General features: G+C 71.1%; 50 protein-coding genes, 1 pseudogene and 1 riboswitch (1 of these 52 only partly in view). Of the genes and pseudogenes, 35 read left to right on the top strand and 16 right to left on the bottom strand.

From position 1 onward, the window contains the following. The first annotated feature begins 168 nt into the window (after positions 1-168). Entirely contained in the window at positions 169-2,247 is a 2,079-nt protein-coding gene (locus tag AERO9AM_RS12035) for a LuxR C-terminal-related transcriptional regulator (RefSeq protein WP_159576352.1), read from the top strand. Between the two features lie 20 nt (positions 2,248-2,267). Here AERO9AM_RS12035 and AERO9AM_RS12030 read toward each other — a convergent pair whose 3' ends face one another. Beyond that, positions 2,268-3,158: an A/G-specific adenine glycosylase gene (locus AERO9AM_RS12030; RefSeq protein ID WP_159576351.1), complete on the bottom strand. Its 891-nt coding sequence runs from the start codon at positions 3,156-3,158 to the stop codon at positions 2,268-2,270. 15 nt (positions 3,159-3,173) lie between these two features. Between AERO9AM_RS12030 and AERO9AM_RS12025 the strand changes: the two genes are divergently transcribed. The 7 genes from AERO9AM_RS12025 (at position 3,174) to AERO9AM_RS11995 (ending at position 10,380) form a co-directional block, all read left to right on the top strand. Beyond that, positions 3,174-3,869, top strand: a complete 696-nt coding sequence (locus AERO9AM_RS12025) for a hypothetical protein (protein ID WP_159576350.1) — start codon at positions 3,174-3,176, stop codon at positions 3,867-3,869. Positions 3,870-3,930: 61 nt separating this feature from the next. Beyond that, a complete protein-coding gene (gene truB, locus AERO9AM_RS12020; RefSeq protein WP_159576349.1) occupies positions 3,931-4,842 on the top strand; it encodes a tRNA pseudouridine(55) synthase TruB in 912 nt (303 codons plus the stop codon). Continuing rightward, on the top strand, positions 4,839-5,210 hold the full coding sequence (locus tag AERO9AM_RS12015) for a hypothetical protein (RefSeq protein WP_159576348.1): 372 nt from the start codon (positions 4,839-4,841) through the stop codon (positions 5,208-5,210). The genes truB and AERO9AM_RS12015 overlap by 4 nt, the downstream gene beginning before the upstream one ends. Positions 5,211-5,349: 139 nt before the next feature. Further along, entirely contained in the window at positions 5,350-5,775 is a 426-nt protein-coding gene (locus AERO9AM_RS12010; RefSeq protein ID WP_159577515.1) for a hypothetical protein, read from the top strand. Further along, positions 5,772-6,737 carry a bifunctional riboflavin kinase/FAD synthetase gene (locus AERO9AM_RS12005; protein WP_159576347.1) on the top strand — a complete coding sequence of 322 codons (966 nt, stop codon included), beginning with the start codon at positions 5,772-5,774 and terminating at the stop codon, positions 6,735-6,737. The genes AERO9AM_RS12010 and AERO9AM_RS12005 overlap by 4 nt, the downstream gene beginning before the upstream one ends. Positions 6,738-6,991: 254 nt before the next feature. Then, positions 6,992-9,136: a DEAD/DEAH box helicase gene (locus tag AERO9AM_RS12000; RefSeq protein ID WP_159576346.1), complete on the top strand. Its 2,145-nt coding sequence runs from the start codon at positions 6,992-6,994 to the stop codon at positions 9,134-9,136. A 215-nt stretch (positions 9,137-9,351) separates the two neighbouring features. After that, on the top strand, positions 9,352-10,380 hold the full coding sequence (locus AERO9AM_RS11995; RefSeq protein ID WP_159576345.1) for a 6-phosphofructokinase: 1,029 nt from the start codon (positions 9,352-9,354) through the stop codon (positions 10,378-10,380). A 170-nt stretch (positions 10,381-10,550) separates the two neighbouring features. Here AERO9AM_RS11995 and AERO9AM_RS11990 read toward each other — a convergent pair whose 3' ends face one another. Together AERO9AM_RS11990 and AERO9AM_RS11985 are read right to left on the bottom strand one after the other, a co-directional pair. After that, a complete protein-coding gene (locus AERO9AM_RS11990) occupies positions 10,551-10,850 on the bottom strand; it encodes a hypothetical protein (protein WP_159576344.1) in 300 nt (99 codons plus the stop codon). A 227-nt stretch (positions 10,851-11,077) separates the two neighbouring features. Next, on the bottom strand, positions 11,078-13,210 hold the full coding sequence (locus AERO9AM_RS11985; protein ID WP_159576343.1) for a S9 family peptidase: 2,133 nt from the start codon (positions 13,208-13,210) through the stop codon (positions 11,078-11,080). Between the two features lie 166 nt (positions 13,211-13,376). Between AERO9AM_RS11985 and AERO9AM_RS11980 the strand changes: the two genes are divergently transcribed. The 10 genes from AERO9AM_RS11980 to AERO9AM_RS11935 all read left to right on the top strand — a co-directional run bounded on the left by AERO9AM_RS11980 (position 13,377) and on the right by AERO9AM_RS11935 (position 24,263). Then, complete coding sequence (locus AERO9AM_RS11980) at positions 13,377-14,627, top strand: inorganic phosphate transporter (RefSeq protein ID WP_159576342.1); 1,251 nt, start codon at positions 13,377-13,379, stop codon at positions 14,625-14,627. Next, positions 14,624-14,956: a peptidase gene (locus AERO9AM_RS11975; protein WP_159576341.1), complete on the top strand. Its 333-nt coding sequence runs from the start codon at positions 14,624-14,626 to the stop codon at positions 14,954-14,956. Before AERO9AM_RS11980 ends, AERO9AM_RS11975 begins: the two co-directional genes overlap by 4 nt. A 63-nt stretch (positions 14,957-15,019) precedes the next feature. Next, positions 15,020-15,922, top strand: coding sequence for a metallophosphoesterase (locus AERO9AM_RS11970; RefSeq protein WP_159576340.1), 903 nt, complete (start codon positions 15,020-15,022; stop codon positions 15,920-15,922). Between the two features lie 64 nt (positions 15,923-15,986). Continuing rightward, positions 15,987-17,447, top strand: a complete 1,461-nt coding sequence (locus tag AERO9AM_RS11965) for an aspartate ammonia-lyase (RefSeq protein WP_159576339.1) — start codon at positions 15,987-15,989, stop codon at positions 17,445-17,447. Between the two features lie 171 nt (positions 17,448-17,618). Then, complete coding sequence (locus AERO9AM_RS11960; protein WP_159576338.1) at positions 17,619-17,921, top strand: hypothetical protein; 303 nt, start codon at positions 17,619-17,621, stop codon at positions 17,919-17,921. 226 nt (positions 17,922-18,147) lie between these two features. Further along, positions 18,148-19,416, top strand: coding sequence for an extracellular solute-binding protein (locus AERO9AM_RS11955; protein ID WP_159576337.1), 1,269 nt, complete (start codon positions 18,148-18,150; stop codon positions 19,414-19,416). 1 nt (position 19,417) lies between these two features. Further along, entirely contained in the window at positions 19,418-20,377 is a 960-nt protein-coding gene (locus AERO9AM_RS11950) for a carbohydrate ABC transporter permease (RefSeq protein WP_159576336.1), read from the top strand. Positions 20,378-20,380: 3 nt separating this feature from the next. Next, on the top strand, positions 20,381-21,244 hold the full coding sequence (locus AERO9AM_RS11945) for a carbohydrate ABC transporter permease (RefSeq protein ID WP_159576335.1): 864 nt from the start codon (positions 20,381-20,383) through the stop codon (positions 21,242-21,244). A gap of 25 nt (positions 21,245-21,269) precedes the next feature. Continuing rightward, entirely contained in the window at positions 21,270-23,108 is a 1,839-nt protein-coding gene (locus AERO9AM_RS11940) for a glycoside hydrolase family 3 protein (RefSeq protein WP_159576334.1), read from the top strand. Positions 23,109-23,147: 39 nt separating this feature from the next. Next, positions 23,148-24,263 carry a LacI family DNA-binding transcriptional regulator gene (locus tag AERO9AM_RS11935; RefSeq protein WP_159576333.1) on the top strand — a complete coding sequence of 372 codons (1,116 nt, stop codon included), beginning with the start codon at positions 23,148-23,150 and terminating at the stop codon, positions 24,261-24,263. 22 nt (positions 24,264-24,285) lie between these two features. Here AERO9AM_RS11935 and AERO9AM_RS11930 read toward each other — a convergent pair whose 3' ends face one another. After that, on the bottom strand, positions 24,286-25,155 hold the full coding sequence (locus AERO9AM_RS11930; protein ID WP_159576332.1) for a fumarylacetoacetate hydrolase family protein: 870 nt from the start codon (positions 25,153-25,155) through the stop codon (positions 24,286-24,288). A gap of 60 nt (positions 25,156-25,215) precedes the next feature. Here AERO9AM_RS11930 and AERO9AM_RS11925 point away from each other — a divergent pair, with 60 nt between their 5' ends. From AERO9AM_RS11925 to AERO9AM_RS11915, 3 genes are all read left to right on the top strand, one after another. Then, positions 25,216-26,580 carry a PrsW family intramembrane metalloprotease gene (locus AERO9AM_RS11925; RefSeq protein ID WP_159576331.1) on the top strand — a complete coding sequence of 455 codons (1,365 nt, stop codon included), beginning with the start codon at positions 25,216-25,218 and terminating at the stop codon, positions 26,578-26,580. A gap of 218 nt (positions 26,581-26,798) precedes the next feature. Further along, positions 26,799-27,167 carry an FKBP-type peptidyl-prolyl cis-trans isomerase gene (locus tag AERO9AM_RS11920; RefSeq protein WP_159576330.1) on the top strand — a complete coding sequence of 123 codons (369 nt, stop codon included), beginning with the start codon at positions 26,799-26,801 and terminating at the stop codon, positions 27,165-27,167. Positions 27,168-27,326: 159 nt separating this feature from the next. Then, positions 27,327-27,875, top strand: coding sequence for a YceI family protein (locus AERO9AM_RS11915; RefSeq protein ID WP_159576329.1), 549 nt, complete (start codon positions 27,327-27,329; stop codon positions 27,873-27,875). An 86-nt stretch (positions 27,876-27,961) separates the two neighbouring features. Here the strand turns inward: AERO9AM_RS11915 and AERO9AM_RS11910 are convergent, their stop codons facing one another. Together AERO9AM_RS11910 and AERO9AM_RS11905 are read right to left on the bottom strand one after the other, a co-directional pair. Then, positions 27,962-28,864, bottom strand: coding sequence for a DNA-3-methyladenine glycosylase family protein (locus tag AERO9AM_RS11910; RefSeq protein WP_159576328.1), 903 nt, complete (start codon positions 28,862-28,864; stop codon positions 27,962-27,964). A gap of 57 nt (positions 28,865-28,921) precedes the next feature. Next, a complete protein-coding gene (locus tag AERO9AM_RS11905; protein WP_159577514.1) occupies positions 28,922-30,154 on the bottom strand; it encodes an MFS transporter in 1,233 nt (410 codons plus the stop codon). Positions 30,155-30,371: 217 nt separating this feature from the next. Between AERO9AM_RS11905 and rpsO the strand changes: the two genes are divergently transcribed. Beyond that, positions 30,372-30,641, top strand: coding sequence for a 30S ribosomal protein S15 (gene rpsO / locus AERO9AM_RS11900; RefSeq protein ID WP_045251768.1), 270 nt, complete (start codon positions 30,372-30,374; stop codon positions 30,639-30,641). Positions 30,642-30,811: 170 nt separating this feature from the next. Here rpsO and AERO9AM_RS11895 read toward each other — a convergent pair whose 3' ends face one another. Beyond that, on the bottom strand, positions 30,812-31,816 hold the full coding sequence (locus tag AERO9AM_RS11895) for an isopenicillin N synthase family dioxygenase (protein WP_159576327.1): 1,005 nt from the start codon (positions 31,814-31,816) through the stop codon (positions 30,812-30,814). A gap of 165 nt (positions 31,817-31,981) precedes the next feature. On the opposite strand from AERO9AM_RS11895, the gene efeU reads away from it, so the two are divergent. The 5 genes from efeU (at position 31,982) to AERO9AM_RS11870 (ending at position 37,521) form a co-directional block, all read left to right on the top strand. Continuing rightward, positions 31,982-32,977, top strand: coding sequence for an iron uptake transporter permease EfeU (efeU, locus tag AERO9AM_RS11890; protein ID WP_159576326.1), 996 nt, complete (start codon positions 31,982-31,984; stop codon positions 32,975-32,977). Next, a complete protein-coding gene (efeO, locus tag AERO9AM_RS11885; protein WP_159576325.1) occupies positions 32,974-34,206 on the top strand; it encodes an iron uptake system protein EfeO in 1,233 nt (410 codons plus the stop codon). The genes efeU and efeO overlap by 4 nt, the downstream gene beginning before the upstream one ends. A gap of 1 nt (position 34,207) precedes the next feature. Then, on the top strand, positions 34,208-35,536 hold the full coding sequence (gene efeB / locus AERO9AM_RS11880; protein WP_159576324.1) for an iron uptake transporter deferrochelatase/peroxidase subunit: 1,329 nt from the start codon (positions 34,208-34,210) through the stop codon (positions 35,534-35,536). A gap of 124 nt (positions 35,537-35,660) precedes the next feature. Continuing rightward, positions 35,661-36,875, top strand: a complete 1,215-nt coding sequence (locus AERO9AM_RS11875; protein ID WP_159577513.1) for an LLM class flavin-dependent oxidoreductase — start codon at positions 35,661-35,663, stop codon at positions 36,873-36,875. A 1-nt stretch (position 36,876) separates the two neighbouring features. Continuing rightward, positions 36,877-37,521, top strand: a complete 645-nt coding sequence (locus AERO9AM_RS11870) for an FMN reductase (RefSeq protein ID WP_159576323.1) — start codon at positions 36,877-36,879, stop codon at positions 37,519-37,521. A gap of 62 nt (positions 37,522-37,583) precedes the next feature. Here the strand turns inward: AERO9AM_RS11870 and AERO9AM_RS11865 are convergent. The 3 genes and pseudogenes from AERO9AM_RS11865 to AERO9AM_RS11855 all read right to left on the bottom strand — a co-directional run. After that, positions 37,584-38,024 (bottom strand): annotated as a pseudogene (locus AERO9AM_RS11865) (6,7-dimethyl-8-ribityllumazine synthase); the annotation flags it as partial. A gap of 7 nt (positions 38,025-38,031) precedes the next feature. Then, a riboswitch (FMN riboswitch) is annotated at positions 38,032-38,177 on the bottom strand. A 21-nt stretch (positions 38,178-38,198) separates the two neighbouring features. Next, entirely contained in the window at positions 38,199-38,882 is a 684-nt protein-coding gene (locus AERO9AM_RS11860; protein ID WP_159576321.1) for a response regulator, read from the bottom strand. Further along, a complete protein-coding gene (locus AERO9AM_RS11855; protein WP_159576320.1) occupies positions 38,879-40,177 on the bottom strand; it encodes a sensor histidine kinase in 1,299 nt (432 codons plus the stop codon). The genes AERO9AM_RS11860 and AERO9AM_RS11855 overlap by 4 nt, the downstream gene beginning before the upstream one ends. 181 nt (positions 40,178-40,358) lie before the next feature. On the opposite strand from AERO9AM_RS11855, the gene AERO9AM_RS11850 reads away from it, so the two are divergent. Further along, positions 40,359-41,801: a cation:dicarboxylate symporter family transporter gene (locus tag AERO9AM_RS11850; RefSeq protein WP_159576319.1), complete on the top strand. Its 1,443-nt coding sequence runs from the start codon at positions 40,359-40,361 to the stop codon at positions 41,799-41,801. 122 nt (positions 41,802-41,923) lie between these two features. Further along, positions 41,924-42,409, top strand: a complete 486-nt coding sequence (locus tag AERO9AM_RS11845) for an SRPBCC family protein (RefSeq protein WP_159576318.1) — start codon at positions 41,924-41,926, stop codon at positions 42,407-42,409. Between the two features lie 12 nt (positions 42,410-42,421). Here the strand turns inward: AERO9AM_RS11845 and AERO9AM_RS11840 are convergent, their stop codons facing one another. Both AERO9AM_RS11840 and AERO9AM_RS11835 read right to left on the bottom strand, forming a co-directional pair. Further along, the gene (locus tag AERO9AM_RS11840) at positions 42,422-43,600 is read right to left on the bottom strand and encodes a hypothetical protein (protein WP_159576317.1); all 1,179 of its coding nucleotides are present in this window, start codon (positions 43,598-43,600) and stop codon (positions 42,422-42,424) included. 131 nt (positions 43,601-43,731) lie between these two features. Then, positions 43,732-43,902: a DUF5302 domain-containing protein gene (locus AERO9AM_RS11835; protein ID WP_159576316.1), complete on the bottom strand. Its 171-nt coding sequence runs from the start codon at positions 43,900-43,902 to the stop codon at positions 43,732-43,734. A gap of 169 nt (positions 43,903-44,071) precedes the next feature. Here AERO9AM_RS11835 and AERO9AM_RS11830 point away from each other — a divergent pair, with 169 nt between their 5' ends. From AERO9AM_RS11830 to AERO9AM_RS11815, 4 genes are all read left to right on the top strand, one after another. Next, positions 44,072-46,012, top strand: coding sequence for a GDSL-type esterase/lipase family protein (locus tag AERO9AM_RS11830; protein ID WP_159576315.1), 1,941 nt, complete (start codon positions 44,072-44,074; stop codon positions 46,010-46,012). Positions 46,013-46,168: 156 nt separating this feature from the next. Next, positions 46,169-48,445, top strand: coding sequence for a polyribonucleotide nucleotidyltransferase (locus AERO9AM_RS11825; protein WP_159576314.1), 2,277 nt, complete (start codon positions 46,169-46,171; stop codon positions 48,443-48,445). A 201-nt stretch (positions 48,446-48,646) separates the two neighbouring features. Next, positions 48,647-49,687 carry an aldo/keto reductase gene (locus AERO9AM_RS11820; RefSeq protein ID WP_159576313.1) on the top strand — a complete coding sequence of 347 codons (1,041 nt, stop codon included), beginning with the start codon at positions 48,647-48,649 and terminating at the stop codon, positions 49,685-49,687. Positions 49,688-49,768: 81 nt separating this feature from the next. Beyond that, a complete protein-coding gene (locus tag AERO9AM_RS11815; protein WP_159576312.1) occupies positions 49,769-50,371 on the top strand; it encodes a histidine phosphatase family protein in 603 nt (200 codons plus the stop codon). 154 nt (positions 50,372-50,525) lie between these two features. Here AERO9AM_RS11815 and AERO9AM_RS11810 read toward each other — a convergent pair whose 3' ends face one another. Genes AERO9AM_RS11810 through AERO9AM_RS11800 form a run of 3 tightly spaced genes read right to left on the bottom strand, consistent with a single transcriptional unit; the run spans position 50,526 to position 51,881 of the window. Further along, complete coding sequence (locus AERO9AM_RS11810) at positions 50,526-50,960, bottom strand: pyrimidine dimer DNA glycosylase/endonuclease V (RefSeq protein ID WP_159576311.1); 435 nt, start codon at positions 50,958-50,960, stop codon at positions 50,526-50,528. 58 nt (positions 50,961-51,018) lie between these two features. After that, a complete protein-coding gene (locus tag AERO9AM_RS11805; RefSeq protein ID WP_159576310.1) occupies positions 51,019-51,414 on the bottom strand; it encodes a hypothetical protein in 396 nt (131 codons plus the stop codon). Next, on the bottom strand, positions 51,411-51,881 hold the full coding sequence (locus AERO9AM_RS11800) for a GNAT family N-acetyltransferase (RefSeq protein ID WP_159576309.1): 471 nt from the start codon (positions 51,879-51,881) through the stop codon (positions 51,411-51,413). The genes AERO9AM_RS11805 and AERO9AM_RS11800 overlap by 4 nt, the downstream gene beginning before the upstream one ends. An 84-nt stretch (positions 51,882-51,965) precedes the next feature. Between AERO9AM_RS11800 and dapB the strand changes: the two genes are divergently transcribed. Beyond that, a complete protein-coding gene (gene dapB, locus AERO9AM_RS11795) occupies positions 51,966-52,712 on the top strand; it encodes a 4-hydroxy-tetrahydrodipicolinate reductase (RefSeq protein WP_159576308.1) in 747 nt (248 codons plus the stop codon). Next, on the top strand, positions 52,709-55,876 hold the full coding sequence (locus AERO9AM_RS11790; protein WP_159576307.1) for an ATP-binding protein: 3,168 nt from the start codon (positions 52,709-52,711) through the stop codon (positions 55,874-55,876). The genes dapB and AERO9AM_RS11790 overlap by 4 nt, the downstream gene beginning before the upstream one ends. 38 nt (positions 55,877-55,914) lie before the next feature. Here AERO9AM_RS11790 and AERO9AM_RS11785 read toward each other — a convergent pair whose 3' ends face one another. After that, positions 55,915-56,394: the 3' portion of an ABC transporter permease gene (locus tag AERO9AM_RS11785; protein WP_159576306.1), read on the bottom strand. Its footprint extends 351 nt past the window's final position; only the last 480 of its 831 coding nucleotides appear in the window; its start codon lies beyond the right edge, outside the window — the gene reads right to left on this strand; its stop codon occupies positions 55,915-55,917.

Genomic DNA, 56,394 nt, shown 5'->3' with positions numbered 1-56,394 from the left:
TCCCGGGGCCTCTTGCGTGCCACCGGCCGGAGCTCGCATTCTTCCACTCGATGACCCGCATTCTTCCACCAGGTGCAAGAACCTTGGCGATCCGGCGGGCTCTTGCTAGCATCCGACGAACGCGCGCGATGGGGGCGTGCAGTCGAGGACAGCGGGGGGCTGCGCGACATGGACGGCATGAAACAGGCGCGCCCGGCGGCGCGCCACGACATGCGACCGCCCGCCGGCGGCGGCGGCGACGCGGCGGCAGCACAGCGCGCGTTCGCGAGCCACGCCGTGCCGGCCGAGCGGATCTCCGTCGCGCCGCACGTGCGCACCCTCGTTCTCACGGCATGCGGCGGGGATCCCGCGGTGGCCGACGCACTGCTGGCGGCGCTGGGGCCCGAGCACCGTCGCGGCTGGCGCGCGCTGCCGGTCCCGCTGCCGCAGCTGCCCGCTCACACGGCCCACCTCGCGCGCGTGCTGCCGGTGGGCGCCGACCCGGACGTCATGCTCGCCCTGGCGCTGTGCGGTCGCGGCCCGGCCACAGTGCTGCGCGAGATCACGCAAGACGCAGAGGATCACGTCCTGGCATCGCCGTCGGGCCGTCTCCTCGAGGTGCACGGCGGCGCCTTCCGGCTGGGCGACCCGGCGCTGCGCACGTCCTTGCTGGCGGTATCGACGGCCGCGGATCGCGCCAGGGCCCACGGCATCTTGGCGACCGCGTTCGCGGAGGCGGGAGCCGCGGACACGGCGCTGTGGCACCGCGCGTGCGCTTCGGCGACCGGCGACCCGGCGTTCGTCGAGCCGCTGCTGGCGCAGTCGCGCGCCGCTCTGCAGAGCGGAGCCGCGTCACGCGCCTGGGCTCGCGCGGTGGAGGCCGTGGAACACGCGCCGTCCGGAACACCGGCTCACGCGACGGCACTGCTGTGGGCGGCGCGCGCGGCGCTGGCCGGCGGATGGGTGACCGACGCCCTGGAGTGCGCGCAGCGGTCATCGCGCATCGGCGCCGCCTCTCGCGCCACGGCCGCGGAGGTGCTCGTCCTCGCGCACACGCTGCGACACGGCGCGGCGTGGCTCGCCGCAGGCGGGCGGCTGCCGCTCGGGGCCGAAGAGCGCGCGGCCCTGCAGGTGTGGTCCGCAGCGCGGGCGGGGGAGCGCAGGAGCGGGGACGCCGCCGTGGCGGACGACGGCATCGAGCGCGTCGCACACGCCCTCGGCCTCGGCCTGGGCGGCGACCCGGATGCCGGGCTGCGTGCCCTCGCCGAGCCGGATCCGCGTCATGCCGCCGGCGCGATCGCAGGGCTGCCGGCGCGGGCGCCCCTGCTCCGGGCGCGCCGTGCGGTCGCCGAGGTGCTGCTCCACGTGTGGGCCGGACGGATGGGCGTGGCCCTGGAACTGCTGCGCTCCGGCGCCGCCGAGCTTCCGGTCGCGCTGCCGTTCGCCGGGCTGGCCGTCACGCTGTCCCGTCGGCTCGAGCTGGCGGTCGAGGGCAGGGTCGGTCAGAGCTCGCGCGACCTCGACGCCGCAGTGCCATGGCCGTGCGAGCCGGGCGGGTTCGTGGACCGTGCGATCCACGCCTATCTGCAGGGGCGCAGCGACGAGGCGGCGGTGCACCTGGGGCTCTGGCACGACCGGGACCGGCCCGCGGAGGCGTTCGGGGTGCCGGCGCTGGACGAGGTCGGGCCGCTGGGAGGGCCGGGCGCGCCGGAGCCTCCGGAGGGGACCGCCGCTCGTGCGCTCCGCGAGCGGGTGCGTGCGGCGCGGGAGGGGTCGTGGCGCACCGACCTCGATGCCGTGGCCGAGGAGAGCAGAGGGATCCGCTCGCCCTTCGAACGCGCCAGGGTGGAGGCGCTGCTGGGATCATCGTGCGCGGCACGGGGCGACCCGGGGCGTGGCGTGCGGCATCTGCGTGCGGCCCGGAGCCTCTTCGAAGAGTCCGGCGCCCTGGCCTGGCGCGACATGGTGGACCGCCGGTTGCGCACCCTGGCCGCGCAGGATCCGCGCGGCAACGCAAGCGATGCCGACGGGGGCGTGTCGTCGCCCCTGTCGGTGTGCCGTGCCGTGTGGCAGCCCATTCTCACGACGCGCGAGCTCGAGGTGGCGCTGCTGATGGCGGAGGGGCGCAGCAATCGCGAGATCGCGCGGGCCCTGCACGTCTCGGTGCGCACCGTGGAGGTGCACGGAGGGCGGATCTTCGCCAAGCTCGACGTGCGCACCCGGCATGAGCTGACCGTGCTCGCTCACCGGACGGATCAGCATCTCTGAGGCGGATCGTCCTGCACGTCTCAACCGGGCAGACGAAGCTCTCCGTCGGATGCCTCGACCAGGCCGTCGGTGATCAGGGAGTCGATAGCACGGTAGCGCTGCCCCGGATCAGGCCATTCCGCCAGCACGACATCGGCCGGCAGACGATGGCCGTCGGCATGCCGGAGGGCACGCAGCACGCCGCCGCGCGCCTGCCGGTCCGATCCCTCGTAGCGCGCCTGCTTGCGCCGCCGGTCCTCGCTCGCGGGGTAGCCGGCGGCACGCCAGGCGCACGTCGGCGCGAGGGGACAGCGATCGCACTCGGGGGAGCGGGCGGTGCACACCGTCGCGCCCAGCTCCATGGTCGCGGCGTTCACCACCGCCGCATCCTCGGCTGCGGCAGGGAGCAGAGCGAGCATGTCGTCGAGGTCGCGCCGCGACGGCGGGTCGGGTTGGGCCCTTCCGTGCACGGCACGCGCGATGACGCGCCGGGTGTTGGTGTCGACGACGGGGTGCCGATCCCCGAAGGCGAAGACGGCCACGGCGCGCGCCGTGTAGTCGCCGATGCCGGGCAGGGCGAGCAGCGATGCCACGTCGCGAGGAGTGACTCCGTCGTGCTGGTCGCGGATCGCCGTCGCCGCCCGGTGCAGCCAGAGCGCACGCCGCGGATAGCCCAGGTTCGCCCACTGCTGCAGCACCTCGGCGCCGGTCGCGGACGCGAGCGCGCGCGGGTCCGGCCAGCGCGCGAGCCATGCCTGCAGATGCGGGATCACGCGCGCGACGGGGGTCTGCTGCAGCATGAACTCGCTCACCAGCACGCCCCACGCGCCGTACTGCGCGAGGTATTCGGGCCGCCGCCACGGCAGGTCGCGGGCATGCGCGCGGTACCAGGCGATGAGCTCTGGCGCGCCGCGCGTCGAGGAAGGCGGCATGGCTCTAGCCTACGAGTGCCGGCAGGCATCGCCGGCGCGGCTGGGGGGCCGCTTCATGCATCCGATGGAAGGCCGGAGATGACGACGAGGTTCCTGTGCTGTGCTGCCGCTGTGCTCGTGATGACGGGATTGGTCGCCTGTGCGCCCACAACCGCGGGTTCGCCTCCTTCATCGACAGCCACGGCACCTTCCGCGACGCCGAACTCGACCTCGACTCACACGGTCATCACGCCTCCCGCCTCGGCCGCGCCGGCCGAGGATCCATCATCGCCGCCGACCTGGATCATCACGGCTGCGGGCGTGGGCCCGGTGCGGCTCGGCGACAAGGTGTCAGCCGTCCAGGATCTGAGCGGCTGGTCGGTCCAGGACAGCTGCCGCTGGGCAGGATTCTGGGCGGATAGTGAGCTGCAGCTCGCGGTGGCGGGTGATGCCACCGAGACCGACCCCGGGATTGCCGAGATCACCGTCCTTGGCTCGACGACGGGTCCGCGACCGCACACGGACACGGGGATCAGCGTCGGCTCGACGGAGGATCAGGTACGCGCCGCGTATCCCGGGGCGGCTGAGGGTTCGGGCGTGTACGGCCCGTGGCTTCGCGCGGGTGCCCCCGCGCAGGGGGCGATCTTCTTCACCCTGTACGAGGACTCCCGCACCGTGCGCCAGGTGACGGTGACGACGCGTGAGAAGCCGTCGTCGGAGTTCTGCGGCTGAGCCGGACCACGGGCGGACCCTCTGCGTCGCAGGGGATCGCGGGCCCCAATAGGGTAGGGGGATGGCAACCAGCGGGATCCTGCTCGTCGACAAGCCGGGCGGGATGACGAGTCACGACGTCGTCGCCCGCACCCGCCGGGCGTTCGGCACTCGGAAGGTCGGTCACGCAGGCACCCTCGATCCGATGGCCACGGGTCTGCTCGTCATCGGCATCGAGGCCGCCACGCGGCTCCTGACGTTCGTGGTCGGCGCCGACAAGACGTATCGCGCCACGATCCGGCTCGGCCAGAGCACCGGCACCGACGATGCCGACGGCGACATCACCGCCGTCGCCGACCCGGACCGCGTCGCCGCCCTCACCGCGGAGCAGATCCATGCCGGCGTCTCGGCCCTCACCGGCGCCATCTCGCAGGTGCCCAGCGCGGTCTCCGCGATCAAGGTCGACGGACGCAGGGCCTATGACCGTGTGCGGGCGGGGGAGGAGGTCGTCCTCGCCGCCCGCGACGTGGTCGTCTCCCGGTTCGACGTGCTCGACGACCGCCCGGGTCCTGCCACAGGCGCAGGGGCCGGGACGCGCGACCTCGACGTGATCGTCGACTGCTCCTCCGGCACCTACATCCGCGCGCTCGCCCGCGACCTCGGGGCCGCGCTCGGCGTCGGGGCGCACCTCACGGCACTGCGGCGCACACGGGTCGGCCCGTTCGACGTCGTGGAGGCGACGGGGCTCGAAGGCCTCGCAGACGCTCGGCCGCTCACGGCGGCCGAGGCCGCGGGCCGGATCCTGCCCGTGCTCCCGGTGACCGCGCCGGAGGCCGTCGACCTCCGCCACGGAAAACGCTTGGTCGGGCAGCGTGGCAGACTCGAGGGCGTCCGTGCCGCAGCGATCGATCCCGATGGGGCGCTGATCGGGATCGTGGAGCGCCGCGGCGACGATCTGAAGAGCGCCATGAACATGCCGGAGGGGGCGTCATGATCCTGTGGTTCACCGCTGTGCAGATCGCGGTCGCCGTCGCGGCCGGCCTGTTCTGCCTCATCATGGGCTTCGCGGGCAAGCGCCCCGGCGACTGGACGGTCGGATCCCTGGCCCTCATCGAACTCCTCCTGATCGTGCAGGTGGTGATGGCGATCGTCTCCCCGTTCGCGGGCAACCCGGCGCTCGGCGATCCACTCGAGTACGGCGTGTACCTGGTGTCGGCCGTGCTGCTGCCGATCGGCGGCGGGCTGTGGGCGCTGCTGGAACGATCCCGATGGAGCACGGTGATCATGGGCGTCGTCGCCCTCTCGCTGGCGGTGATGATCTGGCGGATGCAGGTGATCTGGACGACCCCGATGCACGGTTGAGCCCGTGCCCCTCGGCGGCCGTCGCGTCGGCGCGGTTCCGTAGAATGGACCTGCCATGAGCACCGCGCATCCCACGACCCCGTCCGACTCCTCCTCCCCGGTGGAGGGCGCGTCCGACACCACTTCCGTGCGGCCGCGGATGCGCGGCATCGGGCGCGTGCTCGTGATCGTGTACGCGGTGATGGCGCTCGGTGCGACCGGCCGTTCGTTTGTGCAGATCGCGCGCGCCTTCGACCAGGCCCCGCTCGCCTACACGCTGTCTGCCGTCTCGGCCGTGGTGTACATCGTGGCAACCTTGGCGCTGATCCTCTCCGGCCGCCCCGGCTGGTATCGCGTCGCCTGGGTCGCCATCGCGTTCGAGCTCGTCGGGGTGCTCGTCGTCGGCACCCTGAGCCTCACCCATCCCGCGCTCTTCCAGCACCAGACGGTGTGGTCGCAGTTCGGCCTCGGCTACGTCCTCATCCCGCTGTTCCTGCCGATGGTGGGACTGTGGTGGCTGATCGCGCACCGGCCCTCCCCGCCCGCGGCAGGTGCCGCGCCGGCGTCAGAAGGATCCGCCGCATGATCGTCTTCCGGGATCCGGCCGACGTGCCCGCCGACTTCGGCCGGACGGTGGCCGCGATCGGCAAGTTCGACGGCGTGCACTCCGGCCATCGCGCCGTGTTCCGACGCGCGCAGCTGGATGCCGCCCGCATCGGCGCGAAGACCGTCGCGGTGACGTTCGACCGCAACCCGCTCAGCGTGCTGCGCCCCGATCGCTGCCCGGACGACCTGGTGTCGGTGGAGCGCAAGATCGAGCTGCTCTCGGAGTGCGGGCTCGATGCGGTGCTCGTGCTGACCTTCGACGAGGAGCTGGCGGCGCGCACCGCCGAGGAGTTCGTAGCGTCGATCCTCGTCGGCGCGCTGCATGTCGCCACGGTGCTGGTGGGCCGGGACTTCCGCTTCGGCCGCGGAGGCAGCGGAACGCCCGCTCTGCTGGCGCAGCTGGGCGAGCGCTTCGACTTCACGGTCGACGAGATCGAGGACGTGTTCCTCGCGGGCACCGATCGCCGGGTCTCCTCGTCGTGGGTGCGCGAGCTGCTCGCGGCCGGCGACGTCACCCTCGCCGGCGCCGTGCTGGGTCGCCCGGTCTCCGTGCGCGGAGAGGTCGTGCACGGTCTCAAGCGCGGCCGCGAACTCGGCTTCCCCACGGCGAACCTCCCTGCCTTACTCGACGAGATGGTGCCTGCCGACGGCGTCTACGCCGGGCGCCTGGTCGACCACACGACGGGCGAGACGCATCCCGCCGCGATCTCCGTCGGGACGAACCCCACCTTCGACGACGTGCCGCAGCGTCAGGTGGAGGCGCATGTGATCGACGGCGCGGGACTCGATCTGTACGGCCACGACGTGACGGTGGAGTTCACCCACCGGCTGCGCGGCATGGTCGCTTTCGACAGCATGGAGGCGCTCATCGCAGGCATCGCCTCGGACGTCGCCCAGGCACGCGACCTGCTGGGCGTGCCTCCGGTGCTCGAGCGCCCCTGATCGCCGCCCACGTTCGCGGACGCGCGCACCGGGTGACCGAGTGACGGCGCGAGTGGCGTAAACTGGCCGCGAACCCGTTGTGTTCGACGTGCGCGATGCACGCCTGCGGGGTTCGCCGTCCGCCCGGTCCGCGCACTGCCGACCGACAGTCGCCGTCCGCGGACATCGCATCGCCCGGAGGCACCGCCGTCCGGACGGTCATTGTTCGGACCAGTCGCCGTCCGTGTGGGACGGCATCCACGCTCAGGAGGAGCATGCCGACCACGGCGACCGCCACCCGGCGGAAGAAGACGTCGCGCCGAGACGAGGACGCGCCGCTGATCCCGATCCTCGCGCGCAAGGTCCGCGAGGTCGAGGCCAAGGCCCAGCACGGGAAGCTCGGCCCCACGAATCGCGTCAAGTTCCAGGTGATCGCGTTCCTGGTGCGCGAGGAGCGCGCCAGGGTCAAGAGCGACCCCGAGCTCGGCGACGCCGCCCGGGCGGAGCTGCTCAAGCGCCTGGACGGGGTGGCCACCATCCTGGCGAAGACGGCCGCGCGCGACACGTCGCTGATCCAGCTGCTCGAGGCCGACCAGGCCACGAGCCCGGTCGCCAAGCGGATGCGCCGCGACTGGCTGCTGGAGTCCGGCGCCGAGCTCGCCCCGGAGGAGCTGGTGATCGCCGACGTCGTCCGCGTGCAGCAGGCGCCCGTCGTGCCCGCGGCGCTCGCCGAGCGTCAGGTGACGCCGCCCTCGGTCGAGTCGCGAATGCTCGCCAACCCGTTCCGCGCCCCCGACCTCACGCCGCGACCCGCCGCGACCCCGCGCCGCCGACTGGACGGCTGGGAGCTGATGGGGCCGCTCTACAAGGCGTTCGAGACGGGCGCCGGCGGCGGCATGGCGTCGATGGAGCTCCCGCCTCTGCCCGAGTACGACCACGTCTCGCCGAAGGGGCTGGAGGTGATGGTGCACCAGTCACGGTTCCTGGAGGCCGTGCGCGCGGGGCACCGCTCCTTCCTGCTCGCGGACGAGCCCGGCCTCGGCAAGACCGCGCAGTCGGTCCTTGCCGCGTCGGTCGCCAACGCCTATCCGCTGCTCGTCGTCGTGCCGAACGTCGTGAAGATGAACTGGGCGCGCGAGGTGGAGCGGTGGACGCCGCAGCGCCGCGCCGCGGTGATCCAAGGCGACGGCCAGGACGTCGACGCCTTCGCCGATGTCTTCATCGTGAACTACGAGATCCTCGATCGTCACCTCTCCTGGCTCGGCGAGATCGGCCTGCGCGGCATGGTCGTCGACGAGGCGCACTTCATCAAGAACCTGTCGTCGCAGCGCTCGCAGAACGTGCTCGCGCTCGCCTCCCGGATCCGCGAGCAGTCCTCGAACGGCCGCCCGCTGCTGATGGCGCTGACCGGAACGCCGCTGATCAACGACGTCGAGGACTTCGACGCCATCTGGCGCTTCCTGGGCTGGACCAACGGCGAGCGCCCGTCTCTGGAGCTGGCGGACAAGCTCGACGCCACCGGGCTCACGCCTGCGGACAAGGCGTTCTACAGCGAGGCCAGGGATGCTGTCATCTCGATGGGCATCGTGCGCCGCAAGAAGAAGGACGTCGCGGCCGACCTGCCGGACAAGCTCATCGCGGATCTGCCGGTGCAGCTGGACGACGAGTTCGGCCGCAGCATCCGTCAGGCCGAGGCGGAGCTCGGTGCGCGGATGGCGGCGAAGTACCGCCGCATCATCGAGGCGCGCGGCGACCGCGGCCTGGCGCACGGAGAGATCGACGAGGACATCGTCCGCCTCGTCGCCCACGGCGAGCTGGAGGAGTCGAAGGCCGCGGGCACCGGGGGCGACAACGTCTTCACGATGGTGCGCAAGATCGGTCAGGCCAAGGCGCTGCTCGCGGCCGACTACGCGGCGCAGCTGCAGCGCTCCGTGGGCAAGGTGGTGTTCTTCGCCAAGCACATCGACGTCATGGATCAGGCGGAGGCGCACTTCGCGGCCGCCGGGATCCGCGCGGTCTCGATCCGCGGCGATCAGTCCACCCCGGCGCGTCAGCAGGCCATCGACGCGTTCAACAACGACTCCGAGGTCGGGATCGCCGTCTGCTCGTTGACGGCGGCCGGCGTCGGCGTGAACCTGCAGACCGCATCGAACGTGGTGCTCGCCGAGCTCAGCTGGACAGCGGCCGAGCAGACCCAGGCGATCGACCGTGTGCATCGCATCGGCCAGGACGAGCCGGTCACCGCATGGCGCATCATCGCGGCGCACACGCTCGACACGAAGATCGCCGAGCTCATCGACCAGAAGCAGGGGCTCGCCGCGCGTGCCCTGGACGGCGAAGCCGTGGAGGAGGGCGCGAGCGAGTCGGTGCAGCTGGCGGCGCTCATGCATCTGCTCCGGGAGGCACTGGGCGGCGCCTGAAACGGCCAGATCACTGTCAAGAACGGCGCTTCTTCTCCGCGATTCGCGGGTTGAAGCGCCGTTCTTCGTCAAGAAGGTCGAAAGTCCGGGATGAGGCTTGTAAGAATCCCGGTTTTCGGCGGCCCGGAATGGCGCCCGGGTGCCGTTGGGCACTAGGGTCGAACGAGGCAATGGTGCCGCGCTTCTTTTCCCCCATCCCTTCCCGAGGACGACCCATGAAGATCGGCATCCTGACCAGCGGTGGCGACTGCCCCGGCCTGAACGCGGTCATCCGCGGCATCGTGCTCAAGGGCACCGAGGCCTACGGCCTCGAATTCGTCGGAATCCGCGACGGCTGGCGCGGCGTCGTCGACGGCGACTTCTTCCCTCTCACCCGGCACGAGGTCAAGGGCCTCTCGAAGGTCGGCGGAACGATCCTCGGCACCAGCCGCACCAACCCCTATGAGGGCCCGCGCGGCGGGGCGGAGAACATCGCCAAGACGCTGTTCGGACACAAGATCGACGGCATCATCGCGATCGGCGGCGAGGGGACGCTCGCGGCGGCGGACCGCCTGTTCAAGGAGGGGATCAACGTCGTCGGGGTGCCCAAGACGATCGACAACGACCTGCGCGCCACCGACTACTCGTTCGGCTTCGACACCGCCGTCAACATCGCGACCGAGGCGATGGACCGGCTGCGCACCACCGGCGATTCGCACCGGCGCTGCATGGTCGCCGAGGTCATGGGCCGCCACGTCGGCTGGATCGCCCTGCACGCGGGGATCGCGGCAGGCGCGCACGTCATCTGCATCCCCGAGGTGCCGATGTCGCTCGAGGAGATCGCCGCTCTCGTGACCAGCGCGAACGATCGCGGGCGGGCTCCGCTCGTCGTGGTCTCCGAGGGCTTCAAGCTCAAGGACATGGACGAGGCGTACAGCGACAAGGGCCTGGATGCCTTCAACCGCCCGCGGCTCGGCGGCATCGGCGATCTGCTCGCCCCCGAGATCGAACGGCTCACGGGCATCGAGACCCGCGCGACGATCCTCGGCCACATCCAGCGCGGCGGCGCCCCGTCCGCCTTCGACCGCGTCCTTGCGACCCGCCTCGGCATGCACGCCGCGGATGCGGTCGTCGAGGGGGCGTGGGGACAGATGGTCGCCCTGCACGCCACCGAGATCGTCCGGGTGCCGTTCGCGGACGCCCTCGGCGAGCTCAACACGGTTCCGCGCAACCGCTACGACGCCGCAGCCACGCTCTTCGGGTGACCCTGCGCGCCGCGTCGCGGTAGCGCGTCGCTGCAGCGCATCCCGGTCTCCTCGCGTGAAGACAGGCGATCACGCCAGAACAGGCGATACGTCGCGCCGATCGCCTGTTCCCGCGTGAAGGCCTGTTCCCGCGTCGCTCGCGAGTCTCGCGGAAGGGCTGAGGAAGCCGCTCAGCGCGGCAGATGCCGGCCCTGTGCGATCGCGTTGAGGATGGTCGTCTGGGGTACGTCCCAGAGCCCTTCGAGTGCCGCCGCGGTGACGCACGTCGGTCGACCGCCGACAGCGGCGGCGCGCACACGTCGTTCGTCGCAGTCCTGCGTGACGAGCCACGATCGGCGGATCCGACGCAATCGCCCACAGGCGACCTCGTTGCGGACGGTGTGCTCGGTGAACCCCGCCTGCCGCAGTGTCGAGGAGTGGGCGATGCCCCGCCTCGCCCGCACCCATTCCGCCGGACCCTCTTCACGCATCGGACCAGTGTGCGCGACCGTCGCGGCCTCCGGGGCGGCTGGTCCGGTACCGGTGAGAGGAGGGACTCAGTCGCCGGCTGTGCAGGACACATGCTCCGTGGCACCCGGCAACGCGAGAACAGGCGATCACGCCGAATCAGGCGATCGGATCCCGGATCCGCCTGTTCTCGCGTGTCCGCCTGTTCTCGCGGGGGATCACGAGCGGTGTGCGCGTGCGCGGCGCCCGCTCACACCTCGGCGGCGCCCAGGCGGTCCAGGATCCAGGCGAGCTCGAAGGCGCGCTCGCGCCAGGAGTTGTACCGTCCGCTGACGCCGCCGTGGCCGGCGACCATCTCGCACTTGAGCAGCACGTCCTCCGCCCCGGCGTCGCGCAGGCGCGCGACCCACTTGGCGGGCTCCACGTAGAGGACCCGCGTGTCGTTCAGCGACGTGACCGCGAGGATCGACGGATAGGCGACGCCGTCGCGCACGTTCTCGTACGGCGTGTACGACTTCATGTACGCGTACACCTCCGCGTCGTGCAGCGGATCGCCCCATTCGTCCCACTCGATCACGGTGAGCGGCAGTGAAGGATCCAGGATCGTGGTGAGCGCGTCCACGAACGGCACGGACGCGAGCACGCCGCCGAAGAGCTCCGGCGCGAGGTTCACGACCGCTCCCATGAGCAGGCCCCCGGCGCTGCCGCCCTCGGCGACCATCCGCTCCGGGACCGTGACGCCGGAGGAGACGAGGTGGCGGGCCGCGGCGACGAAGTCGGTGAAGGTGTTGGTCTTCCGGCCCAGCTTGCCGTCCTCGTACCACTGCCGGCCCATCTCGCCGCCGCCGCGCACGTGCGCGACCGCGAACACCACGCCGCGGTCCAGCTCGCTCAGGCGCATGACGGAGAAGCCCGGGTCGATCGAGTGCTCGTACGAGCCGTAGCCGTACAGGTGCACCGGGCGTGCGGCGGCGCCGGGCTCACCGAACGAGCGCTTCCACACCAGCGAGATCGGCACGCGCGTGCCGTCGTCGGCGACCGCCCAGTCGCGGCGCTGTCCGTACTCGGCCGGGTCGTAACCGCCGAGCACGGGCTGGCGCTTGCGCAGGTGCAGGGTGCCGGTCGCCAGCTCCAGGTCGTACACGGTCGCCGGGGTCACGAAGGATCCGTAGCCCAGCCGCAGGAACGGGGCGGCCCATTCCGGGTTGCCGCCGAAGCCGGCCGAGTACAGCGGTTCGTCGAAGGCGAGCTCGTCCAGGGCCCCGGTTGCCGGATCCATCAGCGCGATGCGCTCCAGGCCCTCGAAGCGGTACGCGACCACCGTGACGTCGCGGAACGCGTCGACGTCGAGCAGGCGCCGTCCCGGCGTGTGCGGCAGCACCACGCGGCGCTCGCCCTGAGGGTCGGCGGCGGACACGGCGACCAGCTCGAAGTCCAGGGCGCCGTCGTTGTGCAGGATCAGCAGTTCATCGCGGCCGTCGACCACGGCGTGCTCGATGGAGTACTCGACGCCCTCCCGGCGCGGCCAGACCACGCGCGGCGGAGCGGTGAGATCGTCCAGGTCGACGAGCAGCTCCTCGCTCGTGATCGAGGATCCGACGCCGATGACGAGGTACTTGCGGCTGCGGGTGATCCCGGCGCCGAGCCAGAACCGCTCGTCGGGCTCGTGGAACAGCTGCACGTCGTCCGACACCGGCGTGCCGATGCGGTGCAGCCACAGGGTGTCCGGACGCCAGGACTCGTCGACGGTCGTGTAGATCACTGAGGCGCCGTCGGGCGTGAAGAACGCGCCGGATGTGCCGGGGATCTCGTCGGGGAGCGTCTCGCCGGTGACGAGGTCGCGCACGTGCACCGTGTACCGCTCGTCGCCCTCGAAGTCGGTCGACCAGAGCAGCCGGGTGGCATCGTCCGACACGTCGAAGGCGCCCATCGCGAAGAACTCGTGTCCCTCGGCCTCCACGTTGCCGTCGAGCAGGATCTGCTCGCCGGGCACCGGAACGGCCGGATCCAGCACCGGGGGCGTCCAATCTTCGCGGGAGGAGACCGCGGCGCGGCACTGCAGGCCGTACTGCTGCCCCTCGACCGTGCGGCCGTAGTACCACCAGTCGCCGCGGCGGGTCGGCACCGAGAGGTCCGACTCCTGCACGCGCCCCTTGATCTCCTGGAACAGGGTCTCGCGCAAGGGCTCCAGGTGCGCGAGACGCGCCTCCGTGTAGGCGTTCTCGGCCTCGAGGTGCGCGATCACCTCGGGATCGTCCTTCGCGCGCAGCCAGTCGTAGGGATCGTCGAACACGTCGCCGTGGTGGCTGCGGATCCGGGAGCGGCGCGCGGCGCGCGGCGGGACGAGTGAAGAAGGGCCGGATGATGCGGAGACGGAGGTCACCTTCCCACGCTAGCCGAGGGCGGGGTCAGGTGGCTCGTACGGGGAACCGGGCCCGAGTTGACCGGCCTGGGCCGGGGTGGGAGGATGCAAAGCGGCCCGTTAACGGATGCTGTCCTCCCGGTGAACTCTTCGTTCGTCACGTCCCTCCACTTCCCGAAAGCGAACGGTGGAAACCGCAGCCCTCATCGTCGTGCTGGTGATCCTGCTGGCACTCTTCTTCGACTTCACCAACGGCTTCCATGACACGGCGAACGCCATGGCGACCCCGATCGCGACCGGCGCGCTCAAGCCGCGCACCGCGGTCATGCTGGCCGCCGGCCTGAACCTCGTCGGGGCGTTCCTGTCGACCGAGGTGTCCAAGACCATCTCGGGCGGGATCGTCCGCGAGGACCAGATCCACAGCGATCTGTTCCCGGCCCTGATCTTCGCGGGCCTGATCGGCGCGATCACCTGGAACATGCTCACGTGGCTGCTGGGGCTTCCGTCCAGCTCCTCGCACGCGCTGTTCGGCGGTCTCATCGGCGCCACGCTCGTCGGCATCGGCCTGAACGGCATCGACTTCGGCGCCGTGCTGTCGAAGGTCGTGCTGCCCGCCCTGATCGCGCCGGTGACCGCCGGCCTCATCGCGTTCCTCGCCACGAAGCTCGCGTACCTCATCACCCGCCGCTACGACGGCAAACCGGACGGCCGCAGCGGCTTCCGCTGGGGACAGATCTTCACGTCCTCGCTGGTCGCGCTCGCGCACGGCACGAACGACGCCCAGAAGACGATGGGCGTCATCACCCTCGCCCTCATCACCGTCGGCTGGCAGTCCGGCGCCCATCACGAGCCGCAGCTGTGGGTCATCGTCGCCTGCGCCTGCACGATCGCCCTCGGCACCTACCTCGGCGGCTGGCGCATCATCCGCACCCTCGGCCGCGGACTCACCGACGTGAAGCCCGCCCAGGGCTTCGCGGCCGAGACGTCCACAGCCGCCACGATCCTCGCCTCCAGCGCCCTCGGCTTCGCGCTGTCCACCACGCAGGTCGCCTCCGGATCCGTGATCGGATCCGGACTGGGCCGGCGCGGATCCGCCGTGCGCTGGCGCACCGCCGGACGCATCGCCATCGGGTGGGTGCTCACGCTCCCGGCTGCGGCGGCCGTCGGCGCCCTCGCAGCGCTCATCGTGGTCATCGGCGGCGGCTGGGGCGTGCTCATCGACGCGATCCTGGCGCTCGCAGTGATCATCGGGCTGTTCCTGCGCTCCCGCCGCAACGCGGTCACCGCGAACAACGCCTTCAGCGAGGTGGCCGACTCCGGCCGCGCCGTCGAGGTGCCCGAGGAGCCGCCGCTCACTCCGCGTCAGGCACGCGCGCAGCGGGCGCGCGAACGCGCGAAGGCGAAGGCGAAGGCCAAGGAGAAGGGGGCGGAGCGATGACCGTGGTCATCCACTGGGAGGCGTTCTTCCAGGTGCTCGGCGCCGCGCTGATCGGCACGCTGATCGTGGTCGGGTTCTACGCGCTCGGCCTGCGCATGCTGGTGCGCTCCGGGCGGGTGCCCGTGGTCACGCCCGTGGAGTTCACCGACGCGATCACGGTGATCAGCGAGAAGGAGGCGAAGCGGGCCGCGAAGGCCGCGGCGAAGGCCGCCCGCAAGAGCCCCCTGAGCGAGGGGGAGAAGGTGCTCGCGCTCGTCGCCGCCTATGCCTGCTTCGCGGTGTGCACGGCGGCGGTCGTCGGCGGCATCCTCCTCATCGTCCTGAAGTAGCCGCACCCCTCCCGGACGCGCGTGCGCCAGGCCCGCGTCCGCAGCTGCGGCTAGCCTGGGGGCATGACAGTGCAGTTCGGTCGCTATGCGCCGCCCACGCACACCCTCGTGCACCTGAGCGATCCGCACCTGCTCGCCGGTGGCGCCGCCCTGGGCGGTCGCTTCGACGTGGACCGCACCCTGGCGCGCACCCTGGCGGCGATCGAGAACGCCGTCGAGCGCCCCGACGCGATCGTGGTCACCGGTGACCTCGCCGACCTCGGCGAACCCGACGCGTACCGGCGGCTCCGTGCCGCGGTGGAGCCTGTCTCGGAACGTCTGGGCGCGCCGGTGATCTGGGTCGCGGGCAACCACGACGAGCGCCCGGCGCTGCGTGAGCACCTGCTCGCCGCGCCGCCCAGCGAGGATCCGCTCACCGCCGTCTGGGACCTGAACGGTCTGCGCGTGATCGCCCTGGACTCCACCGTCCCCGGCTGGCACCACGGCGACCTGGACGAGGCGCAGCGGGCCTGGCTGGCCGAGCAGCTGGCGACGCCCGCACCGCACGGCACGCTGCTGGCGATGCACCATCCTCCGGTGCCCAGTCACATCCCGTTCTTCGACATCCTCGAGCTGCGCCATCAGGACGAGCTCGCCGAGATCGTGCGCGGATCCGACGTGCGGGGCATCCTCGCCGGGCACCTGCACTACTCGCTGCACGCCACGTTCGCCGGGATCCCGGTGAGCGTCGCGAGCGCCACGTGCTACACGATGGACGTCGCGAGCCCGGGGGACCGGGTGAACGGCATGGACGCGGCGCAGTCGTTCCAGCTCGTGCACGTGCGGCCCGAGACGATCACGCACACCGTGGTGCCGGTGGTCGAGGCGACCCCGGTGGACACGTTCAGCCCGGAATGGGTCGCCCGGATGGCGCAGCTGACCCCGCAGCAGCGGCTGGAGGCGTTCTCGCGCAAACCGGGACGGTGACCGCGGACGGCTAAGATGGATGCATCCCCCTTCCCTGTTCGCCATCACCCACGAGGATGTGTCCATGGCCGCCGTTGCGCATGCCACCCGAACCGAAACCGACTCCCTGGGAAGCAAGGAGATCCCTGCTGACGCGTATTGGGGGATCCATACGCTCCGCGCCGCCGAGAACTTCCCGATCACGAAGCGCCCGATCTCCGTCTACCCGGAGCTGATCGAAGCCCTCGCGATGGTGAAGCAGGCCAGCGCCCGCGCGAACAAGGAGATCGGCGTCCTCGACCCGGAGAAGGCCGACCTCATCGACGCCGCAGCGCAGAAGGTCATCAACGGCGAGTTCCACGACCAGTTCATCGTCGGTGTCATCCAGGGCGGCGCCGGCACGTCGACCAACATGAACGCGAACGAGGTCATCACCAACATCGCGCTCGAGCTGGCCGGCCGTGAGAAGGGCGACTACGCCTTCCTCTCGCCGATCGACCACACCAACCGCAGCCAGTCCACGAACGACGTGTATCCGACCGCGATCAAGATCGGTCTCTCGCTCAACCTGCGCTCGCTGCTGGACGAGCTCGACCTCCTGCGGGTGTCGTTCCTGAACAAGGCGCGCGAGTTCCACGACGTGCTCAAGGTCGGCCGCACCCAGCTGCAGGACGCCGTGCCGATGACGCTCGGCCAGGAGTTCCACGGGTTCGCCTCCACGCTCGGCTACGACCACACGCGGCTCACCGAGAACGCCTGGCTCATGTACGAGATCAACATGGGCGCCACGGCCATCGGCACCGGCATCACCACCCACCCGGGCTATGCTCCGGCCGTGCTGAAGCACCTGCGCGAGATCTCCGGCCTGGATCTGGCGACGGCGACCGACCTCGTCGAGGCGACCAGCGACACCGGATCCTTCATGTCGTTCTCCTCGTCGCTCAAGCGCAACGCGATGAAGCTCTCCAAGATCTGCAACGACCTGCGTCTGCTGTCGTCGGGTCCGCAGGCCGGCCTCGGCGAGATCAACCTTCCCGCGATGCAGGCCGGATCCAGCATCATGCCGGGCAAGGTGAACCCGGTGATCCCCGAGGTCGTGAACCAGGTCGCGTTCGCGGTCGCCGGCGCGGACATGACCGTGACGATGGCGGCCGAGGCGGGACAGCTGCAGCTGAACGCGTTCGAGCCCGTGATCGCGCACTCGATCTTCCAGTCGATCACCTGGATGCGTCAGGCGATGTGGACGCTGCGGGTCAACTGCGTCGACGGCATCACGGCCAACCGCGACCGTCTCGGCGCCATGGTCGGATCGTCGGTGGGTGTGATCACCGCGCTCACGCCGTTCATCGGCTATGCGGCATCGGCGGCGCTCGCCAAGACCGCGCTGCTGACCAACCGCAACGTCGCCGACCTCGTCGTCGAGGCCGGGCTGATGTCGCGCGAGGAGGTCACCAAGCAGCTCTCGCCGGCTCGCCTCTCGGGCCTCGAGACGATCACGGCGGCGATCCCGGTGATTCCCACGAAGGACGTCGACGCCGGGGCCTGAGCGCTCGCACGCCGATCGGCCCGCCACTTTCTCGAGTGGCGGGCCGTTCTCATGCGGTGGATCGGTTCGCGTGACGGAGCACGTCGCGGGCGTCGCGTTCAGGAAACTTTCAGGATAGAGTCAGGGGCGGTCGGCCGCCGAGGCCGATCTCCCAAACGACCTGGAGGAAGCATGACCACTCAGCCCCCCGCCGGCGCGCCGTCGCCGGCCTACGCTCCCGCGGCTGCATCCGTGCCCGGCAAGACGCTCGGCATCGTCGCCCTGGTGCTCACGTTCGTCGTGTCGTCGGTGCTCGGCCTCATCCTCGGCTACGTCGCCCGAAGCCAGAGCCGCGCGGTCGGGTACGACAACGTCCCGGCGAAGATCGCGATCATCGCCGGCTGGATCCTCACGGCTCTGGGGGTGCTGGCCGCCGTCCTGGTCATCGTGTTCACCGTCGTCGCTGCTTCACAGGGAGCGGTGTCCGGCAGCTGAGACGCCGCACACGACAGAGGGCGGGGATCCGATGGGATCCCCGCCCTCTGTCGTACTCGCAGTCGGTCTCGGGCGCGCGTCGCCGCGGACGCGAGCGGGGATGGCCCCCTGATGGCTGATGGCACGAAACGCGCGCGACCACTTGCGATCCCTCAATCTATGCGCTTAGATCTCAAGGAGACGAAATCTATGCGCTTAGATGCGTGAGAGCTTCAAGGAGGAAGACATGAAACGCCGGACGACTCTGACGGGCATCGCTGCCCTCGCCGCTGTCGCCATAGCACTCACCGGATGCGGGCGTACGAGTGAGGGATCCTCGGCATCGTCCGCCGCGCCGGTTCGGCTCGACGACGCACCGGCCACCGGAACGATCACGATGTGGGCGATGGGTGCCGAGGGGGAGGCCCTGCCCGACTTCGTCAAGACCTTCGAGAAGGCGAACCCCGGCGTCACGGTCAAGGTGACGGCGATCCCGTGGGACGCCGCGCACAACAAGATCCAGACGGCGATCGCCGGAGGCAACACCCCCGACATCGCGATGATGGGCACGACCTGGATGGCCGACTTCGGCGACGCCTTCGCAACCGTGCCCGACGGCATCGACACCTCCGGGTTCTTCGACGGCGCCGTGAGCTCGACAAAGGTGAACGATCGCGCCGCGGGGATCCCGTGGTACGTCGACACCCGCGTGCTCTACTACCGCACCGACATCGCCGCGAAGGCCGGGTGGACCAAGGCTCCGACGTCGTGGGATGAGCTGCAGCAGATGGCGGCGGACATGAAGTCCCGGGGCGGCGCCACGTGGGGCATCCGCATGCCCGCGGGCAACGACTCGTTCCAGGGCGCGCTGTGGATGCCGTGGTCGGCGGGCGCCGAGGTCACCGACGGCAAGAAGTGGACGCTCGACACCCCGGAGATGACCAAGGGCATCGAGTACTACAAGAGCTTCTTCGACAAGAAGCTCGCGGATCCGAACGCCGACACCTCGGCCGGCGCGGTCGAGTCGGAGTTCGTCGCGGGAACGACGCCCATGGTCGTCGAGGGGCCGTTCCTGCGAGGACAGCTCGCCTCGGTCGGCGGCGCGGACTTCGCGAGCAAGTACGCCACGGCAGTCCTGCCCGCCGACAAGGAGTCCGTGTCGTTCAGCGGCGGCGCGAACCTCGTGGTGTTCAACGGCAGCAAGAACGCGTCCTCGGCGTGGAAGCTCGCGCGCTGGCTCGCGGAGCCGAAGGTGCAGGCCGAGTTCTACGCGGCGACGGGTGACCTGCCCGCGGCGACGGCCGCGTGGAAGGAGCAGGCCGTGTCCTCCGACGCGAGCCTGGCGACCTTCGGGACCCAGCTGAAGACGGCGAAGGCCCCGCCCGTGTCGACCTCCTGGGTGCAGGTGGCGGCCAAGGGCGATCAGGCCCTGGAGTCGATCCGCCGCGGCGGCGTATCGGTCGCCGACGCGCTCAAGAAGCTGCAGTCGGATGCCGACACCATCGGGCTGAAGTGAGATGACGGCCACCGTCCTCCCCGCCGCCGCAGCCCGCGCGGGCTCCGGCGGCGGGAACGACCGGCGCGGCGGCGGCGCGTTCGCCGCCGCCCGTCGCCGGCGGGCCCTCATCGCGTGGGGGTTCGCCCTGCCCTTCGTGCTCGTCTTCGCGATCTTCATGATCGTGCCGATCGTGGGCTCGTTCGCGATGTCGTTCACCGACTTCACAGCCCGAGACATCGGCTCGCCGTTCGCCGTCGACGCCGTCGGCCTCGAGCAGTACGTCACGCTCTTCCGCGATCCGCGATTCCTCACCTCGCTGGGTGTCACCGGACTGTTCGTGCTGGTCGGCATCCCCGTGACGATGATCGTGGCGCTGGCGCTCGCCCTGGCGCTGAACAGCGGCAAGGGGCGCCTCGTCTCGTTCTTCCGGGTCGGGTTCTACGCGCCGGTGGTCACCAGCATCGTGGCCGTCGCCGTCGTCTGGCGCTACATCCTGCAGCCCGACGGTCTGCTGAACACCGCGCTCGCGGCGATCGGCATCCACGGGCCCAACTGGCTGAACGATCCCGCCTTCGCGCTGCCCTCGCTCATCCTCATGGCGGTGTGGCGCAACGTCGGCACCCTCATGGTGATCTTCCTCGCGGGACTCCAGGCGGTCCCGGAGGACGTCACCGAGGCGGCGATCATGGACGGCGCCTCGCCCTGGCGGCGACTGGTCTCGGTGACCCTGCCGCTGCTGCGGCCCACGCTCCTGCTCGGAGCCGTGCTCATCTCCGTCGGCTACCTGCAGTTCTTCGAGGAGTCCTTCGTGATGACCAAGGGCGGGCCCCTCGACTCGACGCTCTCCGTGGCGTTCTACACCTACCAGCAGTTCGGGTTCGGCGAATACGGTCTCGCCTCTGCGGCCAGCTACGTGCTGTTCCTCGTGATCGCGCTCGTCAGCCTGCTGCAGTTCCGCCTGCTGCGATCGAAGGACTGATCCATGGCTCTCGCACAGACCCCGTCCGCGGGCCGCCGGCCTCGTGCCCGCCGCCTGAGCGGCAGGGCGACCTCCTACGGTGTGCTCACCGTCGGCCTCGTGATCTGGCTCATCCCGTTCGTCTGGATGGTGCTCGGATCCGTCAAGACGCAGGGGGAGATCCTGCGCCGGCCGCCCACGTGGTGGCCGCAGGAGCCGACCGGCGCGAACTACGCGCAGTGGTTCGGCCCGCTGGACTTCTGGCACTTCTTCGCGAACAGCCTGATCGTCGCCCTCGTGACCGTCCTCGGCAACCTCGTGTTCTGCTCCATGGTCGGGTACGCGCTGGCGAAGATGGAGTTCCCCGGTAAGCGCATCCTCTTCGGGGCCGTGATGACCACGCTCATGGTGCCCGGCGTGGTGACCTTCGTCCCGCTGTTCGTGATGGTCTCCAAGCTCGGGCTGGTCAACAGTTATCCCGCGCTGATCCTGCCGTTCATCACCGCACCTCTGGGCGTGTTCCTCATGCGCCAGTTCATGGCGGGGATCCCCGACGCGCTGCTCGAGGCGGCGCGCCTGGACGGGGCGGGGGAGTGGAGGATCTTCCGCGGGGTCGTGATGCCGCTGTGCGGACCCCCGCTCGCGACGCTCGGGATCCTCACCTTCCTGGGGTCGTGGAACAACTTCCTGTGGCCGCTCGTGGCGGCCCAGACCGAGGACATGTACACGCTGCCCGTCGCCCTGTCGCTGTACTCGACGGGCCAGAACGCCACCGACTACGGGCTGCTGCTCGCCGGCTCCGTGCTCGTGATCGCCCCGATCCTGCTGCTCTTCGTCTTCCTGCAGCGGTGGTTCATCCGGGGCGTCGCGACGACGGGCCTGAAATGACGCAACGACGACGAGAGGGACACGGATGAGTGACGAGTACCGGACGACGGCGGAGGGTGTGCGCTTCCGCGACCTCAACGGCAACGGCGTGATGGATCCGTATGAGGATCCCCGGCTGAGCTCCCAGGAGCGGGTCGAGGATCTGCTCGGCCGCCTGTCGATCGAGGAGAAGGTAGGGCTGCTGTTCCACACCGTCATCGAGATCGGCGACGACGGCGAGCTGCAGGAGGCGCCCGGCGCCATCTCGAAGTCGCCGACCTCGGAGGTCGTGCTCCGCAAGCACCTCACGCACTTCAACGTGCACGGCATGCGGAGCGCCCGCGAAGGGGCGCGGTGGAACAACCGGCTCCAGGCGCTCGCCGCCGGCACGCCGCACGGCATCCCGGTGACCATCAGCACGGATCCGCGGCACGCCTTCGTGGAGAACTCCGGCGTCGGGTTCGCCGCCGGTCCGTTCTCGCAGTGGCCCGAGCCGCTGGGGCTTGCGGCCCTGGACGACGTCGACCTCGTGCGGCGCTTCGCCGAGATCGCCGGGCGGGAGTACCGCGCGGTGGGCATCCGGATGGCGCTGCATCCGCAGGTGGATCTGCCGACCGAGGCGCGCTGGGGACGCCAGGCGCAGACGTTCGGCTACGACGCCGAGCGCGTGGCCGAGATGACCGCCGCCTACCTCGAGGGGTTCCAGGGCGCCGAACTCGGTCCGCAGAGCGTCGCCTGCATCACGAAGCACTTCCCGGGCGGCGGGCCGCAGCTCGACGGCGAGGACGCGCACTTCCCGTACGGGCGCGAGCAGGTGTACCCCGGCGGGCGCTTCGAGGAGCATCTGCGCCCGTTCGTCGAGGCGATCCGGCGGGGGACGGCGGGGATCATGCCGTACTACGGGATGCCGGTAGGGCTGGTGCGCAACGGCGAGCCGATCGAGGAGGTCGGCTTCAGCTACAGCCGGCAGATCGTCACCGACCTGCTGCGGGAGGAACTGGGCTACGACGGCGTCGTCCTCAGCGACTGGGAGCTGATCAACGACAACCACGTCGGCGATCAGGTGCTGCCGGCGCGCGCCTGGGGCGTCGAGGAGCTGAGCCCGAGGGAGCGGCTGCTGCGGCTGCTCGACGCGGGTGTCGATCAGTTCGGCGGAGAGGAGTGCGTCGAGCTGCTCCTGGAGCTCCTCGCCGAGGGGGCGGTCGGCGAGGAGCGGATCGACCGGTCGGCGCGGCGGATCCTGCTGGTGAAGTTCCGCCTCGGCCTCTTCGACGACCCGTACGTGGACGAGGACGAGGCCGAGCGCATCGTGGGCGCCGCGGAGTTCCGCGTCGAGGGGGAGCGAGCCCAGGCCGAATCCCTCACCGTGCTGCAGAACCGGGACGGCACGCTCCCGCTGTTCCGGAGCGGGAGGCCGAGGATCTACGCCGAGGGCGTCGCGACTCCGGCGCTCGCCGAGTACGCCGATCGGGTCGCGGCCCCGGAGGACGCGGACCTCGCCCTGGTGCGGATCGGGGCGCCGTTCGAGCCCCGCGACGACCTCTTCCTCGAGGCCTGGTTCCACCAGGGGTCGCTCGAGTTCCCGCCGGGGCTCATCGTGCGACTGCGCCGGATCGCGGAGCACTGCCCGCTCGTGGTCGTGGTGAACCTGGACCGTCCCGCGATCCTCACGCCGCTCGTGCCGTTCGCCGCCGCGATCGCGGTCGAGTTCGGCAGCTCGGACGCGGCCCTGCTCGCGGCGCTCTCCGGGCGGGTCCCGCCGCGCGGCGTCCTCCCCGTCGACATCCCGCGGTCGATGGACGCGGTGCGGGCCGCCTTCGCCGACGTCCCCGACGGCACGGAGGATCCGGTCTTCCGCCGCGGCACGGGCCTGAGGATCGGCTGACCGCCCGCTCAGTAGAATCGCTCCGAAAGCGAGGTGCTCATGGCGTCGAGCCGCCCCACCGTCTATGACGTCGCGCAGCGCGCCGGCGTGTCGATCGCCACGGTCTCGTTCGCGTTCCGCCGCCCCGACCGGGTGCGCGAGGACACCCGTCGGGTCGTGCTCGAGGCGGCGCGCGAGATCGGCTACGTGCCGAGCGGATCCGCGCGCAGCCTCGCACGGGGGCGGACCGGGGTGCTCGGGCTGCATCTCTTCGACATGCTGCTCGACGAGGAGCCCGGGGCGTCGGCGCCGGCGCGCGGAGCCGCGCGGATCGACCTCGACGAGTTCGACCTGGGTGCCGACCCCGTGTCGTGGGACGCCGCGGCGGACGAGCGCGAGAGCGATCCGCGCACCTTCCCGCTGTACGTCGACGAGGTGCAGCGCGGCTTCGTGCTCGAGTGCAAGCGCAACGGCACGGCGGTGCTGCTCTCGAGCGGCGGGGTGGGAGTGTCCGACCTCGCGGACACCGCGGGACGGGTGGACGGCCTCGCCATCCTGCCCGGCCGTTCGACGACGGCGGCCATCGAGGCGGTGGCGGCGCGTGTCCCGGTCGTGCAGCTGAGCAAGCGTGCGGGCATCGGACATCGGGTCACGGTCGACAACGCCGGAGGCATGCGGATGCTCGTGCGGCACCTGCACGAGCAGCACGGCGCGCGGTCGTTCGGGTGGGTCGGGGCGATCGGCGAGGACGACCTGGACGAGCGCCGCGAAGGGTTCCTCTCGGCGGTGCAGGACATCGGAGGCGCCGAAGCGGAGACGCTCGACGACACCGATCTCGAGCGCCTCCCCGCCTACCCGGTGCTGCGCGAACGCGCGGGAGCGGGGAGCCTGCCCGACGCGCTGGTCTGCGGCAGCGACCAGACGGCGCTCCGCGTGATGGACGTGCTCCGCGGTGAAGGGGTCGTCGTGCCGCGGGACGTGCTCGTGACCGGCTTCGATGGGATCATGGCGAGCCGGCTGTCGGCGCCGTCGCTCACGACGGTGCGACAGCCGATGGAGCTGATGGGGCGCATCGCGGCCCATCTGCTGCTGACCGACCCCGGTGACGGGAGTGCGCCGTCGCGTACCGTTCGGCTGGCGACGGATCTCCGTATCGGGGGCAGCTGCGGCTGCTGAACCGCCCCCCGCAGCCGGAAGGTCAGTCCAGGATCCGGCAGTGCGTGGTGAGTTCGCCGATGCCGTCGATGCCGACCGTGACGGTCGAGCGGTCGCGCAGGAAGATCTGCGGATCGCGGGAGTATCCGGCGCCGCCGGGGCTGCCCGTCGAGATCAGCGTCCCGGGGCGCAGCGTGAGCGAGCGGGACAGGTGCGCGATCAGTGCCGACACGGGCCGCACCATCTGCGCGGTCGATGCGTCCTGCACGGTGTGGCCGTCGACCACGGTCCAGATGTGCAGGTCCTGCGGATCCGGGATCTCGTCCGCGGTGACCACCACCGGCCCGGTGGGGGAGAACCCGTCGAAGGACTTGCAGCGCGACCACTGCGCCTCGGCGAACTGGATGTCGCGGGCGGTGATGTCGTTGACGACCGTGTAGCCCCAGACGTGGTCGAGTGCGTCCTCGGCGGAGACGTCCTTGGCGGCCGCCCCGATCAGCACGCCGAGCTCCGCCTCGTAGTCGACCGACTCGGACAGCGCCCGCGGCCACGAGGTGGTCTGCTCGTGCCCGGTGAGCGAGTTCGGCCACAGGGTGAAGACGGTGGGAGCGGTGTCGGTCTTGAGCCCGAGCTCGCTCGAGTGGGCGGCGTAGTTCAGTCCGACGGCCAGCACGACCGGGGGAGCGAGCACCGCCGAACTGAACCCGAATCCGTCGAGGGAGTGCACCGGGGCGGCGCCTTCCGCGTGCGCGGTGCGCACGCGGGCGAGAAGGTCGTCGCCGCCCTCGATGAGCTGCTGGAGTGTGGCAGGGGCCGGATCCACGAGATCGGAGACGAGCGTCGCGCCGGCGTCGTCGAGGACGGCGAGGACGGGGATGTCGGACTCGGGACGGCGCAGATGAGCGAACCGCATGGGTTCCACGCTACCGGCCGCGCCCGCGACGCCGCCCGAGCGAGCCTCTAGGCTTTGGGCATGAGCTTTGGAGGACACGGCGATCCCGCCGCGCAGCGCCCCGCCCCGCAGGCCTCGCCGTACGCCCCGCCCGTCGCCCCCGCTTCGCCGCAGTACCCGCAGCAGCCGTACGCGCAGCCCCAGTACGCGCAGCAGCCCCAGTTCGTGCAGCCGCAGGGCTATCCGCAGACGGCCTCCACGCCGGTCGCTCCGGTGTACGGATCGGTGCTCGCGCAACGGCCCGAGCATCACGGCGCGGTCGCCTACACCACCTATACCCCGCCCGCGCCGGTGCAGGCCGTGCCCGCTCTGCCGGTGCCCTCGGCGAAGGGGCGCCACGCCTCGGTCTGGGCGTTCGGCGTGCTCGGCTTCGTGCTGCTGGGGCTGATCGCCTACTTCGTGTGGGCGCTGGGGCCCGCGGCGTCGATGATCGGCATGGTGCTGGCCCTCGTGCCGCTCGCGATCGTGTTCTTCGGGGTCTTCTTCATCGACCGCTGGGAGCCGGAGCCGCGCTCCCTCATCGTCTTCGCGATCGCCTGGGGTGCCATCGCCGCGGTGGGGCTCGCCCTGCTGGTCGATCTGCTGCTCACGCTGCTGCTCGGGCGGCGCGGCGACGACCTCACCGCCGTGATCCAGGCGCCGCTCGTCGAGGAGCTCGCCAAGGGGCTCGGCGTGTTCCTGATCTTCCTCATGGCGCGACGCAGCTTCGACGGACCGATCGACGGCATCGTCTACGGCGCTCTCGTCGGCGCCGGCTTCGCGTTCACCGAGAACATCCAGTACTTCGCGATAAGCCTGATCGAGGGCGGTGCCGGAGACCTCACCGTCACATTCGTGCTGCGCGGGCTCATGTCGCCGTTCGCGCACGCGATGTTCACCTCGGTGACGGGCTTCGCGATCGGTCTCGCGGCGCGGCGGGGAGCCTCCGCCGCACGCGCGCTGGGTTTCGGCGCGGTAGGACTGCTCGGTGCGATGGCGCTGCACGCGCTGTGGAACGGATCCTCCTCGATCGGCAACTTCTTCGTGCTGTACATCGTGCTGCAGGTGCCGCTGTTCGTCGGCTTCATCGTCGTGATCATCCTCCTGCGCAAGGAGGAGTCCCGCCTCACCTATGCGCGCCTCAGCGACTACGCGGCCGCCGGGTGGTTCACGCCGCAGGAGGTGTCGATGCTGGCGACGCCGGCGGGGCGCCGCGCGGGCCTGCAGTGGGCGGCCGGGCTCCGCGGCGACCGCCGTCCGATCATGCGCGGGTTCATCAAGGACGCCACGACGCTGGCCTCGGTGCGTCAGCGCATCATCACAGGCCGGGATCCGCTGGCTGCACAGGACGAGCAGGCCCTGCTGCACCGGACGCACGCCGCTCGGGATGCCCTGCTGGCGATGTGAGCCCTCGCGCAGCAAGACTCAGCGCCCGGTGCTGCGGCGATGCCTGCAAGTCCTCCGGGCGCTGAGTTGATCTGAAGACAGGTTGCACCCGCCGCGCGGGGATGTCAAGGACTCCACGTGGGCGGATCGGTCCGTGCGGAGCTCTCGCCGCGGGGCTGTTCGCCGTCGGCGCACCGTTCGCGTTGACCTCGCCGTGCGCGCTCGGGTTGTATGGAGGCATGACTGAGCGCACCAAGCCCGAGTTCGACGCCCCCACCGGACCCGCTCCCACGGAGCTCGTGATCCGCGACATCATCGAGGGAACGGGCGATGAGGCCAAGCCCGGCGACACCGTGACCGTGCACTACGCCGGAGTCGAGTACGACAGCGGCGAGGAGTTCGATTCCTCGTGGGGCCGCGGTGAGACCATCCAGTTCCCGCTGCGCGGCCTGATCCAGGGCTGGCAGGAGGGCATCCCCGGCATGAAGGTCGGCGGTCGCCGTGAGCTGACCATCCCCCCGCACCTCGCCTACGGGCCGGCCGGATCCGGTCACTTCCTCGGCGGGAAGACCCTGATCTTCATCATCGACCTCGTCGCCGTCGGCTGAACGAATCGCGCGAAGGCCCCGTCATCCGGCGGGGCCTTCGTCGTGTCCGCGGCACGGTTCCGAAAAAAACCGGCGAGTCGGGAATGTATTCAGATGAATGCAGGTTGGATGATCATGTCGCCCACGCGACACCGACGAAACTTCCGACGAGGAGCACTCATGACCATCGACATCCCCGGCTACCGCAGCGGCACCTGGAACCTCGACCCCGCCCACAGCGAGGTCACCTTCAGCGTCCGTCACATGATGATCTCCAAGGTGCGCGGCACGTTCGGCGTGAAGAGCGCCACCCTCGTCGCGCCCGAGAACCCGCTCGAGGCGCGCGTCGAGGCGAGCGTGGATGTGAGCTCGCTGAGCACCGGCGACGCCGGTCGCGACGGTCACCTGCTGTCGGGTGACTTCTTCGACGTCGAGAAGTACCCCACGATGGACTTCGTCTCCACCGGTGCGCGCGCCGAGAACGGCGACCTGTTCGTCGATGGCGACCTGACCATCCACGGCGTCACCAAGCCCGTCACCTTCGAGCTCGACTTCGGCGGCTTCGGCTCAGACCCGTACGGCAACTACAAGGCGGGCGCTTCGGCGAAGACCGTCATCAACCGCGAGGACTTCGGTCTCACCTGGAACGCGGCGCTGGAGACCGGCGGGGTTCTCGTCGGCAAGGACGTGACGATCACGCTCGACCTGCAGGGCGCGCTGGAGGCCTGACCTCCGCGTCATCCCGCACGATTCGAGGGCGGACGCCGCAGCACGCGGCGTCCGCCCTTCGTCGTCGTCGCCGGGGAACCGAGGCGTCACGCCATGGTCGCGCGCCTGTCGTCGACGAGCCGGGATCCGATCGCCCGCAACGCCACGGCAGCCCAGGTGCGGAACGGGCGCCAGGCCTGCGCGATCCGCTCGAGTTCCGCCTGGTCGGGAGCGTGATCGAGACCGTACAGGGCCTGGACCGCGGCGCGGGTGTGCTCCTCCTGGGTGGGGAGCACGTCGGCGAACCCGCAGGCGCGGATCACGATCAGCGCGCTGTAGAACGGTCCGATGCCGGGCAGCTGCTGCACGTCGAGCATCGCGTCGGCCGGCGACATGCCGGCGAGCCGGCGCACGTCGAGCCGGCCGTCCAGCGCCGCGCGGGCGATCGCGCGCAGTCGCGGGATCCGATCCGCGGGCAGACCGGGGAAGGCCTCGATCCCGAGCAGCTGCTCGGGCAGGGGGAGCGCAGCCTCGCTGCGCCCGGCGATCTCGAAGACCGCGCCGTGCTGGCGGGACAGCCGTTCGCGCAGCGCGATCCCCTGGCGCCGCGCACGGCGCGCCGACAGCACGGCCCACACGGCGGCCTCGTACGGGCTGTAGAAGTTCGACGGACGGAAGCCCGGCGCTGCCGCGTGCACGCGCGCGAGCACGGGATCGGCGCTGCATACCTGCGCCCAGGCCTCGCCGTCGTGGTCGGCGGACACGACCCGGGCGACCTGTGCCGCGATCGCGTCGAGATCGCCGTCCCCGTGCACCGTCAGGACGAGCGCGTCATCCTGCTGGCGCACCTCCACGCCGACCTGCGTGTCGAGGGCATCGGTGCAGAACGCCAGTCGCATGACGCCGTCGAAGGCGGATTCGTCGCGGTGGCCGAATCCCATGAGTGCGACCTCGCGGAGGTCGTACGGCCCGACGAGGGGCAGCGTGGCGGTGCGGACGGCGGTGCTCATGCCGCACACTCTGCTCCGGGCCGGGGACATTCGCGAGAGGGAGCGGCGAGGCAGCGCTCAGGGCTGCGGATCCTCCGCGTCGTAGGCGCGGAACCGCGGGCTCAGCCGCACGAGCACGGCGACGAGTCCGATCACCACCAGCCCGCCGAGCAGCGGCGGGAACCACAGCGCGGTGAGCGAGGCGAGCGTCCCCGCGTACAGCGCGCCCAGGCGCGGCCCTCCCGCCACGACGACGATGAACACGCCCTGCAGGCGTCCGCGCATCGCGTCCGGCACGGCGGCCTGCATCATGGTGTTGCGGTAGATCGAGCTCACGTTGTCGGCGGCGCCCGAGAACGCCAGGGCGATGCAGGCGAGCACGATCAGCACGACGTCCGGGGATGCCGCATCGGCATGCCTGCCCGGCAGGAGCGCCCCGGCGACGAGCACCACGCCGAACAGGGCGATCACGGCGCCGTAGGCCTGCACGGCGCGAGCGATGCCCCGGCCGTGCCAGCGGTAGTGCACGATGCGCCCGGAGAACAGACTCGACAGGAAGGTGCCGACGGCGACGGCCGCGGTCAGCAGGCCGGTGGTCACCGCGCCGCCACCGAGGATCACGGTGCCGAGAGCGGGGAACAGCACCAGCGGCTGGCCGAAGGTCATCGCGCAGAGGTCCAGCACGTACTGCATGCGGATGTTGCTCGCGCGCCGCAGGAAGCGCCATCCGTCGACGAGCGACGCGAGTCCCGGGCGCACGATCTCGCCCTCCGGTGCGAGTGCGGGCAGCGTCCACAGGCCGAGGAACATCGACAGCATCAGGACCACGTCGATCGTGTAGGTCCACCCGTATCCGGTGAGCGCCACGAGGACGCCGGCGAGTGCCGGACCGGCCATCACGGTCATCCCGAAGGTGACCCCGTTGAGCGCCGACGCGGGGGCCAGCAGCTCGCGGGGGAGAAGGCGCGGCACGATCGCCGTGCGCGTGGCCATGCCCACCGAGTTCGCGGCGGCGATGAGCATGCTGAGCGCGTACAGCCACCAGATGTTCTCGGTGTGCGTCCAGGTGAGGACCGCGAGCAGGGCGGTGGCGGCGAAGGTGACCACCGCGGCGAGGAGCGCCACCCGTCGGCGATCGAACGCGTCGGCGAGCATGCCGCCGTAGAGGCCGGCGAGGATCATCGGCACGAGCCCTGCCACCGCGATCATGGACACGGCGAACGTGCTGTGCGTGAGGGCGAACACGTGCAGCATCACCGTGACCGCGGTGAGCTGACCGCCGATGCCGCTGAGCGTGGATCCGATCCACATCCGGGCGAATGCCGGGCTCTGCCGGAACGGGCTCAGGTCGATCAGGTGACTCACTCGATCGAGCGTATCCGTGTGGGAGGACCTCGGATCGAGGTGCGGCGCGCACGGCCGCGTGGTGCTGATAGACTTGTGCGGTTGCCGTTCGATCGGCCGCGGATAAAGAGAGCCCACGCATTCGGCGTCGGGCACCGCGCAGCAAAGAGGAAGGGGATCACCTATGGCACTGGATGCAGACGTCAAGAAGGCGATCATCGAAGAGTACGCGACGCACCCCGGTGACACCGGATCCCCCGAGGTGCAGGTTGCGATGCTGACGCAGCGCATCAAGGACCTCACCGAGCACCTCAAGGAGCACAAGCACGACCACCACTCGCGTCGTGGCCTGTTCCTGCTCGTCGGTCAGCGCCGTCGTCTGCTCGGCTACCTCCAGGACGTCGACATCGAGCGTTACCGCTCGCTCATCGAGCGGCTCGGTCTGCGTCGATAAGACGCAGACGCCTTCCGGTTGCTGAGTAGCGACCGGAGGGAGCGTATCGAAGTACGAGCGTCTCGGTCTGCGCCGCTAAGCAGCCAGCGTTCAATCGCGCGAAACATTCTTGCGAGGCCCGTCCCACGGTGTGGGGCGGGCCTCGACCCGTTTCCGGGCGCGCCTGGCGGTCAGGCCGGAGCGCCGACCAGGTCCGCGTGGTGGATCGCGGCGACGTCCGGGTGGGCGCGCAGCCGAGACTTCAGGGCGTTCTCGCCGTACAGGGCGTGGATCGGATTGGACGGATCCTTGGTGACACCGCGGGCCTGGGCGGCGAGCTCCGGCGGAAGCTCGATCAGCGGCAGGCGCGCATCGAGGGCGGGGTTGAAGAAGAACGGGATCGAGATCCGCTCGTCCGGTGCCTTCGGCGAGACCACGCGATGGTTCGTCGCTTTGAGGTAGCCGTCGGTCGCGTACTCGAGGAGCTCGCCGATGTTGACGACGAACGCACCGTCGACCGGGGGAGCATCGACCCAGGTGCCGTCCCGCTCGACCTGCAGGCCGCCCTTGCCGGGCTCCACCCAGAGCAGGGTCAGCACGCCGGAATCCTTGTGTGCGCCGACGCCCTGCTGCGGCTCCGGCTCATGCGTGCCCGGGTAGCGGACGATCTTGATCAGCGTCGACGGGTCGCCGAAGTTCTCCTCGAAGTAGCTCTCCGGCGCGCCCAGTGCGAGGGCCCATGCGCGCAGCAGCTTGCGTGCGACGCCGGAGAGGTGCTCGTGCCACTCCGCGACGACCTCGCGCAGCTCGGGCTGCGCCTCGGGCCAGAGGTTCGGCCCGATCAGACGGTTGTAGCCGGGGCCGCCGTCGACCGCCTCGCGTTCGGGGCCGATGTCGATCTGCTCGCGCCAGTCGACGGCTCCCTGCGTGCGCTCGCCGCCGATCCGGGTGTAGCCGCGGAAGTGCGGGCTCTTCACGTTCTCGATCGCGAGCTTGTCGGCTTCGGGAAGGGCGAAGAAGTCCTTCGCCGCCTGGAGCAGGCGCCCTTCGAGGTCCGGCGTCACGCCGGTCCCGGTGAGGTAGAAGAAACCGACGTCATGGGTCGCCGCGCGCAGATCGTCGCGGAAGCGCGCCGCCGCCTCCGGGCCGGCGTCGAGCTGGGAGAGATCGAGGATCGGAAGGTTCAGTTCGGCCATGAGGCGAGGCTAGATCGGCTGAGGCGGCGTCGAGACGAATGTTGCCGAGGATTACCGCCGCGCATCCGCCGGGGTCCGCGTGTGTCTGAAGTCCGGGGGAGCGGATGATAGAGTCATCCAGGTAAGGGATGCCTTACCTCAGAAACTCGTCAGGAACTGCCCTCCGTGTTCGCCACCTTCCTCATCGGCCTTCGTGAAGGCCTCGAAGCCGCGCTCGTCGTCGGCATCCTCGTCGCCTACCTCAAGCGCCTCGACCGCAAGGACGTGCTGCCGCGGCTGTGGGCGGGAGTCGGGGCGGCGGTGCTGCTCGCGCTGGTCATCGGCGCCGTCCTCACCTTCGGCGCCTACGCCCTCACGTTCCAGGGGCAGGAGATCATCGGCGGGACGCTGTCGATCGTCACCGTCGGCATGGTCACCTGGATGATCTTCTGGATGCGCAAGGCCGGGCGCACCATGAAGGCCACGCTGCAGGGCGGTGTCGATCGCGCCCTCGAGGCGGGCACCGTGTGGGCGCTCGTCCTGGTCGGCTTCGTGTCGGTGGCGCGCGAGGGGGTCGAGACCACGCTGCTGCTCTGGTCGATGGTGCAGTCGTTCGGCGACGCGCCCTCGGCGATCCTCGGCGCCGCCCTCGGCCTCGTCGTCGCCGTGCTCGCCGGCTGGCTGCTCGCCCGCGGCGCGGTGCGTCTGGACCTCTCCCGCTTCTTCACCTGGACCGGCGGCTTCCTCGTCGTCATCGCCGCCGGCGTCCTCGCGTACGCGTTCAGCGACCTGCAGGAGGCGGGGGTGGTGCCCGGCCCGTTCACCGCCGCCGCGCCGCTCGACGCTGCGGGCGCCGTGCTGACCGGCTGGGCGGGGCTTCCGTTCGGCTGGGCCTTCGATGTGTCGGCGGCGATCCGTCCCGACAGCGCTCTCGCCGTGCTGCTGCAGGCCACCATCGGCTTCATGCCGCGGATGAGCTGGATCCAGGTGATCGCCTGGGCGCTGTATCTGCTGATCGTCGGCACCCTGTTCGTGCGAGGCCTGCGCCGTACCGCTCCGCGGGCGGTCGCGGCGCCCGCCGCCTCACAATCCGTCCCCTCATCCGCGTCGGCGCCCGTCGCCGCGGAGCCGTCGGCCACGCGCATCGCGTCGGCGGCTGCCTCACCCGAAGGAGCCTCATGACTCTCGCCCGCCGCCCGATCGCGCTCCTCGGCGCCGCCGCGGTCCTCGGTCTCGCCCTCACCGGCTGCGTCGCGAAGAGCGACGTCGCCGCAGCCGGACGGCTCTCGGTGTCGTCCACGGCAGACGCGTGCACCGTCTCGGCCGGCACTGCGAAGAGCGGAACCCTCGCCTTCGACGTGAGCAACAAGGGGGACGAGGTCACCGAGTTCTACCTGCTCGCCGCGGACGGCGTGCGCATCGTCGGCGAAGTCGAGAACGTGGCGCCCGGCGCCTCGCGCACCCTCACCGTCGTCGCCCAGCCCGGCAAGTACTTCACCGTGTGCAAGCCCGGGATGGTGGGATCCGGCGTCGGCAGGACCGCTTTCTCGGTGACCGGCGCGAAGGTCGCCGAGACCGGCGGCGACGCCGCCCAGAAGCAGAAGGCGCTCACCCAGTACGCCGCCTTCGTGAAGGACCAGGTGGGTCAGCTCATCCCGGCCGCGAAGACGTTCGCAGACGCATACCGCGACGGCGACGATGCGGCGGCCAAGGCGCAGTTCGCGACCGTGCGCTCGTACTACGAGCGGATCGAGCCGATCGCCGAGCAGCTGGGCACCCTCGACCCCCGCCTGGACTTCCGCGAGCTCGACGCCAAGGCGGAGGGCATCGACTGGACCGGCTTCCACCGCATCGAGAAGGACCTGTGGGCGCCCGCGCCGGGGGCGATGAACGCCGACGGCACCACGCCCGCGACCCAGGACTGGGCGCCGTCCACTCCTGCGCAGCGCGCGGCGTTCGCGGACAAGCTGCTCGCCGACCTGCAGGAGCTGTACGACCACGTGCACTCCGACGCGTTCGTCAAGGACCTCGAGTCCAACGGCATCGCGGGCATCTCCAACGGCGCGATCTCGCTCCTGGACGAGGTGGCCAACGGCAAGATCACCGGTGAGGAGGACTGGTGGTCCGGCACCGACCTCTCCGACTTCGCGGCGAACGTCGAAGGGTCCAAGATGGCCTTCTCCGTCGTGCGGGAGTTCGCCGAGAGCAAGGGCGCCGAGGGCAAGAAGCTCGTGCAGCAGATCGACCGCGGCTTCTCGGCGCTGGAGGCGGAACTCGCCGTGCACGGCTCGCTGAAGGACGGCTTCGCGCCGTACGCGACGGTCACCGAGGCCCAGAAGCGCGACCTCACCGACCTGCTGAACGCGCTCGCCGAGCCCCTCTCCAAGCTCACCAGCACGATCCTGGGCTGACATGACCGCATCCGAGCCCGGGGGACGACAGGTCCCGCACTCCGAGATCGCATCCGAGCCGACCGAGGCGACCGCCTCGGAGAGCGCCGGACGCCCCGGTATCAGCCGTCGCGGCCTGATCGGCTGGGCGCTCGGCAGCGGTGTCGCCGGCATCGCCGTCGGCGCGGGCGGCGCTGCGGCGGTCGGCGCGACCGCGGGAGCCTCCGGCGGGTCCGCGGTCGCGGACGAGTACGCCTTCGAAGGCGTGCATCAGGCGGGAATCACGACGCGTGTGCAGGATCATCTGCACTTCGCGAGCTTCGACATGATGCCCCGCGCCAGCCGCGAGGACCTGATGTCGCTGCTGCAGGACTGGAGCTACGCCGCATCGCGCCTCACCAAGGGGCTGGACGTCAGCGCCTCCGGCGCCGTCGACGGTTCCCCGGAGGCGCCGCCGGACGACACCGGCGAGGCGCAGGGCCTGACGGCGGCCGGGCTCACCATCACGTTCGGCCTCGGGCCGTCCCTCTTCCTCGCCGAGGGCGACCGGTTCGGGATCGCGGACCGACGGCCCTCTGTGCTCGCCGACCTGCCCGGCTTCGTCGGCGACGCGCTCGACGCGGCCTACACCGGCGGGGATCTGTGCATCCAGGCCTGCGCGGACGACCCGCAGGTCGCGGTGCACGCCGTGCGCAACCTGAGCCGGATCGCGTTCGGCCGTGCCCGGCTGCGCTGGTCGCAGCTCGGATTCGGGCGCACCTCGCGCACCTCGGCCGATCAGCAGACGCCGCGCAACCTGTTCGGCTACAAGGACGGCACGGCGAACATCCTCGCCGACGACGCGAAGGCGCTCGCCGAGCACGTCTGGGTGGGCGAGAAGGACGAGCCGGCCTGGATGGCGGGCGGGTCCTACCTGGTCGCCCGCAAGATCGCGATGCTCGTCGAGACCTGGGACCGCCTGCGGCTCGCCGAGCAGGATCGCACCATCGGCCGGGCGAAGGGCAGCGGGGCGCCGCTGTCGGGCGGCGGCGAGATGACGGAGCCGGTGTTCCACGGTCACGCGATCGACGAGAACGCGCACGTGCGGCTCGCGCATCCCACCCTCAACGACGGCATCAGGATCCTGCGCCGCGGGTACAACTACGTCGACGGCAACAATGACCTGGGACGGCTCGACGCCGGCCTGTTCTTCCTGTCCTATCAGCGCTCGCCGGAGCAGTTCGTGACGCTGCAGAAGCGGCTCTCCACCGACCTGATGAGCGAGTACATCCGCCACATCGGGTCCGGGATCTGGGCGATCCCGCCGGGGGCGGAGAAGGGCTCCTACGTCGGAGCCGGGCTCTTCGCCTGAGCGGGCCTGGTCCGCGTCCCGGAACCGGGGAATACTTCTGCGTAGCACGCGTTTCACCAGATATATTCAAGTGAATAGAAATCTGAAGGAGACAGCAGTGAGCGAGTCGAGCACCTGGTCGGGCATGCAGTTCGGCCTCATGTCGGTCAGCGACATCACACGCAACCCGGTGACCGGGGAGACCCCGAGCGAGCGGGAGCGGATCCAGAACACGCTCACGATCGCCAAGCACGCGGAAGAGGTCGGCCTCGACGTCTTCGCCATCGGCGAGCACCACAACCCGCCGTTCTGGTCGTCGAGCCCGACGACGTTCCTCGCGGCGCTCACCGCGCAGACCGAGCGTCTGATCGTCTCCACGTCCACCACGCTCATCACCACGAACGACCCGGTGAAGATCGCCGAGGACTACGCGATGCTGCAGCACGTGTCGGGCGGCCGCATGGACCTCATGATGGGCCGCGGCAACACCGGTCCGGTCTACCCCTGGTTCGGCAAGGACATCCGACAGGGACTGCCGCTCGCGATCGAGAACTACGCCCTGCTGCACGAGCTGTGGACCAAGGACGTCGTGGACTGGGAGGGCAAGTTCCGCACCTCGCTGCAGGGCTTCACCTCCACCCCGCGCCCGCTCGACGGCGTTGCACCCTTCGTGTGGCACGGCTCGATCCGCACGCCGGAGATCGCCGAACAGGCCGCGTACTACGGAGACGGCTTCTTCGCGAACAACATCTTCTGGCCCAAGGAGCACTACCAGCGCCTCATCGAGCTGTACCGGCAGCGCTTCGCGCACTATGGCCACGGCACTCCGGAGCAGGCGATCGTCGGCCTCGGCGGACAGGTGTTCATGCGCCCGAAGTCGCAGGACGCGATCGACGAGTTCCGCCCGTACTTCGACAACGCCCCGGTCTACGGTCACGGCCCCTCGATGGAGGACTTCACCGAGATGACGCCGCTCACCGTCGGCTCGCCGCAGCAGGTGATCGACCGCTACGCGGCCATGCGCGACCACTTCGGCGACTACCAGCGTCAGCTGTTCCTCATGGACCACGCCGGCCTCCCGCTCAAGATCGTGCTCGAGCAGCTCGACCTCCTCGGCGGGGAGGTCGTGCCGGTGCTGCGCAAGGAGCTCGCCCAGAACCGCCCCGCGTCCGTTCCGGACGCCCCCACCCACGCGGCGCGCGTGAAGGCGGTGTACGGCGACGGGCCGTCGCGGGAGGCGCGTCCCGGCGCGAACCGCGGCGACAACCTCACCGCCGGCTCGCCCTATCAGGACGGCGGTGCGGTCCCGGCCGTGGCCGGTTCCTCGTTCGGCGCGGCGGCCACGAAGGGGGCGAACTGAGATGGGCGCGCGTCGTATCGCCGTGATCTCCGCGGGGCTCAGCAACCCCTCCTCCACCCGGATGCTCGCCGACCGGCTCGCGGCGGAGACCGCGCACCGGCTCGGCGAGCTGGGATCCGAGGTCAGCGTCGACGTGATCGAGCTGCGCGACCTCGCGCACGACATCACCAACAACCTGCTGACCGGGTTCGCGCCTCCGGCGTTGGACTCCGCGATCAACACCGTGGTGTCCGCCGACGGCATCATCGCCGTCACGCCCATCTTCTCGACGAGCTACTCCGGCCTGTTCAAGTCGTTCATCGACGTGCTGGATCCGGATGCGCTCGCCGGCAAGCCGGTGCTCATCGGCGCGAACGCGGGCACGGCGCGGCACTCGCTCGCGATCGACTACGCGATCCGCCCGCTGTTCACCTATCTGCATGCGGAGCCGGTCTCGACGGGCGTGTTCGCCGCGTCGAGCGACTGGGGTGCGAAGGCCGACGACGTCGCGCCGCTCAGCCAGCGCATCGAGCGCGGCGCGCGCGAGCTCGCCGAGGCGATGGCCCGCCGCGAGCCGGCGGCCGACAAGGATCCCTTCGACCCCGGCAACTACCTCGGCGAGGGCCGCTCCTTCGGCCATCTCCTCGGAGGCCTCGCGGGGGAGTAGGGCGCGATTCACGGCGATGGCCGGTGCACTCCGTGCGGGTGCACCGGCCATCGTCGTCGGGATCAGCCGATCGCGGCGAGGCTCGCGATCGTGGCGGACACGGCGTCGGCCAGCTCCCGGCCCTTCACCGCGAAGTGCCGGGTGAAGTAGTCGCGGTGCTCGGCGTGCTCATGGAAGTGATGCGGCGTGAGCACGGCCGAGAAAACGGGCACGTCGGTCTCCAGCTGGACCCGCATGAGCGCGTCGACGACGGTTCCCGCGACGAAGTCGTGCCGGTAGATCCCGCCGTCCACGACGAGTGCGCTGGTCGCGACAGCGGCGTACCGGCCGCCGCGCGCGAGGCGCTTCACGTGCAGGGGGATCTCGAACGCTCCCGGCACGCGGAAGACGTCGACCTGGTCGAGGCCGAGCTCGGTCAGGCGTTCGACGAATGCGGCGACGGCCTGCTCCACGATCTCGGCGTGCCACTGGGCGGCGACGATGGCGATTCTGGGCATGGTGGACTGCTCCTTCTGTCCTCTCTCATCCGGACTCTGACCGTCGGCTCCGGATTCGCACCGGATCGGCGGTCCCCGCCATGGGGACCGTTCGCGGGCTCGCGCGGCATCGGCCGCGTCACCGCCGGTGGGGAATTCCACCCCGCCCTGAGGACAGGACGACGCTATCACCGCGGACGGTCAGGATCCGGCGCCCGTCAGCCGGTAGGCCGTCTCGGGTCGCCCGGGGGTGCCGTAGCGGGGAGCGCGTGTGGCGACGCGCGCGTCCACGAGGTGCTCGAGGTAGCGCCGCGCCGTGACCCGCGAGACGCCGACGAGCGGCCCCGCCTCGCGCGCAGACAGCTCGCCGTGCGCGCGCAGGGCGGCGGTCACCGCCTGCAGCGTCTCGGCGGTGAGCCCCTTGGGGAGCGCCACCGCGCCGGTGGGCGGGCCGCCGACGAGCGCGTCGATCTCGTCCTGGCTGGCGGCGCCGGTGATCCCTATCGCGCGCGCCCGGCGCTCGGCGTACTGCTCCATGCGCTCCCGGAAGACGCGGAACGGGAAGGGCTTGAGCAGGTACTGGGCGACCCCCAGCGCGGACATCCGCCGCACGGCGTCGACGTCGCGCACGCTCGTCACCGCGATCACATCGATGTCCGCGTCCGCGGCGCGGATCCGCCGGAGCACGTCGATCCCGGATCCGTCCGGCATGGTGATGTCGAGCAGGACGAGGTCGATGCGCGGGCCCAGCTCGGCGATCGCGGTGAGCGCGGAGCGCACCCCCGTGCACTCGCCGACGACGGAGAAGCCCTCCAGCCGGCCGACGTAGGCCGCGTGCAGCTCGAGTGTCAGCGGGTCGTCGTCGACGATGAGGACCCCGATCATCGGCGTCCCGCCTTCACCGGTGCCGCGGGCAGCGTCACCCGGAACGCGGTGGGATCGCGCGTGACGGCGATGCTCCCGCCGGCCGCCTGCACGACCTCCCGGACGAGGGCGAGGCCCACGCCGCGGCCCGCGCGATCGCTGGGCTTGGTGGACACGCCGTGCTCGAACACGCGCTCACCGAGCTCCTCCGGGATCCCCGGGCCGCTGTCCGAGACGGTGATCGCCACCTGGCCGCCCTCCGCCGGCGCGATCTCCACGCGCACCCAGCGACCCGCGTCGTCGGTGCCCTCCTGGGCGGCGGCGTCCAGGGCGTTGTCGATGAGGTTGCCGACCACTGCGACGGCGTCGACGGGATCCAGGTCCGCCCGCGGTGCGGCCGGATCGACGACGACCTGCCAGTGCACCCGGCGCTCCTTCGCCTGTGACGCCTTGCCGAGCAGGAGCGCGGCCACGGTGGGATCCCCGTCGCGCAGGGTCATCTGGTCGATCACGGACTGGCTCTGCACGGACGACTCCGACAGCAGAGCGATCGCCTCGTCCTTGCGGTCGAGCTCGAGCAGTGCGAGCGCGGTGTGCAGCCGGTTGCCGTGCTCGTGGGTCTGGGCGCGCAGGGCCTCGCCGAGCGTGCGCACCGACTCGTAGCCGGCGACGGCGTCGCGCACGTCCCGCGCGTCCAGATCGCCGGTGATCCTCCGGGTGGCGAGCCGCGCGAGCACCGCGCCCACGGCGCCCAGGGCCACCACCGCCAGGGTGAGCAGCGCGATCACCGGCAGGCGGCGCAACAGGGCGCCGGACAGGGACTCCACGGTCACCCCGGCCGAGACCCAGCCGACCACCGCGCCTCCCGCGTCGTGAACCGGGGCGATCGTGCGCACCGACGGCCCGAGGGTTCCGGTGTACTGCTCGGTCAGCGTGCGACCGTCGCCGGGGATCGTGCCGAGGTAGTGCCCGCCGACCTGCGCGGGATCCGGGTGGGTGAGGCGCACGCCGTCGCGGTCCATCACCGTGATGAAGTCCAGGCCCGCCCCGGTGCGCACCGACTCGACGTAGGCGCGCAGCCCCGTTGAGGCCGCCGCGCGGTCGGGCGCGGACACGGCCGCCTCGATCGCCGGAGCGGCGGAGAGCGCATGGGCGACGGCGGTGGTGACGTGCTCGGCCTCCTGGCGCGCCGAGGTCTGCGCCTCCCAGGTGAGGAACGCTCCGATCGCGGCGCCGATCAGCAGCACGGATCCGATCAGCAGGGCGAACACGCTCGATGCGGCGCTGCGCACCCTGCCGCGTCGTGTCGTCGCCATCGCCGATCCGGACCTCCTCAGCCAGTATGCGCGACGTCGCGCCGCCGATGGAGGCGCGTACCGGGTCGGCGCCGGTTTCAATACGAACAGAACTCGCCGCGGGGCGCCGTCGATCCGCACCATGGTCGGCATGGCCCGCCCGGAGTGGTGCGGGCGACCGATTCATTCAGCGGAGGCGATGATGGCTCTCACCGAAGGTTTCACTCTCCCGCGGCACGACTGGCGCCGCGGCAAGAACTCCTGGGACAAGCACACCTGGCTCTATGTGTCCGTGCTCATCGCGGTGGCGCTGGGCATCGTGGTGGGGCTCGTGTTCCCGCAGTTCGCCCAGGGGCTCGAGCCCATCGGCAAGGGCTTCGTCAGCCTCATCAAGATGATGATCGCGCCGATCATCTTCTGCACGATCGTGATCGGCGTCGGATCCATCGCCAAGGCGGCGACGGTCGGCAAGATCGGCGGCCTCGCGCTGGTGTACTTCATGGTCATGTCGACGTTCGCCCTCGCGATCGGCCTGATCGTGGGCAACATCATCCACCCCGGTGAGGGGCTGCACATGGCCGGTGCGACGTATGAGGCGGCCACGACGACCGAGGCGAAGACCACGCAGGACTTCATCCTCGGCATCATCCCGGCGACGTTCTTCGGCGCCTTCACCGGCGAGAGCGTGCTGCAGGTGCTGTTCATCGCGCTCCTGGTCGGCTTCGCGCTGCAGGGTCTGGGCGACCGCGGCGCGCCCATCATGGGGGCGATCAAGCACCTGCAGACCCTCGTCTTCCGGGTGCTCGGGATGATCCTGTGGCTCGCCCCGCTCGGCGCGTTCGGCGCGATCGCTGCCGTGGTCGGCAAGACCGGCGTCGCCGCCATCTGGAGCCTCGGGATCCTCCTCGGCGCGTTCTACCTGACCTGCATCGTGTTCATCGTCGTCGTGCTCGGCGGGATCCTGATGCTCGTCGCCCGGGTCAACATCTTCCAGCTGATGAAGTACCTCGCCCGCGAGTACCTGCTGATCGTCGGGACCTCGTCGTCCGAGTCGGCTCTGCCCCGGCTCATCGCGAAGATGGAGCACCTGGGCGTCGCGAAGCCCGTCGTCGGCATCACGGTGCCCACCGGATACTCGTTCAACCTCGATGGCACGGCGATCTACCTGACGATGGCGTCGCTGTTCATCGCGACCGGTCTGGGACAGCCCATGTCGATCCCCGAGCAGATCGGGCTGCTCGTCTTCATGATCATCGCGAGCAAGGGCGCGGCGGGCGTCACCGGAGCCGGGCTCGCGACCCTCGCCGGCGGACTGCAGGCGTACCGTCCCGACCTGGTGAACGGCGTCGGCGTCATCGTCGGGATCGACCGCTTCATGTCGGAGGGGCGCGCCCTGACGAACTTCACCGGCAATGCGGTGGCGACCATCCTCATCGGCTCCTGGACCAAGCAGGTCGACGGCGAGCGGATGCGGCGCGTGCTGTCCGGAGCGGAGCCGTTCGACGAGTCGATGCTGGACGGCGTCCACGGTCACGATGAGCCGCGCTCCCGAGAGGGAGTCAGCACCGCGACCCTCGGGCAGGCGGCGGTCGACGAGATGGCCGCGAAGCAGGAGCGCGCCCGCGCGCGCAGCGGGCGGGGCTGACCACGATCCCCGCTGCGGGCCGGGGCAGGGGCGCCGACGAGGCCTCCTGCCCCGGCCCGCCGCTCGTCGCCGCGGCCGGCGGTCGTGTGCTGTCCGTCCGGTCGGGGCGATAGCGTCGAAGCATGCCCGTCGTCCAGGCCGCCGTCGTCGTCCCGATCCCACCCGACCTGGCGTACGCCGTCTCGCAGACCACCGGGCAGGTGCGTAGGCGCTGGGACGGGTTCATCCGCGAACAGCACTTCCTCGACGGATCCACGGTGCCGGCCAAGGGCGTCCGCACGTTCACACGGCAGCGGTTCGGCCTGTCGATGATCACGCGCTACGTCTCGTACGCCCCGCCGACGAACGTCGGGATGACGATGGAGAAGGGGCCCTGGTTCTTCCGCACGCTCGGCGCCGGCTGGCGCTTCGAGGCCGCGGAGGCGGGCACGCGCGCCGTCTGGAAGTACAACTTCACCTGCCGGCCGGGTTGGCTCGCACCGATCGCGGAGAGGATCGGATCCGTGGTCCTCGGGTACGAGATCCGTCGGCGCATCGCCGGGTTCGCCCGTGGCTGTGCGGATCCGGTCGTTCTCGACGCGGCGCGCGCGACGCTCGCACAGCCGTGACGGGCCGCCCGCTCAATACCAGTTGTGCGCGACCTCGTGCGACCAGGCGCCGCAGGGCGACCCGTAGCGGTCGAGGATGTAACTCAGACCCCAGTCCACCTGGGTGTTCCCGTTGGTGCGCCAGTCGGCGCCGGCGGCGGCCAGCTTGTCGGCCGGCAGAGCCTGCGGGATGCCGTAGGCGCCGCTGTCGGGGTTCAGCGCGTCCGCCCGCCAGCTGGACTCCTGCATCCACAGCCGGTAGAGGCACGGGAACTGGTCCTGTCCCCAGCCGTAGTTGCCCAGCTGCCCGGCGGCGTATGCCTGGGCTCCGGCAGGGTCGACGTCCACGCCGTCGCCGCCGAGGTCGGTCCACCCGCCGTCCCCGCCTCCGCCGGATGCGGCTGCAGCTGCCGCCTCGGCCTGCTCACGGGCCTGCTCGGCCACCTGCTGTCCGATCCGGTAGCGCCGCTCGACGTCCGCCGTCGTGTTCTTCAATGCCGCCAGCTGTGCGTAGAGGGTCGTGATGTGCCCCTGCAGGTCCCGCACGGCGGCGGCCTCGGCGTCCGCCGCGGCCTGCGCCTGCTGCGCGGCCTGCTCGGCGCTCGTCGCGAGCTGGTCGCGTGCCACCCGAGCGGCCTGCGCCTGGTCCTGCAGCGAGCCCGCCACCGCCTGCTCCGCGAGAGCGCGTTCGCTGAGCGTCGCCCAGGTGGCGTCGAGGCGCTGCATGACGCCGAGCCGCGTGAGCAGCTGATCCGGGTCGGCCGCGGTGAACAGCCGCGCGGGGAGCGGCGACGAGGCCTCGGTGCGTGCGCGACCGGCGATGATGGTCCCCACCTGCTCGTGCGCCTCCTGCGCGGTCCGCTCGGCGGCGGTCGCCTGGGCGGTGAGCTCATCGGCGCGCGTGGCGGCGGCATCGGCCGCCTCGCGCGCGGCCTTGGCGGTCTCGGCCGCCTTCATCGCCGCCGTGGAGGCGTCCGCGGCCTTCTGCTGGGTGGCGGCGAGCGCGTCGTCGACCTTAGCGATCTGATCCTGGGTGGCCTGCTCGTTCCCCTGCGCGTTCTGCACGTCCTGCCAGGACGGGTAGTCATCGGCGTAGGCCGGCGGCGCGAACACCGGCAGAGCCGCCAGCGCCGCGGCCGTCAGCAGCGCCGTGAGCGGGCGCGCCGCGCGGCCCCTGCGCGGGGGAGCGACGGTCCGGGTCGTAACGCTCACCGTTCGACGCTAACCCGGTTGCCTGTGGTTCGCCACCGCGTGCGCCGATCCGGTCCGCCCGCCGTGCCGGGCGCCGCTCACGCAGAAGGGGCGCCGACGTCTCGCGCCGGCGCCCCTTCGTGAGGGTGCGGTCAGCCGCTCTTGCGGCGGAACTCGCGCCGGGTCTGCGCGGCGTGCGTGCCGTGGACGGCGGAGTCGCCGTCCAGGTGCGCCTCGCCACGGTGCTGCTGGGCGTTCTTCTTGTCCAGCGCCTCCTTGAACTTGCGCTTCATGTCCGCCGCGGCGGTGTCGTCGGTACTCATGCGCGCCAGCCTAGCCCCGCTGCCCGCCGAGGCCGCGGAGAACGGCGGGCGACCGGCGGCGGGCGAGCCGGAGGACGCCCGGTGACGGATCGCGGTGCATCCGGTGAACAGTGTGCGACGGCGGCTGTTCCCGGCGATCCCGGGCGGCCCGGGGCGGGATCCTGGTCCCGTGAGAGCAGCGATCGTGACGGAGTCCTTCCTCCCGCACATGAACGGCGTCACCGGATCCGTCCTGCAGATCCTCCGTCATCTCGAGCGTCAGGGGCACGAGGCCCGCGTGTACGCGCCCGCGGCCGCCGACATGCCGCGCATGATCGGACACGCCCGCATCGAGCCGGTGCCGTCCGTCGCCCTGCCCGGATACCGCACCGTGCGGGTCGGGACCTCGAGCGCGCACCGCCTGGCGGCGTCCCTCGCCCGTTTCGAGCCCGACGTGGTGCACCTCGCCTCGCCGTTCGCGCTGGGCTGGCGCGGTGCGCTCGCGGCGGAGCGCCTCGGGGTGCCCGCCGTGGCGGCGTACCAGACAGACGTCGCCGCCTACGCCGCGCGGTACGGCGTGGCGCTGACGACGACGCTCGCCGAGGCGCACATCGCCCGTCTGCACCGCCGTGCCACCCTCTCGCTGGCCCCGTCGTCGGAGTCGGAGGAGCAGCTCGCCCGTCTCGGCGTCGACCGGGTGCGCCGCTGGGGAAGGGGCGTGGACGCCGAGCGCTTCCACCCCGATCGCCGTGCGGCCGCGTGGCCGCATCGAGTCGGTGCGGACGTGGTGGTCGGATACGTCGGCCGGCTCGCTCCGGAGAAGCAGGTGGAGGATCTGCACGTGCTCGCGGATCTCCCCGGGGTGCGCCTGGTGATCGTGGGCGACGGTCCCTCCCGGCCGCGGCTGGAGGCGCTGCTGCCCAGCGCCGTGTTCCTGGGGCACCTGAGCGGTGCCGAGCTGGCGGAGGCCATGGCGTCGTTCGACGTGTTCGTGCATCCGGGGGAGAGCGAGACGTTCGGCCAGACGCTGCAGGAGGCCCATGCGAGCGGCATCCCCGTCGTCGCGACGGGCCGCGGCGGTCCCCTCGACCTGGTGCGGCAGGGCGTCGACGGGTGGCTGTACCGCCCCGGCGACCTGCAGGATCTCCGCGACCGGGTGCGTGACCTGGCCGGCGACGCGCGCAAGCGCCAGGCGCTCGGGCGCGCGGGGCGCGCGGCCGTGGAGCAGCGCAGCTGGAGCGCCGTGTGCGATCAGCTGCTCGATCATTTCGCCGAGGCTCAGGAGCTCGCCCGGGTCGACGCCTCGCTGCGCGCACCCCGGGCGGTGCGGCCGGAGCCGGCGCCGCCGGGGGAGCGCAAGCGGTGGCGCCGCTACGTGGCGCTGGGTGATTCGCTCACCGAGGGGCTGTGCGATCCCGGTCCCGACGGGGAGCTCCGCGGCTGGGCGGACCGGCTGGCGCTGCTGCTGGCGGCCCGCGAGCCGCTGGACTACGCGAACCTCGCAGTGCGCTCCAAGCGCGTCGAGGACGTGTGCGGCACGCAGCTGCGTCGGGCGCTGCAGCTGCGCCCGGATCTGGTGTCGATCCTGATCGGCGCGAACGACCTGGTGAAGCGGCGGGTCGCCATCCCCCTGCTCGCGGCCCGGCTCGAGGACGCGGTGCGGCAGCTGCGCGAGACGGGGGCCGACGTGCTGCTCGTCACCGCGTTCCTGCCGGGCAACCCTGCGGCGCGGATCTACGCCCGGCGGTTCTCCGCGTGGGCCACGGCGCTCGCGGGCATCGCCCGCCGGCAGGGCGCGATCCTGGTGGACACCGACCTGCACCCCCAGCTCGCGCGACGGGAGAACTGGGGCGAGGATCTCGTCCACCTCTCCAGCCGGGGGCATCGCTTCCTGGCCTACCGCGCCGGCGTCGCGCTCGGGGTGCCCCTCGCCGACGAGCTCGGCGCTCTCGACGAGGCGCTGCATGCGACCGAGCGCACGAGCGCGGGCGTGTGGTGGCGGCGCCATGCGCTGCCGTGGGTGTGGCGCCGCCTGCACGGTCGCACCGCGGGGGACGGCCGCAGCCCGAAGCACGACGCCTACGTGCGGCTCGGGCGTGAGCGCGGCGTGCGCGAGACCAGCGACGTCTGAGCGCACGCCCTCGGGGCTCGGGGGAGTGCGGGTGCCGACCTCCGGCCGGTTGCACGGTGCCGCGCTGATAGGATCGGAAGGGATGCCTCTGTGTGCATCCGTCCATGCTCGCGCTCCACACGGGAGAGCGAGCCTAAACAAAGAAGGAGAGACCTCTTGGAAGGTCCTGAAATCACTGCCACCGAGGCCGTTCTCGATAACGGCCGCTTCGGCACCCGCACCGTCCGCTTCGAGACGGGCCGTCTCGCACAGCAGGCGCAGGGCGCGGTCGCCGCCTACCTCGACGAGGAGACGATGCTGCTCTCGGCCACGAGCGCCAGCAAGTCGCCGCGCGAGGGCTTCGACTTCTTCCCGCTCACCGTCGACGTCGAGGAGCGCTCGTACGCGGCCGGCAAGATCCCCGGCTCGTTCTTCCGCCGCGAGGGCCGCCCCTCCACCGAGGCGATCCTCGTCTGCCGTCTCATCGACCGCCCGCTGCGCCCGTCGTTCGTCGACGGCCTGCGCAACGAGGTCCAGATCGTCATCACGGTCCTGAGCATCGCCCCGGGCGAGTTCTACGACGCGCTCGCGATCAACGCGGCCTCCGCGTCGACCCAGATCTCGGGCCTGCCGTTCTCCGGCCCCATCGCCGGTGTGCGCCTCGCGTTCATCCCCGGGCAGGGCGAGCACGCCGACCAGTGGGTCGCGTTCCCGAACGCCGAGCAGGTCGAGCAGGCCGTGTTCGACCTCGTCGTCGCCGGCCGCGTCGTCACCAAGGGTGACGGCACCGAGGACGTCGCCATCATGATGGTGGAGGCCGAGGCCACCGAGGGCAGCTGGAACCTGATCAAGGCCGGCGCCACCAAGCCCAGCGAGGACATCGTCGCGCAGGGCCTCGAGGCCGCCAAGCCGTTCATCTCGCAGCTCGTCAAGGCGCAGGCCGACCTGGCCGCGCAGGCGTCGAAGGAGCCGGGTGTGTACCCGGTCTTCCTGCCGTACAGCGAGGAGACCTACGACTTCGTCTCGTCCCGCGCGTTCGCCGAGCTCGTCGACGTCTACCAGATCGCCGACAAGCAGGAGCGCCAGAACGCCGACGACGCCGTCAAGGACCGCGTCAAGGCCGAGCTCGTCGCCGCGGTCGAGGCCGGGGAGCAGCCGGAGGTCGCCCTCAGCGAGTTCTCCGCCGCCTACAAGTCGGTCACGAAGAAGATCGTGCGCGGCCGGATCCTCACCGAGGGCGTCCGCATCGACGGCCGCGGTCTCGCGGACATCCGCCCGCTGGACGCCGAGGTGCAGGTCATTCCGCGCGTGCACGGCTCCGCGATCTTCCAGCGCGGTGAGACCCAGATCCTGGGCGTCACGACGCTGAACATGCTCAAGATGGAGCAGCAGATCGACTCGCTGTCGCCCACGACGAGCAAGCGCTACATGCACCACTACAACTTCCCGCCCTACTCGACCGGTGAGACCGGCCGCGTGGGCTCGCCGAAGCGTCGCGAGATCGGGCACGGCTTCCTCGCCGAGCGCGCCCTCGTTCCGGTTCTGCCGAGCCGCGAGGAGTTCCCCTACGCGATCCGTCAGGTCTCCGAGGCCCTCGGATCCAACGGCTCCACGTCGATGGGCTCCGTCTGCGCGTCGACCCTGTCGCTGCTGAACGCCGGTGTGCCGCTGCGCGCCCCGGTCGCGGGCATCGCGATGGGCCTCGTGTCCGACCAGGTCGACGGCGAGACCCGCTACGCGGCGCTCACCGACATCCTCGGCGCCGAGGACGCCCTCGGCGACATGGACTTCAAGGTCGCCGGCACGAGCGAGTTCGTCACCGCGATCCAGCTGGACACCAAGCTCGACGGCATCCCCTCCGAGGTGCTCGCCGGCGCGCTGACCCAGGCCAAGGACGCGCGCCTGACGATCCTCAACGTGCTCAACGCCGCGATCGACAGCCCGGACGAGATGGCCCCGACCGCACCGCGCGTGATCAGCGTGCAGATCCCGGTCGACAAGATCGGCGAGCTGATCGGCCCCAAGGGCAAGACGATCAACGCGATCCAGGACGAGACCGGCGCGCAGATCTCCATCGAGGAGGACGGCACCGTCTACATCGGCGCGACCGACGGCCCGTCGGCCGAGGCCGCCCGCGCCCAGGTCAACGCGATCGCCAACCCGACCAACCCCGAGGTCGGCGAGCAGTTCCTGGGCACGGTCGTCAAGATCGCGACCTTCGGTGCGTTCGTCTCCCTGCTCCCGGGCAAGGACGGCCTCCTGCACGTCACCGAGGTGCGCAAGCTCGCCGGTGGCAAGCGTGTCGAGAACGTCGAGGACGTGCTCTCCGTCGGCCAGAAGATCCTCGTGAAGATCACGAAGATCGACGACCGCGGCAAGCTCTCGCTCGAGCCCGTCATCGACGAGGCTCCGGCTGAGGCCGCGGAGCCGGCCGCCGAGACCGCCGAGGCCTGATAGCCGCAGAAGAGGCCCGTCATGTCCGCCGAAAGGAGGACATGACGGGCCTCTTCGCGTATTCGTGATCGAACCGTTACCGATTGTTCGCCTCCGCGTCGACTCAATGAACGGAAGCGTCGGTGGCCTCCCGTACCCTCGAAGAGAGCGCACCGGGGGGTGCGTCTCGGAAAGCAACGCAGCAGACACGGGGGTGATCGCATGCGTCTCTTCAGCGTCGGATCCGCAGCCGGCGGTGCCGCGCCTGCCGTCACCACGGCGCCCGCGGTCGTCCCGCCGCACCCGTCTGCGCCGATCCCGGTCATCGGCCCGGGCGTCGGTGCAGGTCTGCGCGTGCCGATCGGCGAGACCGGCATCCGTGCCTTTCCGCTCATCCTCGGCGGCGCGGAGTTCGGCTGGAACACCGACGCCGACACCGCGCTGCGCATCCTCGACCGCTACGCCGAGTTCGGCGGCAACGCCGTCCACACGGCGGACAGCTTCGCCGCGGGTCGCAGCGAGCACATCATCGGCCGCTGGCTCGCGGCGCGCGGCAACCGCGACGACATCGTGCTGACCGTGCGTGTCGGCGGCCACCCCGACAACCCGGGCATCGGCCCGGTGAACCTCGTCCGCGCGGCGGAGGCGTCGCTGAACCGCCTCGGCGTGGAGCGCATCGACGTGCTCTACCTCGACGGCACGGTCGACGACGGCAGTCCCCTGGAGGACACCCTCGCCACCGCGGAGTGGCTGGTGGAGACGGGGAAGGTGCGCGTGCTCGGCGCCTTCGGGTTCTCCGCGGAGCGCCTCGTCGAGGCCCGGATCCTGGCCTCGGCCGGCTACCCGCGCATCGAGGTGCTCGACGAGCCGTACAACCTCGTGCGCCGGGCGGAGTTCGAGGGCGACCTTCGGCTCGTGGCCGCGGCTCAGGGTCTGGCGGTGACGCCCTCGCACGCCCTCGAGCACGGGTTCCTGTCCGGCCGGCACCGCTCGAAGCAGGCGCTGCAGGGCGTGCGCGGCATGCAGCTGCGCAGCAACATCAACCGTCGCGGCATCAAGGTGCTGCGTGCGCTCGATCTCGCCGCCGAGGAGTTGCACGTCCCGGTGGCCGCGGTCGCGATCGGCTGGCTGCTCGCGCAGCGCACCGTGACCGCCCCGATCGTCAACGCGTTCGCCACCGAGCAGGTCGACGAACTCATGCAGGGCGCGGGTGTCGCCCTCGGCCGCGCGCAGCTCGCTGAGCTCACCCGCGCGGCGAGCTGACCCGGCGGCGATCGCCGTGTCCGATCTGTGACATAGGCTGGAGGCACCCCGACCACGGAGTCGGAGACGAGGCGAGCGGTTGTGACCCATTACATCTATCTGGTCCGGCACGGCGAACATCAGGACGCGGAGCACGGCCTCACCGACGGACCTCTCTCGCCTCGAGGCAGGCGCCAGGCCGAGCTCATCGCCGCCCGATTGTCGGGGCTGCCGCTCGACGCCATCTGGCACTCGCCGCTGCTGCGTGCGGCGGAGACCGCCCGTGCCATCTCGGAGCGGATCCCCTCGGTCGAGGCGGAGCCGTCCGCCCTGCTCTTCGACTGCGTGCCCACGGGCATGACCGAGGAGACCCCCGCCGCCTTCGAGCCGTTCTTCGGATCCGTCACCGAGGCGGAGATCGAGGCGGGACGGGCGCAGATGGCCGACGCCGTCAATGAGTTCCTGGTGCGCAAGCCGGGCGACGTGCACGAGGTGCTCATCACGCACAACTTCGTGATCGGCTGGTTCGTGCGCGAGGTGCTGGAAGCGCCGGAGTGGCGCTGGATGACCCTGAATCAGGCCAACTGCGGCCTCACCGTGATCGCGCAGAAGCAGGGGCGCCCGTGGAGCCTGCTGGCGCACAACGACCTGAGCCACTTGCCGGTCGAGCTGCGCACCGGCCTGCCGGATCCGCTCGCGGTCTGACCTCTCACCCGACGCGCTCCGACCTCCGCCCGGGCGCGGCGACGATCCGCGCACCCTGTGACGATCAGCACACGAGATCGACCTATGCGCGTGCAGATCGTCACATCGCGTGCTCATCGTCGCGATGGAGAGACGACGTGCGTGCCGGCCCGGATCAGCTGACGCGCTCCCAGTCGGCGATCGGCCCGTCCACCACGACGAACAGCGGATGCGGATCGGGCAGCGGCACGCCGCGCCAGTGCTCCCAGGCCGCCGGCGTGCGCACCTCCAGCTTGCGGAGCAGATGCCCCCACTCGTACTCGAGCTGACCGCGGGCCACCGGGATCCGCTCGACGGGACCGGTGCGCAGGACCTTCTCCCGCGCGAACCGGTAGCCGCGCGCGTCCGCCTCGTCCACGACCGCGGACAGATAGTCGCCGATCGCGGCGAGCGGATCCGGTACCGCACGGAACCGCTGCAGCTGCGGGTGGTGCGCGTAGCCGCGTCGCCGGGGATCAGCGATCACCGCCTGCGCGAGCAGCCCTTCCCGCCAGCATGCCGTCAGCGCCTGCCGGTCGTAGTAGCGCGGGTGCATCGACCAGAGCCTCATGCCTGGCTCGTCTCCTTCCGGTACCACCGGGTTGCGTTCGGGATGTCGTTGTTCTTGCTCATGAGATCGCGTGATCCTCGGGCAACCTGCCCCGTATGAGGAACGTTGCCAAGGCTCGTTGCGCCTCAACTCGTAACTCTGACCATTCGGGCAGGGCATGCACGTCGGCCAGGTCGGGGTAGCCATCCGGAACGGCGCTGGCTGCATGTGCCCAGGTGCGGTGGAACTGCTTCAGCGCATCGATCTCGTCCGAACTGTAGACGGTCTTGTTCGACTCGACTTCCCACAGCGCGTCGGGAACGCAGTCTTCCCATTGGTTGATCACCTCATGGGCGACGTTGACCACGTGGTGTGAGTCGTAGGTCCGCTGCGCGTCGAACGACCCGGCGAGTTCGAGGTAATCCATCAAACGGTTCCGCATACGTTGCTGAACCAGACGGGTGCCATCCGTCATGGGAGTTCCTTACGTAACCAAACAGAAGCGTTGGGGTTGGCGTTGTAGCGCGGGATCTCGGTGAAGCCGCTCTTGCGATACAGGTGGCCCGCCGCCTCGAGGGTGTGATGAGTGTCGAGCACGAGCGCGCGGGCGCCGAGGTCGCGGGCGCGGCGCTCCAGCTCGTCCAGCAGCAGCCGGCCCCAGCCGCGTCCGCGCGTCTCGGGACGCAAGAACACGTGCTTGATCTCGAACACGTCGGCTTCCCCGTCCGGCATCGCGACGCGGCGGACGCCTCCGCACCCGACGATCGCGCCGTCGTCCTCGAGCAGCAGGAAGACGCCGTCGGGGTCCTGGAAGGCGGCGGCGGTCGGGTACGTGGGGGAGTAGGTCCCGCCGGGGAACTCCGCGGCGCGCAGCGTGAAGTACTCGACCAGCACGGCGTGGGCGTCGGCGGCCTCGGGGGAGGCGATGCGGAACGTGGGCATGCTCCGACGCTATTCCCCCGAGCGCCGGTCCGGCCCCTTGCCGCGCGGGACCGGCACGTCCGACCGCCTGAATAGACTGAGGGCATGACGACGCGCGTTGCCCTGGTGGGCGCCTCCGGCAAGCTCGGCTCCATCATCGGCGACGTGATCGCGCACCTCGACGGCTTCGAGCTCGGCGCGGTGCTGGGTTCCGCGAGCACGATGGACGAGCTCGACGGCGCCGACCTCGTGGTCGACGCGACCACGCCGGCCTCGAGCGTGGAGATCGTGCGCGCCGCCGCGGATCGGGGCATCAACGTCCTCGTCGGCACCTCCGGATGGTCGGCGGCGCGGATCGCCCAGATGCGACCGGTCATCGACGAGGCCGGCATCGGCGCGCTGTTCGTTCCCAACTTCTCGATCGGATCCGTCCTGGGCACGGCCCTGGCCACCTTGGCTGCGCCGTTCTTCCGCTCCGTGGAGATCATCGAGGCGCACCAGCACACCAAGATCGACTCTCCCAGCGGCACCGCGGTGCGCACCGCAGAGCTCATCGCCGCCGCCCGCGCGGAGCAGGGTCCCGTCGATGCGCCCCACGTCGACCAGCGTGCCCGCGGTCAGCAGGTGTCCGGTGTGCCGGTGCACTCGCTGCGCCGCCCCGGTGTGATCGCCAAGCAGGAGGTCATCCTGTCCGGACCGGGCGAGTCGCTCTCGATCGTGCACGACACCGTGCAGTCCGCTGCAGCTTACGCCCCGGGGATCCGCCTCGCGCTGCCGTATGCGCGCGACCTCCGTGGCGTCGTCGTGGGCCTCGAGAACGTCATCGACCTGGGGATCCGGCCGCGCGCATGACGACGCGCATCGGCGTGCTCGGACCGGTGCGGATCGCGGATCGCGACGCCGGCGGGACTCCGATGCGGGCGATGCTCGCGGCGCTCGTGCTCGCGGGTACGGGGACCACGCGTTCCGTCGCGGCGCTCGCGGACGACGTGTGGGGCGAGGAGCAGCCGCAGAATCCGCGGGCGGCCCTGCAGACCCTGGTCTCCCGGGCCAGGGCGACCGCGGGGGCCGACGCGATCGCGAGCGGACCGGGCGGGTACGCGCTCGGCACCGAAGACACCGATCTGCACACCGCCCGTCGGCTGCAGTCGCTCGCCGAGGCGCTTCCGCAGGGCGACCCGGAGCGGATCCGGTTGCTGCGCGAGGCGATCGGACTGTGGCGCGGCGAGCCCGGCGCCGACCTCGGCGGATCGCCGGTCGGCGCGGATCTCGCCGCGGAGGCCGGAACTCTGCACGACGCCCTGCGGGGCTGCCTCGCCACGGAGCTCGTGCGCACGGGGAGCGCGGCGGAGGGCATCGGCATTCTCCGGGAGCTCGCCTCCGCGCGTCCCCTCGACGAGACGGCTCAGGCGGCGCTGATGTCGGCGCTCGCGGCCGACGGACGCTCCGCAGAGGCGCTCGCGGTCTTCGCCGCCTTGCGCACCGCCCTGGCCGACGCCCTGGGCGCCTCGCCGGGACCGGCGATCACCGAGCTCAACGCGCGGCTGCTGCGCAGCAGCGACGGCGGTCCGCGCGTGCGCATCGGCGTGCAGGCGGCCCCGAACGAGCTCATCGGCCGTGACGACGCGCTCGCACGCGCCCGTGCTCTGCTCCGCGAAGCCCGCGTGGTGACGATCCTGGGCGCCGGGGGCCTCGGCAAGACCCGGCTCGCGCAGGCCCTGGCGCTCGAGTCGGATGCGCATTCCGTCGTCGTCGTGCCCTTGGCCGGCGTGCGCGACGGCGCGGGCGTTCCTGTGGCGATCGCGGCCGCGCTCGGCATCAGCGAGAATGCGCCCGGCGGCAGGCTCGCCGAGCAGCGTCCGCGTCCCGACCTCGGCGCCCGCATCGTCGCCGCGCTCGGCGACCGCGAGACGATGCTCGTGCTGGACAACTGCGAGCAGGTGATCGACGCCGTGGCATGGTGGTCATCCGATCTGCTCGCTGCGGTGCCGTCGCTGCGGATCCTCACCACGAGTCGCGCGCCTTTGGCCATCGGGGCGGAGCGCGTGCTCCCGCTGGAGCCGCTGGAGATCGCGGTGACCGATGCGGCGCCCGCCGTGCGGCTGTTCCTCGACCGCGCCCGCGCGGCGCGGCCGTCGGCGACGCTGGAGCTCGAGGTCGTCGCGCGCCTGTGCGCACGGCTGGACGGACTCCCGCTCGCGATCGAGCTCGCCGCCGCGCGGGTGCGCACGATGACGCCCGAGCAGATCGAGCGCCGCCTGGAGAACCGGTTCGCCCTGCTCACCACGGGAGACCGTTCGGCTCCGGAGCGGCATCGCACCCTCGAGGCGGTGATCGAGTGGAGCTGGGATCTGCTCGACGCAGAGGCTCAGCATGCGCTCGCGATGCTCTCCGTGCTTCCCGGCGGCTTCTCCGAGGAGACCGCCGAGGCGGTGCTGACGGCACCGGCGGACGACGTGCTCGAACGCCTCGTCTCGCACTCGCTCCTGAACGTGATCGACGACGGCGCCGATCAGGCGGTGCGTTTCCGCATGCTCGAGACCGTGCGCGAGTTCGGTCGGGACAGGCTCGTCGATGCGGACGCGGAGGACCGCGCATGGGAGGCGGTCGTCGCCTGGGCGCTCTCGTTCGCCGAGGAGCACGGCGCCAGGGCGCGCGTCCTGCCGTCGGGGCTGACCGCCCAGGCGCATCGCGCGATCACGCGAGAGCACGACAACCTCGTCCACGTGCTGCGCCATCTGATCTCGGCCGGCCGGGGCGCCGACGCGGTGCGCCTGTTCACGGTGCTCGGGCAGTCCTGGTTCATCCGAGGCTCGTTCACGGAGTTCATCGGCTATGCCGGCCCCATGATCGACGTGGCGGATGCGGTGCCGTCAGGTGATATCGAACCCGATCTGCGTGTCATGGCTCTCGTCATGGCCTCCCTGGGCAGCATGATCAGCGGAGATCCGCGCTCCGCACGCGGCCTCGCGTTCACGGCGCGCGCGCTGGCGGCGGCGGGTGACGCGGTCGCCCCGGCCTGGGCGCTCGTCGCCGACGCGCTGCTCACCGTGGGACGCGGAGGGCCGATGGGATCGGTCTCCGCAGAGCCGGAAGAGTCGGATCCGTGGGCCCTGCTCACGGCGGACGTGCTGCTCTCGCATCGTGCCGAGAACGACGGCGAGGCCGAGGTCGCGATGGAGGCAGCCCGCCGAGCGTGGCAGCGCGCGCGAGGTCTCGGCGAGCGCTGGGCCGAGGGGATGGCGGCGGATCTCGCGGCGCAACTCGCCGCGCAGTCGGCTCGCCCCCTCGAGGCGATGACGTGGATGGAGCGTGCGACCGCGGTCTTCGAGGAGTTCGACGCCCAGGACCAGATCAACCATCAGGAATGGGTGCGCGGAGGCGTGCTGCTGTGCCTGGGGCGCAGCGGCGAGGCGCGGGCCCTGTTCACGCGGCTCATCCAAGAGGGGGGCCTCAGCCAGGACGGGGTCGAGCTCGCGTCGATCGGGCTCTACGGCCTCGCCGAGGCCGAGCTCCTGGACGGGAGGACGGCGAACGCCGCCGATGCCTTCGCGCGTGCGATGGCGGCCTTCGCGGATCCGGCGCACCGGCGCTCTCCGTGGTATCTGATGGCGCTGGCGGGGTACGTCTCCGTCGCGGCGAGATCTCTCGGGGTTGCGGAGTCCGAACTCCTCGTCTGGGAACGACGGCTGCGCACTCGCACGATCGCCGCGTGCCGGCTGCGGCGGGAGGGCGTGGACCGGCCGGTGCTCGGCACCGCCCTGCTGGGCTGGTCGGCCTGGGCTGTGCGCCGTCCTGGGCTCGTGGACCGCGGGGCCGAGGCGATCGCGTTGGCCGAGGTGCTCGGCGGGCGGCAGAACATGCCGAGCCTTGACCTCGGCGCGCACCTCGCCGATGCGGAGCGCCTCGCGGGAGCCGACGCGCTGGCGCATGCCCGTGCCGCCGCCGCAACGCTCGAACCCGCAGAGCGCGTGGTGCGCGGACTCGCGGTTCTCGGTGCACGCGTCGGCCCCTGAATCCGGCGGATCCAGGGGCCGATCGGGGGCGACGTCCGTCACGCCTTGCGCATGTACGCTCGCACGGTGAGCGGGGCGAAGACCGCCACGATCACGGCCGCGCCGAGCAGCGACACCCAGGCGTCCACGCCGAACGCACCGGTGTTGACGAGGTCGCGGACGGCGGTGACCAGGTGCGAGACCGGGTTGACGTTCACGAACCACTGCAGCCAGCCAGGCATCGTGTCGACGGGGACGAAGGCGTTGGACAGGAACGTGAGCGGGAACAGGATCATCATCGAGATGCCCTGCACGCTCGACGCGGTGCGGGCGATGACGCCCGCGAAGGCGAAGATCCAGCTGATCGCCCAGGAGCACACGATCACCAGCAGCCCCGCGCCGATCACGGCACCGAGGCCGCCTGCGGGGCGGAAGCCCATGACGAAGCCCATCGCGAAGGTGAGCACGGTCGCGATCCCGTAGCGGATGGTGTCGGCGAGCAGCGCCCCGGACAGCGGGGCGATGCGCGCGATCGGCAG

Source organism: Microbacterium sp. 8M, assembly GCF_902506375.1.
Lineage (GTDB): Bacteria > Actinomycetota > Actinomycetes > Actinomycetales > Microbacteriaceae > Microbacterium.
This window is presented reverse-complemented; position numbering and strand designations above follow the sequence as displayed.

Bases quoted from the DNA above. Each gene is read 5' to 3' on its own strand.
- AERO9AM_RS11805 (WP_159576310.1), bottom strand. From the start codon at position 51,414: ATGACGGATGGCACCCGTCTGGTTCAGCAACGTATGCGGAACCGTTTG.
- AERO9AM_RS11925 (WP_159576331.1), top strand. From the start codon at position 25,216: ATGAGCTTTGGAGGACACGGCGATCCCGCCGCGCAGCGCCCCGCCCCG.
- AERO9AM_RS11905 (WP_159577514.1), bottom strand. From the start codon at position 30,154: ATGTGGATCGGATCCACGCTCAGCGGCATCGGCGGTCAGCTCACCGCG.
- AERO9AM_RS11875 (WP_159577513.1), top strand. From the start codon at position 35,661: ATGCAGTTCGGCCTCATGTCGGTCAGCGACATCACACGCAACCCGGTG.
- AERO9AM_RS11850 (WP_159576319.1), top strand. From the start codon at position 40,359: ATGGCTCTCACCGAAGGTTTCACTCTCCCGCGGCACGACTGGCGCCGC.
- AERO9AM_RS12000 (WP_159576346.1), top strand. From the start codon at position 6,992: ATGCCGACCACGGCGACCGCCACCCGGCGGAAGAAGACGTCGCGCCGA.
- AERO9AM_RS11870 (WP_159576323.1), top strand. From the start codon at position 36,877: ATGGGCGCGCGTCGTATCGCCGTGATCTCCGCGGGGCTCAGCAACCCC.
- AERO9AM_RS11960 (WP_159576338.1), top strand. From the start codon at position 17,619: ATGACCACTCAGCCCCCCGCCGGCGCGCCGTCGCCGGCCTACGCTCCC.
- AERO9AM_RS11820 (WP_159576313.1), top strand. From the start codon at position 48,647: ATGCGTCTCTTCAGCGTCGGATCCGCAGCCGGCGGTGCCGCGCCTGCC.
- AERO9AM_RS11910 (WP_159576328.1), bottom strand. From the start codon at position 28,864: ATGAGCACCGCCGTCCGCACCGCCACGCTGCCCCTCGTCGGGCCGTAC.
- AERO9AM_RS11955 (WP_159576337.1), top strand. From the start codon at position 18,148: ATGAAACGCCGGACGACTCTGACGGGCATCGCTGCCCTCGCCGCTGTC.
- AERO9AM_RS11790 (WP_159576307.1), top strand. From the start codon at position 52,709: ATGACGACGCGCATCGGCGTGCTCGGACCGGTGCGGATCGCGGATCGC.
- AERO9AM_RS11860 (WP_159576321.1), bottom strand. From the start codon at position 38,882: ATGATCGGGGTCCTCATCGTCGACGACGACCCGCTGACACTCGAGCTG.
- AERO9AM_RS11800 (WP_159576309.1), bottom strand. From the start codon at position 51,881: ATGCCCACGTTCCGCATCGCCTCCCCCGAGGCCGCCGACGCCCACGCC.
- AERO9AM_RS11995 (WP_159576345.1), top strand. From the start codon at position 9,352: ATGAAGATCGGCATCCTGACCAGCGGTGGCGACTGCCCCGGCCTGAAC.
- AERO9AM_RS11920 (WP_159576330.1), top strand. From the start codon at position 26,799: ATGACTGAGCGCACCAAGCCCGAGTTCGACGCCCCCACCGGACCCGCT.
- AERO9AM_RS11945 (WP_159576335.1), top strand. From the start codon at position 20,381: ATGGCTCTCGCACAGACCCCGTCCGCGGGCCGCCGGCCTCGTGCCCGC.
- AERO9AM_RS11855 (WP_159576320.1), bottom strand. From the start codon at position 40,177: ATGGCGACGACACGACGCGGCAGGGTGCGCAGCGCCGCATCGAGCGTG.
- rpsO (WP_045251768.1), top strand. From the start codon at position 30,372: ATGGCACTGGATGCAGACGTCAAGAAGGCGATCATCGAAGAGTACGCG.
- dapB (WP_159576308.1), top strand. From the start codon at position 51,966: ATGACGACGCGCGTTGCCCTGGTGGGCGCCTCCGGCAAGCTCGGCTCC.
- AERO9AM_RS11965 (WP_159576339.1), top strand. From the start codon at position 15,987: ATGGCCGCCGTTGCGCATGCCACCCGAACCGAAACCGACTCCCTGGGA.
- AERO9AM_RS11975 (WP_159576341.1), top strand. From the start codon at position 14,624: ATGACCGTGGTCATCCACTGGGAGGCGTTCTTCCAGGTGCTCGGCGCC.
- AERO9AM_RS12015 (WP_159576348.1), top strand. From the start codon at position 4,839: ATGATCCTGTGGTTCACCGCTGTGCAGATCGCGGTCGCCGTCGCGGCC.
- AERO9AM_RS11935 (WP_159576333.1), top strand. From the start codon at position 23,148: ATGGCGTCGAGCCGCCCCACCGTCTATGACGTCGCGCAGCGCGCCGGC.
- AERO9AM_RS11930 (WP_159576332.1), bottom strand. From the start codon at position 25,155: ATGCGGTTCGCTCATCTGCGCCGTCCCGAGTCCGACATCCCCGTCCTC.
- AERO9AM_RS11895 (WP_159576327.1), bottom strand. From the start codon at position 31,816: ATGGCCGAACTGAACCTTCCGATCCTCGATCTCTCCCAGCTCGACGCC.
- AERO9AM_RS12010 (WP_159577515.1), top strand. From the start codon at position 5,350: ATGCGCGGCATCGGGCGCGTGCTCGTGATCGTGTACGCGGTGATGGCG.
- AERO9AM_RS11915 (WP_159576329.1), top strand. From the start codon at position 27,327: ATGACCATCGACATCCCCGGCTACCGCAGCGGCACCTGGAACCTCGAC.
- AERO9AM_RS11970 (WP_159576340.1), top strand. From the start codon at position 15,020: ATGACAGTGCAGTTCGGTCGCTATGCGCCGCCCACGCACACCCTCGTG.
- AERO9AM_RS12035 (WP_159576352.1), top strand. From the start codon at position 169: ATGGACGGCATGAAACAGGCGCGCCCGGCGGCGCGCCACGACATGCGA.
- AERO9AM_RS11810 (WP_159576311.1), bottom strand. From the start codon at position 50,960: ATGAGGCTCTGGTCGATGCACCCGCGCTACTACGACCGGCAGGCGCTG.
- AERO9AM_RS11845 (WP_159576318.1), top strand. From the start codon at position 41,924: ATGCCCGTCGTCCAGGCCGCCGTCGTCGTCCCGATCCCACCCGACCTG.
- AERO9AM_RS11835 (WP_159576316.1), bottom strand. From the start codon at position 43,902: ATGAGTACCGACGACACCGCCGCGGCGGACATGAAGCGCAAGTTCAAG.
- truB (WP_159576349.1), top strand. From the start codon at position 3,931: ATGGCAACCAGCGGGATCCTGCTCGTCGACAAGCCGGGCGGGATGACG.
- AERO9AM_RS12005 (WP_159576347.1), top strand. From the start codon at position 5,772: ATGATCGTCTTCCGGGATCCGGCCGACGTGCCCGCCGACTTCGGCCGG.
- AERO9AM_RS11940 (WP_159576334.1), top strand. From the start codon at position 21,270: ATGAGTGACGAGTACCGGACGACGGCGGAGGGTGTGCGCTTCCGCGAC.
- efeO (WP_159576325.1), top strand. From the start codon at position 32,974: ATGACTCTCGCCCGCCGCCCGATCGCGCTCCTCGGCGCCGCCGCGGTC.
- AERO9AM_RS11950 (WP_159576336.1), top strand. From the start codon at position 19,418: ATGACGGCCACCGTCCTCCCCGCCGCCGCAGCCCGCGCGGGCTCCGGC.
- AERO9AM_RS11990 (WP_159576344.1), bottom strand. From the start codon at position 10,850: ATGCGTGAAGAGGGTCCGGCGGAATGGGTGCGGGCGAGGCGGGGCATC.
- AERO9AM_RS12030 (WP_159576351.1), bottom strand. From the start codon at position 3,158: ATGCCGCCTTCCTCGACGCGCGGCGCGCCAGAGCTCATCGCCTGGTAC.
- efeB (WP_159576324.1), top strand. From the start codon at position 34,208: ATGACCGCATCCGAGCCCGGGGGACGACAGGTCCCGCACTCCGAGATC.